The organism is Phyllobacterium calauticae, from assembly GCF_019991125.1.
Lineage (GTDB): Bacteria > Pseudomonadota > Alphaproteobacteria > Rhizobiales > Rhizobiaceae > Phyllobacterium > Phyllobacterium calauticae.
Genome location: NZ_JAGENB010000012.1, coordinates 1 through 57,671, shown reverse-complemented (window position 1 = coordinate 57,671; position 57,671 = coordinate 1). Strand labels below are relative to the sequence as shown.

General features: G+C 60.8%; 49 protein-coding genes. 38 read left to right on the top strand and 11 right to left on the bottom strand.

From position 1 onward, the window contains the following. The first annotated feature begins 141 nt into the window (after positions 1–141). The 9 genes from J1W56_RS24585 (at position 142) to galE (ending at position 12,057) form a co-directional block, all read left to right on the top strand. Positions 142–855, top strand: coding sequence for a calcium-binding protein (locus J1W56_RS24585; protein ID WP_223615915.1), 714 nt, complete (start codon positions 142–144; stop codon positions 853–855). Between the two features lie 76 nt (positions 856–931). Further along, complete coding sequence (locus tag J1W56_RS24580; RefSeq protein ID WP_226904809.1) at positions 932–3,193, top strand: glycosyltransferase family 2 protein; 2,262 nt, start codon at positions 932–934, stop codon at positions 3,191–3,193. Beyond that, positions 3,190–4,032: a class I SAM-dependent methyltransferase gene (locus J1W56_RS24575; protein ID WP_223615913.1), complete on the top strand. Its 843-nt coding sequence runs from the start codon at positions 3,190–3,192 to the stop codon at positions 4,030–4,032. The genes J1W56_RS24580 and J1W56_RS24575 overlap by 4 nt, the downstream gene beginning before the upstream one ends. Beyond that, positions 4,029–5,291 carry a glycosyltransferase family 4 protein gene (locus J1W56_RS24570; RefSeq protein WP_223615928.1) on the top strand — a complete coding sequence of 421 codons (1,263 nt, stop codon included), beginning with the start codon at positions 4,029–4,031 and terminating at the stop codon, positions 5,289–5,291. The genes J1W56_RS24575 and J1W56_RS24570 overlap by 4 nt, the downstream gene beginning before the upstream one ends. A gap of 21 nt (positions 5,292–5,312) precedes the next feature. Further along, a complete protein-coding gene (locus J1W56_RS24565; protein ID WP_223615912.1) occupies positions 5,313–6,101 on the top strand; it encodes a hypothetical protein in 789 nt (262 codons plus the stop codon). 11 nt (positions 6,102–6,112) lie between these two features. Then, complete coding sequence (locus J1W56_RS24560; protein WP_223615911.1) at positions 6,113–8,356, top strand: hypothetical protein; 2,244 nt, start codon at positions 6,113–6,115, stop codon at positions 8,354–8,356. Then, the gene (locus J1W56_RS24555) at positions 8,353–9,681 is read left to right on the top strand and encodes a glycosyltransferase family 4 protein (RefSeq protein WP_223615910.1); all 1,329 of its coding nucleotides are present in this window, start codon (positions 8,353–8,355) and stop codon (positions 9,679–9,681) included. The genes J1W56_RS24560 and J1W56_RS24555 overlap by 4 nt, the downstream gene beginning before the upstream one ends. A 38-nt stretch (positions 9,682–9,719) precedes the next feature. Continuing rightward, a complete protein-coding gene (locus J1W56_RS24550; RefSeq protein ID WP_223615909.1) occupies positions 9,720–10,907 on the top strand; it encodes a polysaccharide pyruvyl transferase family protein in 1,188 nt (395 codons plus the stop codon). Between the two features lie 130 nt (positions 10,908–11,037). After that, positions 11,038–12,057 carry a UDP-glucose 4-epimerase GalE gene (gene galE / locus J1W56_RS24545; RefSeq protein ID WP_223615908.1) on the top strand — a complete coding sequence of 340 codons (1,020 nt, stop codon included), beginning with the start codon at positions 11,038–11,040 and terminating at the stop codon, positions 12,055–12,057. Positions 12,058–12,109: 52 nt separating this feature from the next. On the opposite strand, the gene pcaF is transcribed toward galE, so the two are convergent. From pcaF to J1W56_RS24530, 3 genes are read right to left on the bottom strand one after another with little or no spacing between them, the layout of a single operon-like run. Beyond that, entirely contained in the window at positions 12,110–13,315 is a 1,206-nt protein-coding gene (gene pcaF / locus J1W56_RS24540) for a 3-oxoadipyl-CoA thiolase (RefSeq protein ID WP_223615907.1), read from the bottom strand. Beyond that, on the bottom strand, positions 13,315–14,088 hold the full coding sequence (locus J1W56_RS24535) for a CoA-transferase subunit beta (protein ID WP_223615906.1): 774 nt from the start codon (positions 14,086–14,088) through the stop codon (positions 13,315–13,317). Before J1W56_RS24535 ends, pcaF begins: the two co-directional genes overlap by 1 nt. Positions 14,089–14,099: 11 nt before the next feature. Then, complete coding sequence (locus J1W56_RS24530; RefSeq protein ID WP_223615905.1) at positions 14,100–14,960, bottom strand: CoA transferase subunit A; 861 nt, start codon at positions 14,958–14,960, stop codon at positions 14,100–14,102. A gap of 180 nt (positions 14,961–15,140) precedes the next feature. Between J1W56_RS24530 and J1W56_RS24525 the strand changes: the two genes are divergently transcribed. Beyond that, positions 15,141–15,896 (top strand): IclR family transcriptional regulator, encoded by a 756-nt coding sequence (locus J1W56_RS24525; protein WP_223615904.1) that lies wholly within the window; start codon positions 15,141–15,143, stop codon positions 15,894–15,896. Positions 15,897–15,908: 12 nt separating this feature from the next. Here the strand turns inward: J1W56_RS24525 and J1W56_RS24520 are convergent, their stop codons facing one another. Continuing rightward, the gene (locus J1W56_RS24520; RefSeq protein WP_223615903.1) at positions 15,909–16,787 is read right to left on the bottom strand and encodes a helix-turn-helix domain-containing protein; all 879 of its coding nucleotides are present in this window, start codon (positions 16,785–16,787) and stop codon (positions 15,909–15,911) included. A 112-nt stretch (positions 16,788–16,899) separates the two neighbouring features. Here J1W56_RS24520 and pobA point away from each other — a divergent pair, with 112 nt between their 5' ends. Both pobA and J1W56_RS24510 read left to right on the top strand, forming a co-directional pair. Beyond that, a complete protein-coding gene (gene pobA / locus J1W56_RS24515) occupies positions 16,900–18,072 on the top strand; it encodes a 4-hydroxybenzoate 3-monooxygenase (protein WP_223615902.1) in 1,173 nt (390 codons plus the stop codon). A gap of 97 nt (positions 18,073–18,169) precedes the next feature. Continuing rightward, positions 18,170–18,943: an APH(3')-II family aminoglycoside O-phosphotransferase gene (locus tag J1W56_RS24510; protein ID WP_404928850.1), complete on the top strand. Its 774-nt coding sequence runs from the start codon at positions 18,170–18,172 to the stop codon at positions 18,941–18,943. Here the strand turns inward: J1W56_RS24510 and pcaQ are convergent. Next, on the bottom strand, positions 18,916–19,863 hold the full coding sequence (pcaQ, locus tag J1W56_RS24505; protein ID WP_223615900.1) for a pca operon transcription factor PcaQ: 948 nt from the start codon (positions 19,861–19,863) through the stop codon (positions 18,916–18,918). The two genes, J1W56_RS24510 and pcaQ, sit on opposite strands and share 28 nt — an antisense overlap. Before the next feature lie 99 nt (positions 19,864–19,962). On the opposite strand from pcaQ, the gene pcaD reads away from it, so the two are divergent. The 11 genes from pcaD (at position 19,963) to J1W56_RS24450 (ending at position 29,310) form a co-directional block, all read left to right on the top strand. Beyond that, positions 19,963–20,769, top strand: coding sequence for a 3-oxoadipate enol-lactonase (pcaD, locus tag J1W56_RS24500; RefSeq protein ID WP_223615899.1), 807 nt, complete (start codon positions 19,963–19,965; stop codon positions 20,767–20,769). After that, positions 20,766–21,170: a 4-carboxymuconolactone decarboxylase gene (gene pcaC, locus J1W56_RS24495; RefSeq protein WP_223615898.1), complete on the top strand. Its 405-nt coding sequence runs from the start codon at positions 20,766–20,768 to the stop codon at positions 21,168–21,170. The genes pcaD and pcaC overlap by 4 nt, the downstream gene beginning before the upstream one ends. 12 nt (positions 21,171–21,182) lie before the next feature. Beyond that, positions 21,183–21,923 (top strand): protocatechuate 3,4-dioxygenase subunit beta, encoded by a 741-nt coding sequence (pcaH, locus tag J1W56_RS24490; protein ID WP_223615897.1) that lies wholly within the window; start codon positions 21,183–21,185, stop codon positions 21,921–21,923. After that, the gene (gene pcaG, locus J1W56_RS24485) at positions 21,923–22,537 is read left to right on the top strand and encodes a protocatechuate 3,4-dioxygenase subunit alpha (protein WP_223615896.1); all 615 of its coding nucleotides are present in this window, start codon (positions 21,923–21,925) and stop codon (positions 22,535–22,537) included. Before pcaH ends, pcaG begins: the two co-directional genes overlap by 1 nt. A gap of 3 nt (positions 22,538–22,540) precedes the next feature. Further along, positions 22,541–23,614 carry a 3-carboxy-cis,cis-muconate cycloisomerase gene (locus J1W56_RS24480; RefSeq protein WP_223615895.1) on the top strand — a complete coding sequence of 358 codons (1,074 nt, stop codon included), beginning with the start codon at positions 22,541–22,543 and terminating at the stop codon, positions 23,612–23,614. A gap of 130 nt (positions 23,615–23,744) precedes the next feature. Beyond that, positions 23,745–24,917, top strand: coding sequence for an ABC transporter substrate-binding protein (locus J1W56_RS24475; protein WP_223615894.1), 1,173 nt, complete (start codon positions 23,745–23,747; stop codon positions 24,915–24,917). Positions 24,918–25,142: 225 nt separating this feature from the next. After that, entirely contained in the window at positions 25,143–26,006 is an 864-nt protein-coding gene (locus J1W56_RS24470) for a branched-chain amino acid ABC transporter permease (protein WP_223615893.1), read from the top strand. Position 26,007: 1 nt separating this feature from the next. Then, the gene (locus J1W56_RS24465) at positions 26,008–27,015 is read left to right on the top strand and encodes a branched-chain amino acid ABC transporter permease (protein WP_223615892.1); all 1,008 of its coding nucleotides are present in this window, start codon (positions 26,008–26,010) and stop codon (positions 27,013–27,015) included. Beyond that, entirely contained in the window at positions 27,012–27,776 is a 765-nt protein-coding gene (locus J1W56_RS24460; RefSeq protein ID WP_223615891.1) for an ABC transporter ATP-binding protein, read from the top strand. The genes J1W56_RS24465 and J1W56_RS24460 overlap by 4 nt, the downstream gene beginning before the upstream one ends. Beyond that, a complete protein-coding gene (locus J1W56_RS24455) occupies positions 27,757–28,476 on the top strand; it encodes an ABC transporter ATP-binding protein (protein WP_223615890.1) in 720 nt (239 codons plus the stop codon). The genes J1W56_RS24460 and J1W56_RS24455 overlap by 20 nt, the downstream gene beginning before the upstream one ends. Before the next feature lie 24 nt (positions 28,477–28,500). Next, a complete protein-coding gene (locus J1W56_RS24450; protein WP_223615889.1) occupies positions 28,501–29,310 on the top strand; it encodes an alpha/beta fold hydrolase in 810 nt (269 codons plus the stop codon). Positions 29,311–29,320: 10 nt separating this feature from the next. Here J1W56_RS24450 and J1W56_RS24445 read toward each other — a convergent pair whose 3' ends face one another. Genes J1W56_RS24445 through J1W56_RS24420 form a run of 6 tightly spaced genes read right to left on the bottom strand, consistent with a single transcriptional unit; the run spans position 29,321 to position 36,910 of the window. Continuing rightward, positions 29,321–31,051: a M14 family metallopeptidase gene (locus tag J1W56_RS24445; protein ID WP_223615888.1), complete on the bottom strand. Its 1,731-nt coding sequence runs from the start codon at positions 31,049–31,051 to the stop codon at positions 29,321–29,323. Between the two features lie 16 nt (positions 31,052–31,067). Then, positions 31,068–31,922, bottom strand: a complete 855-nt coding sequence (locus J1W56_RS24440) for an ABC transporter permease (protein WP_223615887.1) — start codon at positions 31,920–31,922, stop codon at positions 31,068–31,070. A 4-nt stretch (positions 31,923–31,926) separates the two neighbouring features. Beyond that, positions 31,927–32,850, bottom strand: a complete 924-nt coding sequence (locus J1W56_RS24435; RefSeq protein ID WP_223615886.1) for an ABC transporter permease — start codon at positions 32,848–32,850, stop codon at positions 31,927–31,929. Between the two features lie 57 nt (positions 32,851–32,907). After that, positions 32,908–34,443, bottom strand: a complete 1,536-nt coding sequence (locus tag J1W56_RS24430; protein ID WP_223615885.1) for an ABC transporter substrate-binding protein — start codon at positions 34,441–34,443, stop codon at positions 32,908–32,910. A gap of 36 nt (positions 34,444–34,479) precedes the next feature. Then, positions 34,480–36,312 carry an ABC transporter ATP-binding protein gene (locus J1W56_RS24425; protein ID WP_223615884.1) on the bottom strand — a complete coding sequence of 611 codons (1,833 nt, stop codon included), beginning with the start codon at positions 36,310–36,312 and terminating at the stop codon, positions 34,480–34,482. Positions 36,313–36,322: 10 nt separating this feature from the next. Next, positions 36,323–36,910 carry a winged helix DNA-binding protein gene (locus tag J1W56_RS24420; RefSeq protein ID WP_105735062.1) on the bottom strand — a complete coding sequence of 196 codons (588 nt, stop codon included), beginning with the start codon at positions 36,908–36,910 and terminating at the stop codon, positions 36,323–36,325. 120 nt (positions 36,911–37,030) lie between these two features. On the opposite strand from J1W56_RS24420, the gene J1W56_RS24415 reads away from it, so the two are divergent. The 15 genes from J1W56_RS24415 to repC form a co-directional block, all read left to right on the top strand. Then, positions 37,031–40,648, top strand: coding sequence for a hydantoinase B/oxoprolinase family protein (locus tag J1W56_RS24415; protein WP_223615883.1), 3,618 nt, complete (start codon positions 37,031–37,033; stop codon positions 40,646–40,648). Between the two features lie 274 nt (positions 40,649–40,922). Continuing rightward, on the top strand, positions 40,923–41,762 hold the full coding sequence (efeU, locus tag J1W56_RS24410) for an iron uptake transporter permease EfeU (RefSeq protein WP_223615882.1): 840 nt from the start codon (positions 40,923–40,925) through the stop codon (positions 41,760–41,762). Between the two features lie 9 nt (positions 41,763–41,771). Next, positions 41,772–42,962: an iron uptake system protein EfeO gene (gene efeO / locus J1W56_RS24405; protein WP_223615881.1), complete on the top strand. Its 1,191-nt coding sequence runs from the start codon at positions 41,772–41,774 to the stop codon at positions 42,960–42,962. 15 nt (positions 42,963–42,977) lie between these two features. Further along, complete coding sequence (gene efeB, locus J1W56_RS24400; protein WP_223615880.1) at positions 42,978–44,291, top strand: iron uptake transporter deferrochelatase/peroxidase subunit; 1,314 nt, start codon at positions 42,978–42,980, stop codon at positions 44,289–44,291. 11 nt (positions 44,292–44,302) lie between these two features. Continuing rightward, positions 44,303–45,130, top strand: a complete 828-nt coding sequence (efeO, locus tag J1W56_RS24395) for an iron uptake system protein EfeO (RefSeq protein WP_223615879.1) — start codon at positions 44,303–44,305, stop codon at positions 45,128–45,130. Positions 45,131–45,336: 206 nt separating this feature from the next. Then, complete coding sequence (locus J1W56_RS24390) at positions 45,337–45,909, top strand: GbsR/MarR family transcriptional regulator (protein ID WP_223615878.1); 573 nt, start codon at positions 45,337–45,339, stop codon at positions 45,907–45,909. A gap of 5 nt (positions 45,910–45,914) precedes the next feature. After that, positions 45,915–47,687 (top strand): thiol reductant ABC exporter subunit CydD, encoded by a 1,773-nt coding sequence (gene cydD / locus J1W56_RS24385; protein WP_404928830.1) that lies wholly within the window; start codon positions 45,915–45,917, stop codon positions 47,685–47,687. After that, positions 47,684–49,375, top strand: a complete 1,692-nt coding sequence (cydC, locus tag J1W56_RS24380) for a thiol reductant ABC exporter subunit CydC (RefSeq protein ID WP_404928828.1) — start codon at positions 47,684–47,686, stop codon at positions 49,373–49,375. The genes cydD and cydC overlap by 4 nt, the downstream gene beginning before the upstream one ends. Before the next feature lie 80 nt (positions 49,376–49,455). Further along, positions 49,456–51,033, top strand: coding sequence for a cytochrome ubiquinol oxidase subunit I (locus J1W56_RS24375; RefSeq protein ID WP_223615876.1), 1,578 nt, complete (start codon positions 49,456–49,458; stop codon positions 51,031–51,033). A gap of 6 nt (positions 51,034–51,039) precedes the next feature. Continuing rightward, positions 51,040–52,194 (top strand): cytochrome d ubiquinol oxidase subunit II, encoded by a 1,155-nt coding sequence (cydB, locus tag J1W56_RS24370; RefSeq protein ID WP_223615875.1) that lies wholly within the window; start codon positions 51,040–51,042, stop codon positions 52,192–52,194. Between the two features lie 20 nt (positions 52,195–52,214). Next, on the top strand, positions 52,215–52,337 hold the full coding sequence (gene cydX / locus J1W56_RS24365) for a cytochrome bd-I oxidase subunit CydX (RefSeq protein ID WP_223615874.1): 123 nt from the start codon (positions 52,215–52,217) through the stop codon (positions 52,335–52,337). Positions 52,338–52,798: 461 nt separating this feature from the next. Next, positions 52,799–54,499, top strand: coding sequence for a GGDEF domain-containing protein (locus tag J1W56_RS24360; RefSeq protein WP_223615873.1), 1,701 nt, complete (start codon positions 52,799–52,801; stop codon positions 54,497–54,499). A gap of 360 nt (positions 54,500–54,859) precedes the next feature. Next, on the top strand, positions 54,860–56,059 hold the full coding sequence (gene repA / locus J1W56_RS24355; RefSeq protein ID WP_105735049.1) for a plasmid partitioning protein RepA: 1,200 nt from the start codon (positions 54,860–54,862) through the stop codon (positions 56,057–56,059). 82 nt (positions 56,060–56,141) lie between these two features. After that, positions 56,142–57,107, top strand: a complete 966-nt coding sequence (gene repB / locus J1W56_RS24350; RefSeq protein WP_223615872.1) for a plasmid partitioning protein RepB — start codon at positions 56,142–56,144, stop codon at positions 57,105–57,107. A 158-nt stretch (positions 57,108–57,265) separates the two neighbouring features. Further along, positions 57,266–57,671, top strand: a 406-nt coding sequence (repC, locus tag J1W56_RS24345) for a plasmid replication protein RepC (RefSeq protein ID WP_264319181.1), incomplete at its 3' end; no start/stop codon positions are given.

Genomic DNA, 57,671 nt, shown 5'->3' with positions numbered 1-57,671 from the left:
TAATTTGTTACTCGCGAATGCCGCATTTATACTCTTAGTCTAGGTTGCATTTCGATTTGGTGCAGCGCACAATCGTCAAAGCATCGATGGCTGGAACATTTCCAGCTGGTCGAAACTCAAAGCAGACAGAAGGAGAAGCAGATGGCCACTTTAGAAGGCGGCGCCTACGACGACGTTTTGTTTGGCTCGCGTTTTGACGATTTCATTCACGCCCATGGTGGTGATGATCTCGTCTTTGGCGGAAACGGAAACGATATAATCTTCGGCGATGAGGGCAATGACATCCTTTTCGGTGGACACGGTAACGACACCCTGTTCGGCGGCACGGGCAATGACATTCTTTTCGGCGATCAAGGCAATGACACCCTGTATGGCGGTGAAGGCGATGACATCCTTCACGGCGGCACAGGCAATGACATCCTGAGCGGCGGCGACGGCAACGATATTCTGTTCGGCGACGCTGGCAATGACATCCTGCAGGGCGGAAATGGCAATGACATTCTGTTCGGCGGCGCTGGCAACGACGTTCTTCAGGGCGGTGCCGGTAATGACTATCTCGACGGCGGTGCTGGCAACGACATCCTCTCAGGCGGTGCCGGCAACGATATCTTCCACTTCAGCGGCGGCGGCGGCAACGACGTCATCCTGGACTTTACCCCAGGTGAAGACATCCTTCAGATTTCCAAGGATATCAACGGTCTCCACATCCATTCTCCCGAGGATCTGGCCGATCGTGTTACGCAGGTTGGCAATAATGTCGTGGTCGATCTCGGCCATGGCGACAGCGTCACCCTCGTAAACACCAGCTATGACGATGTGCAGGCACATCCCGACCAGTATTTCGTCGTACATTGATTTTTGCAAAAATTGGCGTGCCCAGCTTTCCGGCCGGGCACGTTTTTCTTTCCGCTGTGGATGAAAGGGCAACGTGTTGAACCTCGACCATTCGACGGATATTGCAGGCGATACGGAGAATATTTCCATCTCGCGCCTGTGCGGCGATGTCGCTGTCGTGATCTGGGATATTCCCGGCGCGGTGCGGGCCTCGACAAAATGCACGCTTGAAGCACCCGAACAGCTGGTTCCCCTCGTCAGCCTCAACATTCCGCTCGAAACCGGCGGCCAGCGCATCCTTTGGGTCATGCGCACCAAGGACGAACCCGTCAGTCTGACCCTGTCTGCCGGATCGCTCGGGCCAACGGAACAGGCCATTCTGTATCCCGCCGATGAACTGGTATCCTTTGACGTCAACAGCGCTGTCGCCAATCTGTCCGCTGCCGGCCATATCAAGCTGCTCAACAATATTTTGAGCACATGGCGCAGCACGTTCCGGCTTTCGCAAAACCAGATCTTTGCCAGCGTGGCGCGTGAAATCATGTTGGCGCTGGCACCCGAGCCGCGCCCGGCGCGCCTGTGCGGCCAGCCCGTCGACGGTCAATATCTGCTGGAAACGGCGATTGATCCGGTCCTGGGCGAAATCACCACGATCTATGCAATCAGTCCAAGCGCGGTGACGATCCTGCCGACGCGGCTTGTCATGGGAACCCAGTCGAAACGCGGCGGGCAGCCGTGTCACCTCCTGGTTGAATCCGTCCGTCCGCTGCCGCAGTCCTTGCATCTGGTCTTTTCCGGCCGCAACGGCGTTGCCGTGCGCAAGCTCTCCGAGGGAGACGGCCAGCCCGCGGATTTTGAAAAGTGGTGGGCGAAGCGTCACGGGGACATGGACCTGCGCGAGTTTCTCATCCGGGAAATGGCGCAGGCGACCGGGCCCGGGCTTGCCACGGCCATCGACATGCAGACGCGCGCGCCTTTGACGGTGCGCCAGATCGCAAAGTCCGCAACGCATCCCGCCGCCGAAATCGATCTTGCCCTCGCGCTTCAGGGCGGGCTGCTGGTGGGCGGCTGGAGCCACGATCCCGCGGCCATGCTGGCGGGCATCGAGTATCTTTCCGGCAGCAACGGCGCCCTGCCGCTGCAGCCCAATTTCTACAAGTTTCCCGGCAAGACGGGGGAGCGGGAAGACGGGTTCGGCGCGGATGTGACGGGTTTTGTCGCCTGGCTTCCCCAGAGCAAGAACCTTGGGCCGCTGCTGCAGCCGCGTTTCCAGATGCGGCTGGCTTCCGGCGCGACGGCCGCGCTGGTGCCGCCGCTGCAGCCATTCGAAGCATCGGCCCAGCGTAACCGCATTCTGCGGGCAGTACCGCCGCAGCACGCGCGCGATCAGGTCTTCGAGAATATTCTCGCCCCTGCCCTGCAGGAGGTCGAACACAAGCTTGGCAAGACGGTGAAGGTGGCTGACACCAAGGAATACGGCGTCCTGCCGGATGCGCCTGCCGTGTCGATTGTCATTCCGCTCTATCGCAACCTGGATTTCCTGCGCTTCCAGTTTTCGGCAATGGCCACCGATCCGTGGCTCGTTGCCAATGCGGAGCTGATCTTCGTGCTCGACTCCCCCGAAATCCAGGACGATACGGAGCACATGCTGGGCGGGCTGCACATCCTGCACGGCCTGCCCTTCCGGCTGGTGACGATGAACCGCAACAGCGGCTATGCCCGTGCCTGCAACGCCGGAGCGGGTTTCGCCAACGGGACGATGCTGGTCATGCTGAATTCCGATGTGGTGCCCTGTGCCAATGGCTGGCTCCAGGCCCTGACGCAGCCGCTGCTCGACCAGAAGAAACTGGGCGCCATCGGACCGCGCCTGTTGTTCGAGGATGGTTCGCTGCAGCACGCCGGGCTTTACTTCGCCCGCGACCAGAAAGGCATCTGGCTCAACCATCATTTCTACAAGGGCATGCCGGGCGCCTATGCGCCGGCGCGGGTTTCCCGCACCGTGCCGGGCGTGACCGGGGCCTGCCTGGTGACACGCAAGGACATTTACGATCTCGTCGGCGGTTTCACCGAGGACTATATCATCGGGGACTACGAGGACAGCGATCTGTGCCTGAAAATTCGCCAGATCGGCTTCCACATCGCCTACGCGCCTGATGTGTCCCTCTATCATTTCGAGCGGCGGTCCATCCGCCGTAGTGCCGATTACATGCGGGGGTTGGCAAGCCAGTACAATTCATGGCTGCACACCCAGCGCTGGAACGATGACATTACAGAATTGATGACGACGTACCGGGACGAAGCGGTGGAAGACACGGTTGCACCCTTCATCGCGGCAAAGTCTGAAAGGAGCGCTGCTTGACCGACGTTGTTGCACTCAAGAAAACCCAGGCCGAGCAGATAAGCCCCGTGAACGATGAGTATGTCGACTGGCTGATGGAATCCGTCATGCGCAACCGGTTCCTGCCCTGCCCCGATCCGGACAGCGTGTTTGTCGGCGACGGCAATTTTCAGGCGGTTGGTTCGGAGTTTCTCGGCCATTTCATCCGCAAGGGCGGACTGCGGCCGGACAGCCGCGTGCTTGATATCGGCAGCGGCATCGGCCGCATGGCGGTGCCGCTCACGCAATATATCGATCCGGCCAAGGGCAGCTATTGCGGCATCGATCCGGTGTCCGGCGGCATCAACTGGTGCCAGCAGAAGATCACCCCGGTCTATCCGAATTTCGAATTCCGCTACATGGATATCGCCCACTCCCTGTACAATCCGAAGGGAGCGATCGACGGCCTCATGCTCCGTTTGCCCTTCGAGGACAAGCAGTTCGATTTCGTCATCATGACCTCGGTCGTCACCCATCTTCCCGATGAGGAAGTCAGCGTCTACCTGAGGGAAGTGGCGCGGGTGCTTGCGCCGGGCGGGCGTTTGTTCATGACGGCGTTCGTCATCGACAAGACGGCTGCCGACAATCCGCTGGGCAAGCGCGACAGGCGCCTGGGTTTCCAGCGTTATGACGAGGGGCCGTGCTGGTTCGTACCCGAACTGCCGCCCCTTGCCGCCGTCGGCTTCGACGACGGGTTTCTGGATCGCGCCCTGACGCGGGCCGGGCTGCAGGTTTTCAGCACGTCGCTCGGGCACTGGCGCGGTGTTCCCGCCGACCACTATCAGGATGTCTTCATTGCCGGTCCCGGAGGCGACAGATAATGGCCCGTGTTCTCGTTGCGGCCCACAATCATCCGTCCCTGCATCCCGGCGGCACGGAAATCTTCGCGCACGATCTTTTCCGTGCCTATCAGCGGGCGGGATGTGAAGCGCTGTTTCTCGGTGCGACCAATCACATTCACCGGGAAGCCAGACCCGGTACGAGCTTTCAGAGCATCGGCGACAAAGGCGATGAAATCCTGCTGTGGTCCGGCCATTTCGACCGGTTCTTCATGAGTCAGGTCGACCTCTACGGCATTGTCCCCGACATTGTCGAACTGCTGCGGGATTTCAGGCCGGATGTCGTCCACCTGCATCACCTGCTGCTGCTGGGCGCGGAATTCCCGCATATCGTGCGCCAGACATTGCCGGAATGCCGCATCGTCCTGACGCTGCACGATTATTACCCCATCTGCCATCACGATGGCCTGATGGTGCGTACAGGCGGCAAGGAACTCTGCTACGGCGCCAGCCCGGACCGCTGCCACAGCTGTTTCAAGGACATCGCACTCGACAAGTTCGTCCTGCGCGAGCGTCATCTCAAATCGCTTCTGAGCGTGGTCGATGCCTTCGTCTCCCCGAGTGAATTTCTCAAGCAGCGTTATGTGGACTGGGGAATTGCCGCAGAACTGATCCATGTGATCCCCAACGGGCAACCCGCGCGGGCGCTGGCGGCAAAGCCTGACATGCCGGCCCGCAGCAAGCCTGTCTTCGGCTATTTCGGCAATCTCAATCCATGGAAGGGCACGACTGTCCTTCTGGAGGCGGCCAAGCAGCTCATCGCGGAAGGCTTTGATTTCGAGCTGCGTGTCCACGGTGCGGCGCCATTCCAGAGTGAAACCTTTGTCGCCGATATCGACAGGCTCTTTGCCGAAACCGCGCCCTTCGTGCAGAGGCGCGGTGCCTATCGGCGTGAGGATATCGGCAATCTCATTGCGGCAGTCGATTGCGCGATCATGCCGTCAATCTGGTGGGAGAATGCGCCGCTGGTGATTCAGGAGGCGCAAGGCCAGGATTGCCCCGTCGTCACCAGCAATATTGGCGGTATGGCCGAAATGATCGAGAACGGCGTCAATGGCCTGACCGTCCCCCCGAACGATCCGCTGGCACTGGCAGCTGCCATGCGGCGTATCGCCGAAGATGCCGATCTGCGTGCGCATCTTTCCCTTGGGGCACGCCACCCCGATACCATCGACACGACAGCCGGACGGTATCTTGATCTGATCGAGACGCTGCGGCCCGAACGTGTCGAGGCTGCCTGATCAATCAGAAAGGACTCTCCCATGTCCATAGTGACCAAAGTACCGACGCAGGCCTCCGTGAAGCCGACCGCCATCCCCGAACAGGATAACGCAAGACCCGCTAAGACCGAGCCGGTGCGCGGCGAGCCCCTGAAGGGCCGCGTGGATGCCGTCGATGCTGGCCGGCTGTATGGCTGGGCTTTCGATCCGCAGGCGCCGGGCGCACGGTTGATCATTCGCGTCCTGCTGGATGGCAAGCCGATTGCCGAGGCGGTGGCCGACAAGGAACGTCCTGACCTGAAGCGCAACGGCGTCGGCGATGGTATTCATGCCTTTGACGTGATGCTGCCGCAGTTTGCATCGGCGCGCGCCGGTGAACTGGTCGTTATCGCCATCAGCGGCGCAGGCGTCGAGCAGCCCCTGCGCGTGCCGAAGCCGGATGAGCAGGCGGCCGAAGCGCTGATCGCCGCACCGATGACCCGCATTCTCGACAAGCTCGACATGCTGATGGCAGCCCAGCGGCAGCTGCAGGTCAGCCAGCGTTCGCTGCAGCGGCCCGCCGCTACCATCGACGGCACAGGCGGGGCAACGCCGGGCGATCTTGGCGAGGTCAGCAGCGCGATCGAAGGGCTGCGCGGTGACCTCAATCAGCGCATGACGGAACTCGACGTGCATCTGATGCGGATGGACGGTGTCGTGGCAGGGCTGGAGAAGCGCCTGGAGCTTTTGCACAAGCGCGCCGGCGGCGATGCCAGACCGCTGTTTCTGCTGTTGTTTGTTTTGGTGGGGTTTGCCGCGGGCGCGCTCATGACCGTCGGGGTTCTCCGTTGAGGGTGGCATAGATGACTCGCGACGACAAAAAACTTCTGCCTGTCCCGGCGGGCGGCAAAGCGCCGGAGCGCAATTCCATTGTCATGGAAGGCGAAATGGTCGTCGGTTGCCCGGTCGAGGATACGCTGGTGCTCATCATGGGCATCGGCGGCAATACGCCCGAACAGCTCACGGTCTTTCTCAACGGCGATCCCGCCATGAGTGTCAAAGCGACCTTCATCAACTGGCCGCTGAAAGCCCCGTCGCCGGCCGGCACGCACGGATTTGTCGCAATCGTGCCGACAAACGTGCTGCGCCGCGCGCAGCTGAAGACCATCATGTTCCAGCACAAGGCAAAGGTATCCCGCTATTCGTTTGCCGCCCGTGCCGCTGCCATCGGCGATCTTGCGGCCATGATCGCCGATCTTGCCGGACCGAATTTGCCCGGTGCGATCGACGGGCTTGTTGAAGCGCTGATTTCCGGCCCCATCAGCCGCAAGAAACTATCGGCCATCACCATTCTGCTGCAGGCCGGCGCCCGCTCCGATGGCGTTATCGAGCTGATCGGCGGCAGCGACGAGGGCGAGATTTTCGTGCAGGGCTGGGCACAGGACCTGACCCCCTCCGTCACGCGGCTGTTGATCAGCGGCCGTACGCCATCCCTCGCCGAATGCGCCATCGGCGTTTTCGCGCGCCCCGATGTGAGCGAGCAGGCATCCGGTTTTGCCGGGCTGCTGCTGGCGAGCGAACCCATCTCGCCCAATGATATCGAGCGCCTGTTGTTTCGCGGTCGGCGCGGCTGGCGGTTTATCGAGGTTTATGATCGCCGCCTGCTTGCCGGGTCGCGGGAAACCCCCAACCACGTCCGCGCCATTCTGCCGAACATGCGCAGTTCGACGGAGATTCTGCTCCGCCTGCGCTCGGCCGCCAACCGCTTCGACGGCACGGAAACGATATCCAGCCTGCCCTTTCCGGTGCGCATGGGCATCGACAATGTGTTTCGCGTCGAAGGCAGCGGCCTGCTTGTCTCCGGCTGGCTGCTCGACCCCGACAATCACGTCCAGGGCGTGAAGTTGCGCCGCCACCGCGGTGAAATCCAGCTGGATGGCAACTGGACCCGGGTGGACCGGGCGGATGTGACGCGGGAGTTCGACAACCAGCCGCCGTTCAATGCCGGACTGGACCCCAACCGCCATGCGCACGGTTTCGTCGCCTTTGCCCCGGAGCTTACGGGCGACAGCACGGCTCCCTTCTACATCGAGCTGGAACTCAGCGATTCCCGGCGAGCCTTCATGCCCTTGACGCCAACCCGGATCACATCGCGCGACGCGGTCGTTCGCCAGATTCGCGCCATCGATCCGAATGCCTGGGCGCTGCGCCACATCGTCGACCAGCAGCTTGTCCCGCTGCTGCGCGGCGTCAGCCGGCCTGCGCCCGAGGTTTTCGGCGTCGTCGATCTCGGCGCGTTTGAAAAAGCTGCCGGACCCGCACTGATCATCGGTGTCGATGAGCGCGTCGAGGAGATCGGTCCGCTTCTCGCCCTGCTGGCGCTTGATCCGGAGACGCGCGAGGCGCCGATAGTCGTTGCAGCTGCCACGGACATTATCGACCGCATCGGCGTGCAACTGCGCAGGCTGGCGGATTTCTACGGGCTGCGCGTCCGCCTTGTCTCCGCCAGCGGATCCGAGGATCTGTATGATGCGCTGGAAGTCGGCGCGCGGGCGGTTTCCACCGAAAGCGTGGTCTTTCTTGCCGCCTCACTCCTGCCGCGCAGCACCGGATGGTTCCGGAAACTGCTTGCGGCCTATGATGCCCGCAAGGAATGCGTGCTGTCGCCGACCCTCGCCTATGAGGATGATTCCATTCGCTGGGCCGGAACATGGGTGGCGGGTGCGCAATCCGACCGCGCCCTGATCAGCCGTTATGCCGGCTATCCCATCGATGCCGTGGCGGGGATGGGAACAACGGAAGTGGCAACGGCGACATTCGAGTGCTGTGTCCTGCCGCGAAACGCCTTGTTCTCCGTCAATGGTTTTACCCGCGGATATCTTGGCACGCATGAAAAGGGTCTCGACCTTGGCCTCAAGCTCAAGCAGGCCGGTCTGAAATCCTATTGGCTGCCATCGGCGCAGATGCTCGGGTCCGACGACATATCCGTGTCCGACAAGGCCTCGACCATTGCCCTGATCGAACGCATCGACCGGCAGGTTTTCGACGCGCGCTGGGCCAACAATCTTTCCAACAAGCGCAGTGTGTCTGCGGAGGAAACAGCATGACCGAACGGCTTCGGGTTCTGGTGATTTCCCATGCCCATCCCAGCATTTCCCTGGGAGGCGGCGAAATTGCCTCCTACAATCTGCACAAGGGGCTCAACAGCCTGCCCGGTGTCCAGTCCGTCTATCTGGCGCGGGCCGGACATCCCATTCCGCGGCATGGCACCACCGCGCTGATGAGCATGCGGCGCAGCAGCGATGAAATCCTGTTCCATGCCGATGAATACGACCACTTCTATCTGTCAAACAAGAACACCGATGAAATCCGCCGCGATCTCCTGCGCTTTGTCCGCGATCTCAATCCGCAGGTCGTGCATTTCCACCATGTGCTCGGCCTCGGGCTGGAAACGCTCTATGCCATCCGCGAGGCGCTGCCCGATGCGGTCATTCTGCTGACCTTTCACGAATATCTGTCGATCTGCAACAATGACGGGCAGATGGTGAAGGCAAGCTCGGCAAAGCTGTGCAACGAGGCTTCGCCCATCGATTGCCACGCCTGCTTTCCCGATGTTCCTCCTGCCCGCTTTCTCAAGCGGGAACGCTTCATCCGCGGCATGCTCGAGCTTGCCGATGCCTTTGTTTCACCCAGCGAATTCCTGGCTGGAAGATACAAGGAGTGGGGACTTGATCCCGCCAAGCTGAGGGTGATCGAGAATGGTATCGCCATCGACAGCGTGACACCGCCGCGCGAGCTGGCGGGCCCAAGGCCGCGGCGCAACCGCTTCGCCTATTTCGGGCAGATAACGCCGTTCAAGGGCATCGACGTCCTGATCGATGCGGTGTCGCGTGTGCCCGAGGAAACCTGGGGCGAGGATTCGCGCCTGATGATCTTTGGCGGCAATCTGGAGAAGCAGCCGCGCGACTTTCAGGATCGCATGCGAAAACTGATCGAGGAAGCCGGGTCGCGCGTGCGCTTTTACGGCGCCTACCAGAATGCGGAAATGCCGCGTCTCATGCAGCCCGTCGATTGGGTGGTGATGCCGTCGATCTGGTGGGAGAACTCGCCGATTGTGATCCAGGAGGCCCTGCACCATCGCCGCCCGGTGATCTGCTCCAATATTGGCGGTATGGCCGAAAAAGTCCGGGACGGGCTGGATGGTCTGCACTTCCGTGTGCGCAGTGCCGAAGACCTGGCTGACCGTTTCACCGAAGTACTCAGCGACGCCTCGATCTGGGACCGTTTGCATCAGACCATCCGGAAACCCGTGAACTATATCGACTGTGCTCAGGAACACCTTGCTCTCTATGGTGAATTGCTTAAATCTAGCCGGCAGCAGCCACTCACGATCGCTGCAAGAACTGACGTTGTTCTTTCCCAAGCAAGCTGAGGCTATCCAGCTTTCATCGCCAAAAGAAGGAATACCTCATGGCACGCGTCCTCGTAATGATCCCCGCCGGAGAAGTTTACGATCACGACAATGTCCGCTGGTACCAGCACAGCGACATTCAGCGCAGCATCGACCACTACCACAATATCGGTGATGCCTTCGTCTTTGAATCATCCCTGAAGCTCATGAACTACGAGAAGGTCGCGGAACTTCCCATTGCCGGGCCGCCGATGGAGAAGATCGACCAGCTGCGCGAGGAGTATGACTATGTCATCCTGCGCGGGTCCAACTACATCAACAGGGAGATGAACTGGCGCGACACCATCCCGGTTCTCAAGCGCCTGGGGCTGCCCGTCATTGCCTTCGGCGTCGGCGCGCAGGCGCCGGTCAAGGGGCAGCTGGAACTGTCGGAGGAGTCCAAGGCGGTTTGGCGCCTCATTGCCGATTCGACCACTTCCGTCGGTGTGCGCGGCGCCTATTCCGCCCAGGTTCTCAACGACATCGGCATCAAGAATGTCCGCGTCATCGGCTGCCCCACGGCGTTCCGGCGCAACAACCAGCATCTGCGCATCAAATTGCCTGAGCTCGACACGGTGGAAAAGGTGGGTGTGACGGTCCGGCGCGAAGTCTCGCCAACCTATGCGCAGGATATTCAGCGCTATCTGACCCTGCACCGCGACCTTATCAAGGCGATGGCGAACCGCTTCGACATCACCCTGATGGCGCAGGGCGAAGTGGAAGAAAAGAAGATGGTCTTCGGTACCGACGAGCAGAAGGAAGACGCCATCGCCGCGCTGAAGGCGAACCGCTGGGTTGCGGACTGGTATTTCGACGATGCGATGGAAAAGCTCTACCGCGAGCGCATGTATTATTCCGATGTGGTTGCGGACTATGAAACGCTTGTTCGCGCGCATCAGCTGGTTCTCGGCTACCGCCTGCACGGCAATCTCATGGCGCTGGCCAACGGCGTGCCGTCGATCTATTTCACCTATGACAGCCGCACGGCCGAATTCGCCGAAACCTACAAGATCCCGAGTTATGATGTCTTTGGCGGCAAGCCTTTCAGGCTGGAGGATTATTGGGATCAATCGCTCTTCGACAAGTACAATCGCGCCTGGTTCGAGACCTATGGCGAGATGAATGTCTTCCTGACCGAAAACGGCGTGGATCACAAGATGACCGAGACGGGCAGGCGCGCATCGGACTCCGCCCGACGAGTCGCTTAGACAGCAAACAATCAGAATTTCCCGGGAGGAAAGCAAACCGTAGGAAAGGAAGTGTAAGACAGACGATCGACATGGTACACGCCGCTCCACCCTATCAATCTCTCAAACAAAGTTGCAGGAGTTCCTCCCCATGACTGTTCTTGTTACTGGTGGCGCCGGCTATATCGGCAGCCACATGGTGCTTGCCCTCAAGGATGCCGGCCGGCCGGTCGTGGTCCTTGACGATCTGAGTTGCGGTTTCGCCTGGCTGGTGCCGGATGATGTGCCGTTCGTGCAGGGTGATATCGGCGATCAGGCGCTGGTGCGCGATCTGATCCGCCGGCACAATGTGACGGCGATCCTGCACTTCGCCGGTTCGATCGTCGTTCCCGATTCCGTGCGCGATCCGCTTTCTTATTACCGCAACAATACCGTGCAATCGCGTTCCCTGATGGAAGCGGCCATTGCCGAAGGCATCAGGCATTTCATTTTCTCGTCGACCGCCGCAATTTATGGGGAACCGGAGCGAACGCCGATCAGCGAAGATTTGCCGCATCAGCCGATCTCGCCCTACGGCACGTCAAAGCTGATGACCGAGTGGATGCTGCGCGATGCGGCCGTGGCCCATCCGGAATTCAACTATGTGGCGCTGCGCTATTTCAACGTGGCGGGTGCCGACCCGCAATTGCGCTCGGGGCAGTCATTCCCGCGCGCCACGCACCTCATCAAGATCGCCAGCCAGGCGGCGACAGGCGAGCGCTCGCATATCGAGGTGTATGGCACGGACTATCCGACTGCCGACGGCACCTGCATCCGCGACTATATTCATGTCAGCGATCTGGCGCAGGCACATCTGTGCGCCCTGAACTATCTGGAGGCTGGAGGAGCCAGCACCGCCGCCAATTGCGGCTACGGCTACGGCTATTCCGTTCTTGACATTATCGACGCGGTCAAGCGCGTGTCGGGCGTCAATTTCGAGGTCCGGACCGCGCCGAGGCGTGCGGGCGATCCGGCAGTGCTGGTGGCAGGGAACGAACGTGTCCGCACCGTATTCGGTTTTGAGCCGAAACGCGCCGACCTCGACCTGATCGTCGGCGACGCCCTGGCCTGGGAGCGGCAGCTCGCCATCAGGAAGGCGCTTGAACAGTCGGAGGCACGCATCGCCGTGTGATCCAGGGCCGGCGGTGCCGATCCCCGATCCGCGGGCCCGGCACTTCGCCTGATCAGACCCGTTCCAGGGCAACCGCGATGCCCTGGCCGACACCGATGCACATGGTGGCCAGCGCATAGCGGGCGTGCCTGACGCTGAGTTCCAGTGCCGCGGTTCCGGTGATGCGTGCGCCGGACATGCCCAGGGGATGGCCGAGGGCAATCGCCCCGCCATTGGCATTGACGTCGTCGGCATCGTCCGCAAGCCCGAGTGCGCGCAGGGTGGCAAGGCCCTGCGAGGCGAAGGCTTCGTTGAGCTCGATCACGCCGAAATCCTGCGGCGCCAGGCCAATCCGCGCGCAGAGTTTCTCAGTGGCGGCGACAGGGCCGATGCCCATGATGCGCGGTGGAACACCGGCGGTCGCACCGCCGATGATGCGGGCGATGGGTGTCAGGCCGTATTTCCGTGCTGCCGCTTCCGATGCGATGATCAGCGCCGCTGCACCGTCATTGACACCCGAAGCATTGCCCGCTGTCACCGATCCGCCCTTCCTGAACGGCGTCGGCAGTTTGGCCAGCTGCTCGAGCGTTGTCTGCGGGCGCGGATGCTCGTCGCGGTCGACGATCACCGGGTCGCCCTTGCGCTGGGGAATGATGACGGGCGTGATTTCCCTGGCGAGCCGGCCATTGTCCATGGCCGCCCCTGCCCTTTGCTGGGAGCGCACGGCGAAAGCATCCTGATCGGCGCGCGAGACATGAAACTCCTCGGCGACATTCTCGCCGGTCTCCGGCATGGAATCGATGCCGTATTGCTGCTGCATCAGCGGGTTGACGAAGCGCCAGCCGATGGTGGTGTCGTGAATTTCCGCGTGGCGCGAAAACGCCCCTTCGGCTTTCGGCAGAACGAAGGGCGCGCGCGACATGGATTCGACGCCGCCGGCAATGGCAATCTCGATTTCCCCGGCCTTGATGGCGCGGGCCGCCGCAATCACCGCATCCATCCCCGAACCGCACAGGCGGTTCATCGTCGTGCCCGGCACCGTCACCGGCAGGCCTGCCAGAAGCAGGGACATGCGTGCCACATTGCGGTTGTCCTCGCCCGCCTGATTGGCGCAACCATAGATGACTTCACCGATGGCTTCCCAGTCGACGGAGGGATTGCGCTGCATCAGGGCTTTCAGCGGAATGGCGCCCAGATCGTCGGTGCGGACGGAGGCTAACGCGCCGCCGAAGCGGCCGATGGGTGTGCGGATATAGTCGCAGATATAGGCTTCAGACATCAGGCGGCCTCGTGAGCGCGTTTCGTACGCGCATTGATATCGCGCAGCACGGAAAGTTCGGTTGCAGTGGGGACTGGCGTTTCCACGATCTCCTTAGCAAACCGGACGGGCCAGCCGCAATTCTCTTCGATCTGTCCGCGTGTCACACCCCTGTGGATCGACACCACGGTCAGCTCTTTGGTGACCGGATCAGGCTCGAAAATGCACAGGTCCGTGATGACGCGGGTCGGCCCTTTGGTTTTCATGCCGAGGCGTGCGCGATGATCGCCGCCCTCGCCATGCCCCATCGAGGTGATGAAATCGAGACGGTCGACAAAGCCGCGATTGGTCAGCGCCATGGTGATGAAAATCTGGCCGCAATTGCTTGATATCTCGGGTGCGCCGCCGCCGCCGGGCAGCCGCACTTTCGGTGCATCATAGGGGCCGACCACCGTCGTGTTGAGATTGGCAAAGCGGTCGATCTGCGCGCCGCCGAGAAATCCGGTGGTGATGCGCCCGCCCTGCAGCCAGTAGCGGAACATTTCCGGCACCGACACGGTGAACAGGGCGGTGTCGCAGAGTTCGCCGTCGCCGATGGAAAGCGGGAGCACATCCGGCCTGGTGCCGATGGTGCCGCTTTCGTAGATCAGCGTGATGTCAGGCGCATGGGTCAGCCGCGCCACGTTGCAGGCGGCGGAGGGTGCGCCGATCCCGACAAAGCAGACATCGTCATTGCTCAGCGCGCGGGCCGCCGCGATGGTCATCATTTCCGTGGGGGTGAAATCCTGGGTCATGGTCTTGCTCCTCACGCTGCATTCGCCGCACGCCGGACGGCGTGGCGGGCAAAATCTTCCGGCTTGCCGGCAAGGACGTTCTCGCTGATCCACGCGGTAAAGCTGTCGCGGTCGCGGGCGATCTTGTCCCAGGCGATGTAGAAGGCATTGGAGCGCGGATAGTAACCATGCGCATAGGAGGGGAAAGCGCCGCCCGGCACATGCACGACGGCATTGATGGCCCATCGGGGCAGGACCACAGCATTGGGCGATGGCGGGTTCAACTCGTCGACGATTTCCTCCACCGTCACGATGGAACGGCTGGCGGCCAGCACCGCCTCCTTCTGCACGCCGGAAATGCCCTCGATCAGCACATTGCCCTGCCGGTCGGCGCGCTGGGCATGGATGATCGACACGTCAGGACGGATGGAGGGAACGGCGGCGAGCACCTCACCGGTGAAGGGGCAGGTGACCGACCGGATGTTCGGATTGACCTTGGCAAGGTCCGCGCCGATATAGCCGCGCAGCACGGCGAACGGCAGATTGGCCGCACCCGCCTCATAGGCATTGGCCATGGCCGCGTGCGAATGCTCCTCGATCTCAAGCGGTCGCGGCCACTGGTTTTCCACCGCGTCGCGGAAGCGATGCAGCGAGCCCACGCCGGGATTGCCGCCCCAGGAGAACTTCATGCCGCGCGCTGCGCCGACGCCGATCAGCTGGTCGTAGATGAGGTCGGGCGTCATGCGCACAAGGAAGAGTTCCTTGCGGCCCTGCCGGATGATCTCATGCCCAGCGGCATAGGGAATGAGGTGGGTGAACCCTTCCATGGCGAGCGTATCGCCATCCCTGACATTGTCCCCGATGGCTTCGGCAAGCGTGCAGATTTTTGCCACGTCTCTCTCCCTGTCGCTGTTCCCGAGGCACGGCGATCGCCGGCATCCGGTGCAAACCTCCATTTGTCCCCATGGCGTAGTCCCGTCGCGTTCCGCCCGTCAATGATTTTGTGCGTTATTTGACATTTGTTCGTATATCGCACAAATTGTGCGGAAATGCAGCGGATAAGGCAGGTGTGGATGCGTGAAACGGATTTCATCAGCGGTTTTGCCAAGGGGCTTGCCGTCATCGAGGCCTTCGACGCGGTCAATACGCGCCTGTCGATCACGGATATTGCGCGGATGACCGGGCTGGAGCGCGCCACGGCCCGCCGCTGCCTGCTGACGCTCACACAGCTTGGCTATGCGGATTATGACGGAAAATTCTTCACGCTGACGCCGCGCATCCTGCGTCTTGGCCATTCCTACCTGTCATCGACACCCCTGCCCCGGCTGATGCAGCCCTTTCTCGACCAGCTGTCGGAAAAAACCGGCGAAAGCGCCTCGGCTTCGGTGCTCGACGGCAATGAGATCGTCTACATCGCGCGTGCCTCGCACAAGCGTGTCATGTCGATCAATCTCAATCCCGGCAGCCGCCTTCCCGCCTATTGTTCCTCCATGGGCCGGGTCCTGCTCGCGGCGATGAGCGATGACGACGCGCTGCGCATCCTTGCAGGCAGCAACCGCCCGGCGAACACGCCGCGCACGAAGACCGCGCTGCCGGACCTGATGGATGAAGTGCGCACCGTCAGGGCGCAGGGCTACGCGGTGATCGACCAGGAACTGGAGATCGGGCTGTGCTCCATCGCGGTTCCCGTGCGCAACACGCGCGGCATGACCATTGCCGCCATCAATGTCGGGGCGCAGGCTCCGCGCGTGACGATCGCGGAAATGATCGAGCGCTATCTGCCCGCCATGCAATCGACCCGCGATACCATAGCCGCGGTGCTGGTATGACCGGCCATCGGTTCAGACAGCCATTCTGGCGCTTTGCTCGGTGCGGTACTGCCGGGGTGTCGTGCCGGTCTCCCTGGTGAAAAACCGGGTGAAATAAGCCGGATCAGCAAAGCCGAGATCATAGGCGATCTGCTTGATACTGGCAGAGGTGAACACCAGATCGCGCTTCGCCTGATCGGCAAGGCGGCGTGCCAGCAAGCCATTGGTGCTCTGCCCCGTCGCCGCCTTGACGATGCGGTTGAGATGGGTTGCCGACAAGCCGAGGTGTCCGGCATAGAATTCCGCCGGGCGATGTTCGCGGAAATGCCGGTTGACCATGATGTTCAGCAGTTTCAGGCGCTCCTCCGTACTGGAGCTTTCACCGCCGGGCGGCAGTTCCGGGGCGGTCATGCGCGCTGCCAGAAGAACGATGGATTTGAGATAGGATTCCACCAGGTCGTCGTGAAAGGCGCCGCCCGATACCAGTTCGGCGCACAGGCGCTCGAGACTGTGCGTCAGAAACGCTGCATCGGCGTGATCGGGTACGAGCGAAATCAATCGCGGCGGCATGCCGGCGTCGCAGATGGTGCGGCCGGAAGACCCGAAGCGCGCGGCCAGCATGGTGATGACCATGCCATCCATATCCCGGGAAAACCGGAAGCCATGCTCGCATTGCGGCGGCACGGTGATCATGACCGGTGGCTGTATGGGATGGCTGTGCGCGCCGAAAACCGCATCGCCGGTTCCGCCGCGAAAGTACAAAATCTGAAAGAATGCCGCGTGGCGATGGGTTTTGATCTCCCAATTGTGCAATTGGCTTCTGGAGGCGATTGTCTCCCAATGCAGCCAGAAATCCGGCCGTTTCGGATGGTTTTCGCCATAGAGATCATAGGTTGGTACTGCGCCGCTCATCGGTTCCTCCCGTCCCCAATGTTCAGATTGTCCTGTTTTTTGCCTGAGAAGTCCATTGTTCAGATGCGTCCTGCCGCTAGCCTTGCGCAATTATTTCATGCTGGGAGGCATCATGCGCACGCACGTGGCTATCATCGGGTCTGGACCTGCCGGGCTTCTGCTCGGCCAGCTTCTGACCCGGGCCGGTATCGACAACATCATCCTCGACCGGTCGGGCAAGGACCATATTCTGGGGCGCGTGCGCGCCGGAGTGCTGGAAGAAGGCACGGTGCGGCTGCTCGACGAGGCGGGCGCCAGCGCCCGTCTGCATGCGGAAGGCCTGCCGCATGACGGCTTTTCGCTGGCGTTCGACGGGCGCAATCATCGCATCGATCTGTTCGATCTGACGGGCGGCAAGCGGGTGACGGTGTACGGCCAGACCGAGATGACGCGGGATCTGATGCAGCAGCGTCAGGCGGGCGGTGCATCGGCATTTTACGGGGTGCAGAACGTTGCCATCCATGATTTCGACGGGGAAAAGCCGTTCGTCACCTTCGAAAGGGACGGTAGACCCAACCGCATCGATTGCGACTTCATTGCCGGGTGCGACGGATTCCATGGGGTCAGCCGCCGGTCCGTGCCGGCGGAGGCGATCCGGACATTCGAACGCACCTACCCCTTCGGCTGGCTCGGTGTTCTGGCAGAGGTGCCCCCGGCGGCACATGAGCTGATCTATGCCAACCATCCACGCGGCTTTGCGCTGTGCTCGATGCGCTCCCTGACGCGCAGCCGCTATTACGTGCAGTGCCCGCTGGACGACAGGGTGGAGGACTGGTCCGACGACCGGTTCTGGGACGAGTTGCGGCGCCGGCTGCCGGAAGAGGATGCGGCTGCTGTCACAACAGGCCCGTCATTTGAAAAGTCCATCGCGCCGCTTCGCTCGTTCGTGGCCGAACCCATGCGCTTCGGCCGTTTGTTCCTGGCTGGCGATGCCGCCCATATCGTGCCGCCGACGGGGGCAAAGGGTCTCAATCTGGCAGCCAGTGACGTGCATTATCTCTTCGAAGGCCTGCGCGACTATTATGCCGATAAGAGCACGGCGGCCCTCGACGACTATTCGCGCCGTGCACTTTTGCGCGTGTGGAAGGCGGTGCGGTTTTCCTGGTCGATGACGATGCTGATGCATCGCTTTCCCGATACCGGCGCATTCGGCCAGAAAATACAGGAGGCAGAACTCGATTATCTCACCCACTCCCGGGCGGCATCGACCGCGCTTGCCGAGAACTATGTGGGACTGCCGTTTTAGGTTATTGCTTCTGTTCCACCGCCCGCATATGCGTGCCTGAAGAACATGCCTGAAACCGGAAATTCCCATGACCGCGACAACAAATCCGCCGGACGCTATGCTTGTGCCGCCACAACTGCAGGCTCTTGTCGCGGGCTACAGCTGGAGCCGCGATGCGCTCGGCTGTTCCGATGCGCAGGTTTTCATGCTGCAAGGCGAAGGCTTGCCCCGGCTCTTCATCAAGGTCGAAGCCGTTAGCCCTTACGGTGAGCTGCCCGATGAGGCGGCGCGGCTTTGCTGGCTGTCCTCCCGCGATATGCCCTGCCCCAATGTTCTCTTCGAGGGCGCCCATGCCGGCCGCTTCTGGCTGTTGCTGAGCGGGGTTCCCGGTGAAGATCTTGCCTCGGCCGATTCATTGTCCATCGCAACGCGTATCCGGATTTTTGCCGGGGCGCTGCGCCAGTTGCATGCGCTTGATCCCGCGACCTGTCCATTCGATCACCGGCTTGACGGGCACATTGAAGCGGCGCGGGCCCGCATGCAGGCCGGGCTGGTGGACGAGACGGATTTCGACGACGATATGCTGGGAAAGACGGCATCCGAACTTTTCGGCCGGCTTGTGGCGGAAAGGCCCGAGACAGCGGATGTCGTCGTGACCCACGGCGATGCCTGCCTGCCGAATTTCATGGCTGGGAATGGCATCTTCACCGGCTATATCGACTGCGGTCGGCTTGGTCTTGCCGATCGCTACCAGGATATTGCGCTGGCGTGCCGCAGCATTGCGGATAATTTCGGCGACGAAAGGGTGGAGCTTTTTCTGGATTGCTACGGCCTGACGCAGGCCGATCCGGCAAAGCTGGCTTATTACCGGCTGCTCGACGAGTTTTTCTGATCCGGTTTCATCTCTCCTGCCGCCTCGCGGATGGTCTGCATCAGGATCATCAGCGGCAATGACGGGGTAACGTCCGCGCGGGTTGTCAAGCCAACCGGTCCCTTGGTCTCGGTCGTGTCGATGGGCAGCAGCGCCAGCGCCCCGTCGGCGACGTCCCCGGCAACCACCCCTGCCGAAATGATCCACACCGCCTGATGGGAGCGGACGAAAGCCCGGCCAAAAGCATCGGAAACCGTCTCGATCTGATGCGGCAGCTTGGCCACGCCATTAGCGATGAGAAACCGGTCGACGAAGGGCCGGATGATGGATGCCCGCGTCGGCATCAGCACGGGGAATTCGGCAAGGCGATTGAAAATGTCCTCGCTGGCATTGAGCAGCGGATGCCGGGCACTGACGGCAAACACCACCTGTTCGGAATAGAGATGTTCGAAGGAAAAGCCGGTCATTTTTTCCGGCGCCGCCAGCCGTCCGACCACGAGGTCAAGATCGCCGAGCCGCAATTGTTCGAGCAGCACGGCATTTTCGCCGGTGACGATTTTCAGCCGGCTCTGTGTCTTCTCCTGCAGGAACAGGCTGATGGCCTGCGGCATGATGCGGGTGGAAACCGTCGGCAAGGCGCCCACCCGGACGGGAATCCCCTCGCCCGACTGCTCGTTGCTGACGGAATCGATGCCCTGCCGCAGTGCGGTGATCGCCGCTCCGGCATAGCGCAGGAAAACCTCGCCGAACCGGGTGATGCGGATGCCGCGCCCGTCGCGCTCGAACATGGCAACCCCGAGCACCTCTTCCATTTCTCGAATGGTTTTGGTTACAGCCGGTTGGCTGATATGAAGGATCGCCGCCGCCTTCATCACGCTTTTCTGGCGGGCAACTTCGAGAAAAGTCTGCAGGTGGCGGAACTTGATACGGCCGTCGATCATATATTTCATAACCCCGGGGTTAAGCGAATGCGGCAAGATATCATTTTACTGAACCAAATGCATAATCCATTATCGACATAACTGACCGGGAGGACTTCGGTGCAATTTGCTCACATCAATGGCGTCACGCTGCATTACCAGTTGATCAGCGCGCCCGCAGGCAAGCCCGTGCTGGTTTTCGCCAACTCCCTCGGTACGGATTTTCGCATCTGGCGTGACGTGATCGTGCGTCTGGTCGGAGAGTTTGCGATCGTTACCTATGACATGCGCGGACATGGCCTTTCCGATCTGGGCACGCCTCCTTACAGCATCGATGACCATGTCGGTGATCTCGCGGGTTTGCTCGACTACCTCTCGGTCAAGGATGCCGTCATTTGCGGTCTGTCCGTCGGCGGGCTCGTGGCGCAGGGCCTTTATGCCACGCGGCCGGAACTCGTGCAGGCTCTGGTCCTGTGCGATACCGCGCACAGGATCGGCACAGCCGAATTCTGGAATGCGCGCATCGACGCGGTGAACCGGAATGGCATCGCATCCATTGCCGACACGATCCTGCAGCGCTGGTTCACCCCTGCCTTCCACCGGGAGCGGGCCAATGATCTGACCGGCTACCGCAACATGCTCATCCGCCAGCCTGCCGATGGCTATGGCGGTACCTGCGCGGCGCTGCGCGATGCGGATTTCACCGAAGCGGCAAAGCGCATCGCGGTGCCTGCCATCTGCGTCGTCGGCGATCAGGACGGCTCGACGCCGCCGGATCTGGTGCTCGAACTGGCAAAGCTCATCCCGCGTGCGCGCTATGAAGTGATCCGGGATGCCGGCCATATTCCCTGTGTCGAACAGCCGGAAACGCTGGTCGCCGTGATCAGGGCCTTTGTCGATGAATTCAAGCTTGGAGGGAAATCATGACGGATACGGCTGCCCCATCGCGTCGTTATCTGCAGGGCATGGCCACGCGCCGCGTCGTGCTGGGCGAAGAGCATGTCAACCGGGTGGAAACCACCAAGACCGATTTCGATCAGCCCTTCCAGGAACTGATCACCGAGGCGGCCTGGGGGCATGTCTGGTCGCGGCCCGGCTGGAGCAAGCGCGAACGCTCGATTGTCACCATCGCGCTTTTGGCTGCGCTCGGCCAGGATGACGAATTGACCATGCATATCCGCGCGACGGCCAATACGGGTGCGACACAGGACGATATCTGCGAAGCCCTGCTGCATGTTGCAATTTATGCGGGTGTTCCGGCGGCAAACCATGCCATCAAGCTGGCAAAGCAGGTCTATAAGGAACTCGAGGCCGGACAGGCCGCGTGACGGGAGGCAACTGTGTCCAATAGAAAACCGGAAACCGGAGCATTCTTCCAGCGCGACAGGCAATGGCATCCGCCTGCCTATACGCCGGATTACAAGACAAGCGTCGTCCGCTCGCCGCAACGGGCGCTGTTGTCGCTCGACAATACACTGTCGGAAATCACCGGGCCGGTGTTCGGTCATGCGCTGCTCGGCGAACTGGATGCGGACCTGATCCACAATTTTGCCCGGCCGGGTGAAAGCGCCATCGGCCAGCGCATCATCGTGCATGGCCGCGTGGTGGACGAGCGCGGTGTCGGTGTGGCGGGTGCGCTGCTCGAATTCTGGCAGGCCAATGCCGGTGGACGCTACCGCCACAAGCGCGAGGGTTATCTCGCGGCGCTCGATCCGAACTTTGGCGGCTGCGGCCGCACCATCACGGACGAGGATGGCTATTACCGGTTCCGCACGGTCAAGCCCGGCGCCTATCCCTGGCCGAACGGCGTCAATGACTGGCGTCCGGCCCATATCCATTTTTCCGTTTTCGGGCACGGATTTGCCCAGCGGCTGATCACGCAGATGTATTTCGAGGGCGATCCGATGATCTGGCAATGCCCCATCGTCAAATCGATCCCCGACAAGGCGGCCATCGAGCAATTGATCGCCGCGCTCGACCGCCAGAACACCATCCCCATGGATGCGCGCGCCTACAAGTTTGATATCGTGCTGCGCGGGCGCCGTTCCACGCTGTTCGAGAACCGCCTGGAGGGCAATTGATGGTTCAGTCCTTGGGCTTTCTGAAGGAAACACCGTCCCAGACGGCGGGACCCTATGTGCATATCGGCTGCACGCCGAATTTCTCCGGCATAACGGGTGTCTATGCAACCGATCTCGGCATTGCCATGGTCAATGACAAGACGCTGGGTGAACGCATCACGTTGCGCGGCCGGATTTTTGATGGCACCGGCACGCCGCTGCGCGATGCGCTGGTGGAAATCTGGCAGGCGGATGCTGCGGGACTGTACAACAGCCCCTCGGAAATGCGCGGTACAGCCGATGTGAATTTCACCGGATGGGGCCGCTGCCCGACGGATATGGAAACCGGCGACTATGTGTTCGAGACGATCAGGCCCGGCCGTGTGCCCTATAAGGACGGCAGGCTGATGGCACCGCATGTGACGCTGTGGATCGTGGCGCGCGGCATCAATATCGGTCTGCAGACCCGCCTGTATTTCGCTGATGAAGAGGCCGCGAACGCCGAAGACCCGGTGCTGCAGCGCATCGAGCACCGCAACCGCGTGCCGACGCTTCTCGCCCGTAAGGATGGTTCGACCTTCCATTTCGATATCCATCTGCAGGGGGAGAAGGAAACTGTCTTCTTCGATATCTGACCGATGAGTATCTCGCCCTTCGATCATCCGTTTCTTTCCGGCCTTCTCGGCGCGCAAGCGGCGGCGGACTGGTTTTCCGCCAGCGCCGATATTGCCGCCATGCTCGATTTCGAGGCGGCACTGGCGCAGGCACAGGCGGATGAAGCGGTCATCTCCGCCGATGCCGCGCGGGCAATTGCAACAGCCTGCCGGTCTTTCGTGCCTGATATGATGGCCTTGAAGGCCGCTACCGCCCGCGACGGTGTCGTTGTGCCGGAACTGATGCGGCAGCTGCGTGCTGTCATTCCTGAGGAACATCGGAACGCCCTGCATTTCGGCGCAACCAGTCAGGATGTCATCGATACGAGCCTGATGATCCGGCTGAAGCCTGCCATTGCCTGTCTTGCCGAGGGGCTGGACGATGTGATTGCGGGGTTGGATGGGCTCGAGGCTGCCTTTGGCGCAAACAGCCTGATGGGGCATACGCGCATGCAGGCGGCTATCCCCATCACCGTGCATGACCGCATCGACGCGTGGCGGGCACCCTTGTTTCGCGACAGGCAAAGGCTCACCTTTCTCACCCGGGCTTTTCCGGTCATTCAACTGGGCGGCGCAGCGGGCACGCTGGAAAAGCTTGGCGATAAGGCGAATGCCGTTCGACAGCGCCTTGCCGCGGCGCTTGGCCTGCATGACGCGCCGCAGTGGCACAGCCAGCGCGACCGTATCGCAGATTTCGCCGGTTTCCTTTCGCTCGTGACGGGCAGTCTGGGAAAAATCGGGCAGGATATTGCCTTGCTTGCACAATCCGGCGGCGAGATCAGCCTTCGTGGCGGGGGAAGTTCATCGGCGATGCCGCACAAGCAGAATCCGGTTCAGGCTGAACTGCTTGTCACACTCGCCCGCTACAACGCCACGCAGCTTTCCGGCATGCACCAGGCGCTGGTGCACGAGCAGGAGCGGTCCGGCGCGGCGTGGACCCTGGAGTGGATGATCCTGCCGTCCATGGTCATGGCATCAGCGACATCGCTGCAGGCGACGGGCAGCCTGTTGTCTTCCATAACGGGGCTCGGAAACGGCAAGTCGCCGGAACAATCATAACTCAGGGATTATGCAATAGCGCATAGTTTTCATTTTACATTACCAACCGGTATGAGACATTGAACGAAACATTCCAAACGGTCCAGATGAGGAGAATGATCTGGCCGGCAGGGGATCAAAGGGAGGAATGATGAAAAAGCTTATTCTGGCTGCAGCGGCAGCCGTCCTGCTTGGCGGCGTGGCCTATGCGGATGTGATCAAGATTGGCGTGGTCGGCCCGTTCTCGGGCCCGTTCGCCATTCAGGGCAAGAACTTCAAGGCCGGCATTGACGCCTATATCGCCACCCATGGCAACAAGATCGGCAATGATACCATCGAAGTGCTGTACCGCGACGTGCCGCAGGCTGACCCCGCGCAATCAAAGGCGCTGGCACAGGAACTGGTGGTGAAGGAAGGCGTGCAGTATCTCGCGGGCTTCTATTTCACCCCCGATGCCATGGCTGTCACGCCGCTGCTGCAGCAGGCCAATGTGCCGCTGGTGGTCATGAATGCGGCGACCTCGGCCATTGTCACCAAGAGCCCCTATGTGGTGCGCACATCGTTCACCACCTGGCAGACGTCCGCGCCGATGGCCAAAATTGCCCGCGAGCGCGGTATCGAGAAAGCCATCACCGTGGTCAGCGATTACGGGCCGGGCGTGGATGCGGAAAACGCGTTCAAGACCACCTTCGAGAAGGAAGGCGGCAAGGTCGTCGAATCCATCCGCATGCCGCTGTCGACCAATGATTTCAGCCCGGTCATGCAGCGCGTGCGCAATTCCGGGGCGCAGGCGGTCTTTGCGTTTCTGCCGTCGGGCCCGACGACGCTGGGTTTTGTCAAAGCCTATAATGAAAATGGCCTGAAGGAAGCGGGTGTGCAGTTTCTTGCGCCCGGCGATCTGACGCAGGAATCCGATCTGCCGGCGCTTGGCGATGCGGCGCTCGGTATCCTCACCACGTTCCATTATGCCATTGCGCATGACTCGCCCGAGAACAGGGCCTTTGTCGAGGCGGCGCGCAAGGCCATCGGCAATCCGGCAGAACTTTCATTCCCTTCAGTCGGCGCCTATGACGGCATGCATGTGATCTACAAGATGATCGAAGCCACCGGCGGCAAGCAGGATGCCAAGAAGGCAGTCGATGCGGTGAAGGGCCTTGCCTGGGAAAGCCCGCGCGGTCCGGTGTCCATCGATCCGGAAACCCGGCACATCACGCAGAACATCTATCTGCGCGAAGTCGCCAAGGGCAGCGACGGCGCCTATTACAACAAGGAAATCAAGACGTTCGAGAAACAGCCCGACCCCGGTCTGGCTGCGGCCAAGTAGGCGATAGCCGATGCGAAATTTATCTGATTCAGGTACCCCCCTTTGTCCTGCCGGACAGCTCCCCCACAAGGGGGGAGATCAGCCTGCATCACTGTTTCAGTCAGTTCTGAGACATCGCAAAGTCAGTACACGTGCAGATGTCGATGTGATCTCCCCCCTTGTGGGGGAGATGGGCGGAAGCCCAGAGGGGGGTGATAGCCTTCTTTCCGTGACCGGGATGATCTGATGCAGGTTTTCTTCAGCATAGGCGTCGATGCGCTCGCCTACGGGATGGTGCTTTTCATCATCTCCATCGGCCTGTCCGTGACCATGGGGCTGATGCGCGTCGTCAACCTTGCCCATGGCGCCTTCGCCATGATCGGCGGCTATATCGCGTCCTATGCGGCGCGCGATCTGGGCCTTGGCTACGGTTTTGCCATCATTCTCGCCGTCATCGGCACGATCGTCATCGCTATTCCGCTGGAGCGCTTCCTCTATCGCCGCATCTATGGCGCGCCGGAACTGACGCAGGTGCTGATGACCATCGGCATCACCTTCTGCGTCATCGGCCTCGCCAATTATGTCTTTGGCCCGACATTGAAAACCATTCCCCTTCCCGCCGACCTGCAGGGTCCGGTCAATCTCGGTTTCCGCACCATCGCCGCCCACAAGCTGTTTGCCATTGCTTGCGGCGTCGCCGTGGCGCTCGGCCTGTGGTTCCTCATCGAGCGCACCTCGTTCGGGGTCAAGCTGCGCGCCTCCGTCGACAACACCGCCATGGCCGCTTCGCTCGGCGTGCGCACGCGGATCGTTTATGCCGCAAGCTTTGCGCTCGCTGTGGGGCTTGCTGCCTTCGGCGGCGTGATCGGTGCGGAACTTTTGCCCGTCGAGCCCTATTATGCGCTGCGCTATATGGTGACCTTCCTCGTCGTCGTTTCGGTCGGCGGTGCCGGTTCCATTCCGGGCGCCCTCATTGCCTGCCTTCTGCTTGGCGCCATCGACACGACAGGACGCTATCTCGTGCCCGAATATGGCGAATTCTTCTTCTATCTCGCGGTGATTGCGATCGTCTGGGTGTTCCCGCGCGGCCTTCTCGGAAGGGCGAAATGACATGAGTGCCACCGACATCTCCCCGTCCGCCGCTCCGGCTGTCCGCACGGGCAGGCCGTGGCAGCGTGATCTTATCGGCGTTGCCGTCATCCTCCTGGCTGCTATCGGCGGCTACGTCCTGTTTCCGGACAATCTGGCACTTTTGACCCGCATCATCGCCATCATGCTGCTGGTGCTGTCGCTTGACCTCGTCACCGGCTATTGCGGTGTTGCAACCCTCGGCCATGCTGCGCTGTTCGGTGCGGGGGCCTATGCGGCAGGCATTGCGGCCGTCACCTTTGGCATCACCGAACCGTTGAGCATGATCGGTATTGGCGCGATCGCCGGAGCCGTTGCCGGTCTTGTCTCCGGTGTCGTCATCCTGCGCGGCCATGGCCTTGCGCAACTGGTCCTGTCCATTGCGGTCATTCACCTCTTCCATGAAGCGGCCAACAAGGCGTCCACCTATACCGGCGGCAGCGACGGCCTTTCCGGCATCGCACCCGATCCGCTGCTTGGGCTCTTTGCCTTCGATCTCTGGGGGCGGACGGCCTACGTCTTCGGTATCGTCCTGCTCATCGCTGTCTTTGTTCTCCTGCGTATCCTCGTGCGCTCGCCCTTCGGCATGCTGTGCCGCGGTATCCGCCAGGACCCTGTCCGCGTCAGCGCCATGGGCGCTTCGGTCAAGGCGAGCCTGATCAGGATGTATGTGATATCGGGCGCCGTTGCCGGCATTGGCGGTGCGCTCAATGCGGTGTCAACGCAGGTCGTCGGGCTTGACAGCCTGAGCTTCACCAACTCAGCCGAGGCGCTGGTCATGCTGGTGCTGGGCGGTGCGGGCTCGCTCTTTGGCGCGCTTGCCGGCACGGTCGTGTTCATGTGGTTCGAACATGTGGTCTCCGCCGCCAATCCGTTTCACTGGCTGACCATTGTCGGCGCCTTGCTGATTGCAGTGGTGCTCTTCGCGCCGAAGGGGCTCTATGGCACGGCGGCAGATCTCGCCAGACGTTTTGCAAGGAGCAAGCCATGAGTACGGTCTTTGCAGTCGAACGGCTGAAAAAATCCTTTGGCGGGCTGGATGTCACCCGGGATGTTTCGCTGTCCATGGCACGGGGAGACCGGCTGGCGCTGATCGGCCCGAATGGCGCGGGGAAAACCACCTTCGTCAATCTGGTGACCGGGCACCTGCAGGCGAGTTCCGGACGGGTGCTGATGGATGGCGAGGATATCTCCCGCTTCAGTCCGATGCGGCGCGTGCGTGCCGGGCTCGTGCGTTCCTTTCAGGTCACCCGGTTGTTCTCGGAAATGACGCCCGAGGAGCATGTGGCGCTGGCCATCCTGCAACGCGAGGGCAAATCCGGGCGCATGGCCGGGAATTTTCATGCCATGCCGCAGGTGATGCGCGAAATGCGCGGCATCCTTGAAACGCTCAATCTTGGTGCGCTTGCATCCGTGCCGGTGGGCGCGATCGCCTATGGCCAGCAGCGCCTCCTGGAAATTGCCCTGGCGATGGCGCTGCGCCCGAAGGTGCTGCTGCTGGATGAACCGGCGGCGGGCGTGCCGCACAGCGATACGTTCCTGATCGAAAATGCGCTTGCGCAATTGCCGGGTGATCTCGCGGTGCTGATGATCGAGCATGACATGGATCTTGTTTTCCGCTTTGCCAAGCGCGTCGTGGTGCTGGCTGCCGGGGCGGTCATCTTCGATGGTTCGCCACGCGACGTGACCGAAGATGCGCGGGTGCGCGAAGCCTATCTGGGGAGCTATGCCCATGCCAGCAGCGCAGCTTGAAGTGGAAAACCTGTGCGCGGGCTATGGCCCGACGCGGGTGATCGAGAATATTTCTTTCACCGCGGCAGCCGGGTCACGCGTGGCCGTGCTCGGCCGCAACGGCGTCGGCAAGACGACACTATTCGCAACACTTGCCGGACAGACGAAGCGCTATGACGGGACCATCAAACTCGGCAACAGCGACCTGACCGCGATGGACAGCGCCGCGCGCGCCTGGAGCGGGCTCGGTTTCGTTCCGCAGTCGCGGGCGATTTTTCCATCGCTGACGGTGGAGGAGAATCTTTTCGTCGGCCTGAAAGGCAGGCCGCGCAGCGCATTGCAGGAAGCCTATGACATGTTTCCGCGCCTGTACGAACGGCGCACCAATTCCGGTTCAAAACTGTCAGGCGGCGAACAACAGATGCTGTCCACGGCCCGCACCATCCTTGGCCGCCCTTCCCTGTTGCTTCTGGACGAACCGCTGGAGGGACTGGCGCCGGTTATCTGCGAGGAACTGATGGCGGCGTTTTCACGCCTCGCTTCCAGCGGTGAAATGACGATCCTCCTGGTGGAGCAGCGCATCCAGAGCGCCTTGGAATTTGCCGAGCGTGTCATTATTCTCGAACGCGGTCGCATCGTCTGGGACGGCTCGTCGGAGCAGTTGTCCAGGGACGATGAAACGGTTCATCAGCTGCTTGGCGTGTCGAGCCTTGCCCATTGAAGCCTTGTTCCGACTGGGGGCGCCATGACATTCAAGGACGACGATCTGACGATGTTCGAGGCGGATGGCGCGGCGCCTTTGCCCGCGGCAAGCGGTGAAGGCTATGTCGAGCATGATGGCGCGCGGATCTGGTATGCGTCCTACGGCTCCGGCGCTCCGGTGATCCTCCTGCATGGCGGCCTCGGTCACAGCGGCAACTGGGGGTATCAGGTTCCTGCCCTGGTCCATTCCGGCCACCGGGTCATTCTCATCGACAGCCGCGGCCATGGTCGCAGCACGCGGGACGAGCGACCCTATACCTATCACCTGATGGCGTCGGATGTTCTCGCTGTGATGGATAGATTGCAGCTTGCAAAAGCGGCACTTGTCGGCTGGAGCGACGGTGCCTGCATTGCGCTGGTGCTTGCCAGCCAAAAGCCGGATCGCGTCACGGGTGTTTTCTTCTTCGGCTGCAACATGGATCCGAGCGGCACCCGGGAATTCGTTCCGACGCCAGTGATCGACCGGTGTTTTGCCCGCCATAAGAAGGATTACGCCGCGCTTTCGGCAACGCCGGATGACTTCGACGCTTTTGTCGGCGCGGTCAGCCTGATGATGCAGACCGAACCCAATTATAACACCGCCGATCTCGGCAGAATCCGCGTGCCTGTTGCCATCGTGCAGAGCGAGCATGACGAGTTCATCAAACCCGAACACGCTGCCTATCTCGCCCGCAGCATTCCCGGTGCCGAACTGATCAGCCTGCCCGGCGTCAGCCATTTTGCCCCGCTACAGAGGCCGGAGCTGTTCAATGGGGCGGTGCTGAGTTTCCTGAAGCGCGTCGACAGGCGCTGATGATCCTTGTTCAGGCCACGGATTCGATCATCTGAAACGCATCATATGCGGCAAGAACCGTTTCCATCTGCGCGGTATGTCCGGCGATGAACGCGTCGCCATATATCGTTTCATCGGGGTATTCCGTGATCAGCGTCAACGGCACGTCATGCCTGTCATCGACCGAGATCAGGCAGGGAAAGCCGTTGATGATGCGGAAACCGGTTTCACCCGCATGGGTTTCGTAGAGGCTGATCTGCCTGTCGTTGAAGGCGACGAGCCCCGGCACGGCGGCCAGGCGCCGGGTCACCGCATCGATGAAGTGCTCGGCCCGCTCTTCCCATCCGTGCTGGTAACGCATGATGAGGAAGAAACCTTTCGGCAAGGTCCACATGGCAAAGCCGCGCGGCACATAACCGGAAAGCGGCCGTGTCCATTCATGGGCGGGGTAGCCATGTAGGTTGATGTGCAGGCGTGCGCCACTCAGGCGCAGTGCCTCAAAGCGGATCGCTTTCTCGTAAGGCTGAGCGGCGGTGCGGTATTCCAGGTCGTCGCCCAGCGCCGTGTAGCGCGCCGCATGGTGCATATGCCGCGGATTGTCGGTGCGCAGACGATGGTGCACGGCGTAACCATCCGGATTTTCCAGCGGCGAAATGGTGAAGTGCGCGCCGGGACGATCTGCCAGTGCCTGCGCTCCGCGCAACGCACCGATGATACCGGTTGTTTCATTCGGGTGCTGGCCGCCGCTGATCATGACGGCGGCATCGGTGCCCCTGTGGTAGCGGGCTTGAACCACCCTCCCGGCACGGGAGCGTGCCTCGAAAGTTTCGCCCTCGATGCCGGAAAGTTCCGTGCGGACCTGTGCAACGAAGATGGGCGCATGCGCCGTCGCAAGAGACTGTGCCTCGCCGGATACTTCGGATGTATCGAGCGTGCGGGTTTCGATCCGGACCGCTGGGGCGCCCTCGCCCCGGACAATCTCCGGGATGATCTGGCCGGGCTGCAGCCCGCGGTCGCCGAGCGGACGGCCGGATTTTTTCTGGAATACTTCCAGCAGAGAAAAATAGAAGTCTTCGTGCAGCGCCTCGCGCAGGCTGATGACTTCATCGCCGAATGGCAGCGGCTGGTCGGCCATGGGCAGAGTTGCGCGGATGTTGAGCTCGCCGAAATAGGGCTCGGTATTGCCCCAGTCGTGATCGATCACGGCGCGCATGGCATTGGCGAACAGGGCCTCATAGTCGGTCTCGAGGCGTGTGCCCTCGAAGGCGCCGTTCAGCCTGATCCAGCCGGTGGGCGAGACAAGGGTTTCGCCGATGAAATCCATATTGATCCGATTGGGGGCGAAAACCTTGTGCTCAGCCCTGCGGCCGTCCTTGTAGACCAGCGTCACGTCATAGGTGAAGGGTGCACTGCTGCCGGTTTCAAAGCGCAGCTCGGCGGTGCCGGTCAGCGCTGCCAGCGGATAGGTCTCGAGGAGAAAGCGGTTCTGCGGGCAGTTTTCGTGCACGGGATAGGCGATGGTAATGCTCTTGAGCGCATCCGTATTTACGTCCTCAAGAAAGAAATGCAGGAGCGGCTTGTAGGCGCTGTGCAGGCGTGCCTCGACACCGAAAGCCGCAAGCCTTGCCTCGGCGGCGCGGCGGCTCGGCGCATCCTCGAACAGCCAGGCTTCGAAGCGCGTGCCACGGGCGGCCGCCTCGCCATAGGTTGCAAGGAGCTGGTCGAGGGTGCGGTTGAAACCGCTTTCATAAATAAGTGTCATTTCAATTCACTGTTGATTAGCGCGATGTTCGTCCGGTGGGATCAAGGCTGTCGCGCAGCCAATCGCCCAGAAGGTTCAAGCCCAGTACGGTCAGGAGAATGGCAAGGCCGGGAAAGACGCTGACCCACCACGCATTCTGCAGGTAGGTGCGCCCGTCCGCGAGCATGCCGCCCCAGCTCGGGATCAGCGGATCGACACCAAGGCCGAGAAAGGTCAGGCTGCTCTCCAGCAGGATGTTGGTGGCGACGTTGAGGGTCATCAGCACGATGACCGGGCCGATCAGGTTGGGCAGCAGATGCTGGAACAGAATGCGGTGGTCTTTCACACCGATGGCACGCGCCGAGAGGATGAATTCCCGGTCCCGCAACGACAGCACCGAGCCGCGCACCAGCCGGGCATATTGCACCCATTGCGAGACGATCAGCAGGATGATCATGTTGGTCAGGCCGCCGCCGGCAATGGCAATGAAGGTGATGGCAAGAAGGATGAACGGCATGGCGAGCTGCACATCGGCAAACCGCATCACCACCATGTCCCAGAAGCCGCGGTAATAACCGGAGATCAGGCCCATTACCACGCCGATGACGACAGCGCCGGCAACGGAGATGAACCCGACCTGCAGCGAAATCTTGCCGCCAGTGATCACCCGCGCCAGCACGTCACGGCCAAGCGGATCGGTGCCGAAAGGATGCGCCCATTTCACGAAAGGCGGCAGCAGGCGTGCCATCAGGTCGATCTTTTCAGCGCCGCCCGGAAAGATGACGCTGGAGAAGATGACGGCGAGGCACATGCCGCCGGCGAGCAGCGCGCCGAGGATGAATTCCAGATTGCGGAACCGCGCAAATCGAGGGGTGGAGGCTACGGCAGACATGGGCTTACTCCGTCCGGATGCGCGGGTCGACAAGGCCATAGGCGATGTCGACGAGAAGATTGACGCCGATGATCATCAGGGAAAGGACTGTGATGACCGCCTGCAGCACGGGATAGTCGCGCGCGCCGACCGCATCGAATGCGAGTGTGCCGAGACCCGGCCAGTTGAACACGCGCTCGACCACCACGATACCGCCGAGCAGGCCGCCGAACTGCAGGCCGAAATAGGTGATCAGCGGAATGGCGCAATTGCGCAGCGCGTGCTTGTACAGCACGACATTCTCGCTGAGGCCCTTGGCGCGGGCCACCATGATGTATTGCGAATTGAGGGTTTCCAGCATGGCGGTGCGCACCAGGCGCACATTGGTGGCGGTGAGGATGATACCCATGGTTACAGCGGGCATGATGAAACTCTCGAAACCGTTCATGCCGCTTGGCGGTAGCCATTTCAACGTGATGGCGAACAAAAGCACCAGCATGAGCGCCAGCCAGAAATTCGGGAAGGACAGGCCGACCAGCGACAGGATGCGGATCGCCTGATCCGCCCACTTGCCCCGCGACGTTGCTGCCTTGATGCCGAGCGGGATCGAGATGGCGATGGAAACGATCAGGGAGGAGAAGGCAAGGAGCAGCGTCGCGGGCAAGGCGGCGGCGAGCAGGGTGGAGACCTTCGTGCCGCCAAGGAAGCTGCGGCCGAAATCCAGCGTGAACAACCCCTTGATGAAGCCGAAATACTGGACAAGAAACGGTTGGTTGAGACCGAGCGCCTCGCGGATGCGGACAAGGTCCGCTTCGGTGACGCTGCCTGCGCCTTGTGTCAGCATCAGCGCCGGGTCGCCGGTGAGGCGAATGGCGAACGCCACGATGAGCGTCACGACAATGACGACGAAGATCGCCTGCAGAAAGCGTTTGATGAGAAAACCAGCCACGTCTCTATCCTTCAATCCTTGGCCCGCCGCCCCTTGAAAGGCGACGGGCCTGTTTTGCTACTCGACCGTGACATCCGTCAGCCGCAGGCGGCTGTCGGGGACAGGCGTAAAATTCTTCACGCGCTTGCTCACGCCGAAAATGGCATTGTAATTGTAGAGCGGAATTTCCAGCGCCCGATCCGCCGTGTAGTGGGCGATGGACTTGAGGATTTCCTCGCGCTTTGCCCGGTCGGTAATGGAGCGCTGCGATTCCAGCAGCGCATCCAGCTTGGGATCGCTGTCATAGGGGTTCCACTTTTCACCCGAGTGATACATGGAATAGGCGGTGTTATCGTAGTCGAGCGTCCAGCCGCCCCATGCCTGTTCGAACATCGCACCGGTCTTGCCCGCCGGAATGATGTCGTTGAGCAGGACGTTGGTTTCGTAGGGCTTGATCGTGGCGTTGAGCCCGATGACCTGGAGATAGCTGGCGATGGCCTGCGACACCTCGTTGAAGGTGGAGTCGTTGCCGCGCACGTCGATCTGCAGCGTGGTGCCCGCTGCAATGCCCGCTTCCTTCAGCAGGGCTTTGGCTTTCTCCGGATCGTAGGGCAGCGGCTTCATGTCGGGATCATTGCCGAAGGACAGGGCGCCCTGGAAGCTGGCAATCGGTGCTGCCTGGCCGCCAAGGATGGTCTGGATAATCGCATCGCGATCAACGCCAAGGATCAAAGCCTTGCGCACCCGTTCATCCGCCGTCGGTCCGCTCTTGGTGTTGAAGCGCAGGGCATAGACGGTCGGTCCGGCGGTGCTGACCACTTCCAGCTTCGGATCGGCCTGAATGGTCGGGATCATGCCGACGGGAATTGTGGGAGGAATGACCAGATCGACACGGCCTGCCTGCAATTCGGCAACGGCCGTCGCAGGTTCCGCGATGAAGCGATATTCGAGGTTGGAGAGTTTTGGTGCACCGCCCCAATGGTCGGCAAAGGCTTCGAGCTTGATGCCGATCTTCGGCTCGTAGGCGACGACCTTGAACGGGCCGGTGCCGACGGGATGGGCGTTGAAATAATCGTCACCCTTTTCCTGGATGTATTTCGGCGGCACGATCATCGCGCCATAACCGGCAAGCTTGGTCAGAAGCACCGGATCCGGCGCCTTCAGATGGAAATCGACGGTCTTGGCGTCGATAATTTCCACCTTGTCGATGGCGGCATAGTTGGAACGCTGCGGACCCTTCTTGCCTTCTTCGCCGAGAAGACGGTCGAAGGTGAATTTGACGGCTTCCGCATTGAAGGGTTCGCCGTCATGGAATTTCACGCCTTCGCGCAGGGTGAAGCGGATGCGCTTGCCCTCGTCCAGCTCTTCCCAGGCGGTGGCAAGGCCGGGCACCAGTTTCAGATCGGCGCCGCGATAGGTCAGGCCATCATAGATATTGGTGGCAACCGAGGCCCAGTTGACGAGAAATGTATCGATCGGATCCCAGCTGCCCGGGTCCTGCGGCGACGAAATGGTCAGCGTACCCGCCGCCCATGCGGGTGCTGCGAGCAAGGCTGTCCCTGCAAGACCCAGCGCCAGAAACGCTGCATGTATTCCCCGTCGTGTTCTTATCATTGTTGTGTTCTCCTCATTATATGTAGACGTTGTGGTTCAGGCGGCACTCGCCACAAAGTGGCCGGGTGCAATTTCGGTTCGCTTGAAAATGGCAGGTTCGTCGCCGACGCGGCGAATGGGGCTTGGTATTTCGCCTTCCAGCATGGTCCGGTTGCGCGCGCGCGCGGGATCAGCCACGGGGACTGCCGACAAAAGGCGCTGGGTATAGGGATGCGCCGGGGTTTCGAAGATCTGCTGGCGGGTGCCGATTTCCACGACCTGGCCCAGATAAAGCACGGCGACGCGATGGCTCATCTTTTCAACGACAGCCATGTCATGGCTGATGAAGAGATAGGAGAGGCCCTGCTGCTCCTGCAATTCCATGAACAGGTTGAGGATTTGCGCCTGAATGGACACGTCGAGCGCCGACAGCGCCTCGTCGGCAATGATCAGTTTGGGATTGGAAGCAAGCGCGCGGGCAATGCAGACGCGCTGGCGCTGGCCGCCGGAAAACTCGTGCGGATAGCGGCTGGCATGGGCGCTGGTCAGGCCGACCCGTTCCAGCAATTCATCGACCCGTTTCTGGATCGGCTTGCTGCCGTTGATCAATGCGTGGGTGCGGATGGGTTCGGCGATGGAGAAGCCGACGGTCTTGCGAGGATCGAGCGAGGCAAACGGGTCCTGGAAAATATACTGGATTTCCTGCCGCAGCTTTTGCCGTTCCGTACCATTCATCGATGAGACGGGACGCCCGTCGAACAGAATGGTGCCCGAGGTTTCTTTCTGCAGTTGCTGGATCGTGCGGCCGATCGTGGATTTCCCCGAACCGGACTCGCCGACAAGCGCAAGAGTTTCGCCGGGATGGATGTCGAACGAAACCTTCTCAACCGCATGGACCCGGTGGGTAACGCCGCCGAAAATGCCCTTCTTGATATTGAAACGGGTGACGAGATCACGCACTGAAAGGACGGGCGGCAGGCCGTAGCGGGCCGTGTCCTGAACATGCTCGCCGCCGACAAGGCGGGGTGTGTCACCGTCCATGACCGTCAGCGGCAGGCGCTTGGGATAGGCCTCTCCGGTCATGCTGCCGAGCTTTGGTACGGCGGCGAGCAGGGTCTGGGTATAGGGATGCTGCGGGCGGGCGAAAATATCGGCAACCGGGCCTTCCTCGACCTTCCGGCCTTTCCACATCACCACCACGTCGTCGGCCATTTCGGCGACAACGCCCATGTCGTGGGTGATGAAGATCACCGCCATGCCAAGTTCGGTCTGCAGCTCGCGGATGATGGTCAGAATCTGCGCCTGTATGGTGACATCGAGCGCGGTTGTCGGCTCATCGGCGATCAGCAGTTTCGGACGGCAGGCAAGCGCCATGGCGATCATGACGCGCTGGCGCATGCCGCCGGACAGCTGGTGCGGGTAGCGGCCAAGCAGATCGGCAGCGTCGGGCAGGCGCACCATGTCCAGAAGCCTCCTGGCCTCGGCCAGCGCCGCCTGTTTGGACATGCCCTCATGCAGGATCAGAACTTCGGCGATCTGGTCGCCGATGGTGAACACCGGGTTGAGCGAGGTCATCGGCTCCTGGAAGATCATGGCGATCTCCTTGCCGCGAATGCCGCGCATGGTTTTCTGCGTGGCGGTGGTCAGGTCGATCCGCCCCTGGCGGCTTTCGAACAGCACCTGGCCGGTGGGGAACTGGCCGCCCATCATATCGGCAAGCCGCATGACGGAAAGCGAGGTCACGGACTTGCCCGACCCGGATTCGCCGACAATGGCAAGCGTGCGCCCTGCCCGCACCGAAAAGCTCAGATTCTCCACGACACGCGACGGACCGAACGCGACGGAAAGATTGTCCACGGCCAAGAGCGGGGCTGAAGCAGTATCGGTCACGCAGCTATCCTTAAAGTGTGGTGGCGGCGCGGGCCGCCTGATCGTAGGCGCCGGAGAGAAAGCGCAGAACGGCGGCGATTTCCGACAGCGTATCCTCGGCCGGCCGGGCATTGGTCGTCGATGCCACGAACAGCCGCTCGCGAATCTGGGCGTAGCGCGTGCAGGCATCGGCGCCCTTGTTGGTAATCTTGATCGTCTTTTCCTTGGCGGCCTTGCCGGTGGTGACGAGCCCGGCCGCTTCCAGCTTGCGGATGGCATAGGTGGCGACATGCGTGTCTTCGATATCGAGAACCAGACAGATGTCGGCGAGCTTCTTTTCGCGGCCGCGATGCCGCACGGAGTGGAGAATGAGAATTTCCGTGGCGGAAAGCCCCGGCAGTCCGGCGGCCGCCATGCAGCGCACCATCCAGCGGGAAAAGGCGTGGGAGGCGAGGATCATGCCGTATTCGACTTCGGAAAGGCCGGGCGAACCGCCCTCGGCAAGATGGGCTGACGAGACAATGGGACCAATGGAGGAGACGGGTTTGAGATGCTTCGGCAGTGCCGTTGCAAATTGTTCGAGATCCGCCGTGGTGTGGTCTTTCGGACCAGTCGTCATTCTGCTTGCCTCCGCCTTGACGAATTTATATCATCATTTTATCGACATATTGTCAATGACGCTATAGTCTATTAATTGGGCATGCTTACAAATGTGGCAGTCGATCAAGAGGAGTGCGGGATGAGCATCGGAAGCTGGGATTTCTGGGTCGACCGGGGCGGCACGTTTACCGATGTCATCGGGCGCGATCCGCACGGCGTGCTGCATGCCCGCAAGGTGCTGTCCGAAAATCCCGAGGCCTACAAGGATGCCGCCGTGCAGGGCATCCGCCTGCACCTTGGGCTGAAACCGGGCGAAGCCATTCCGGCGGGGCGCATCGGCGAAGTGCGCATGGGCACGACCGTTGCCACCAATGCCCTGTTGGAGCGCAAGGGCGAACGGCTTGCCCTTGTGACGACCAGGGGATTTCGCGATGCGCTGCGCATTGGCTATCAGGAACGCAAGAACATCTTTGCCACCGAGATCATCAAGGCCGAGGCGCTTTACGACCGGGTTGTCGAAATCAATGAGCGCGTGCTCGCCGATGGCACGGTTGAAATCGCCTTTGACGAAGTGCAGGCGCGCGCAGCCCTGAAAGCGTTGAAGGATGAAGGCTATGACGCGATCGCCATCGTGTTCATGCATGCCTACAAATTTCCGGCGCACGAGGCTGCCATGGCCGCAATCGCCCGGGAGATTGGTTTTGCCCAGGTATCCGTCAGCCACGAGGTTTCGCCGCTGATCAAGCTGGTCGGGCGCGGCGATACCACTGTCATCGACGCCTATCTCTCGCCGGTCCTGCGCCGCTACGTGGCGCAGGTGTCGGCAGAGCTGGACATTGCCCGCACCGGCGCGCGCGTCATGTTCATGATGTCCTCGGGCGGTCTGACCGCCGCCGATATGTTCCAGGGCAAGGATGCCATCCTGTCGGGCCCGGCCGGCGGCGTTGTCGGCCTGGCCCGTACTGGCGAAGAAGCAGGTTTTCCCAATGTCATCGGCTTCGACATGGGTGGCACATCAACGGATGTCGCGCATTTCGACGGCGAGTATGAGCGTGCTTTCGAGACGGAGGTTGCTGGTGTGCGTGTGCGCGCGCCGATGATGCTCATCCACACGGTTGCCGCCGGTGGCGGGTCCATCCTGCATTTCGATGCCGGGCGTTTCCGTGTCGGTCCCGATTCAGCCGGTGCCAATCCCGGTCCCGCCTGCTATCGCAATGGCGGCCCGCTGGCCGTGACCGATGCCAATGTCATGGTCGGCAAGCTCCTGCCCGAATTTTTCCCGCCGATCTTCGGACCGGACCAGAACCAGCCGCTGGATGTCGATGCCGTGCGCTCGCGCTTTGCCGAACTGGCAGGTCGGATCGGCGATGGCCGCAGCCCGGAAGATGTGGCTGACGGTTTTATCCGCATCGCCGTTGCCAATATGGTCGAGGCGATCAAGAAGATTTCCGTGCAGCGCGGTTATGACGTGACGCGCTATGCGCTGAGCTGCTTCGGCGGCGCCGGCGGCCAGCACGCATGCCTGGTTGCCGATGCACTGGGCATGAAGAGCATTCTCGTTCATCCGATGTCGGGTCTGCTGTCGGCCTATGGCATGGGCCTTGCCGATATCCGGGCGACCCGGCAGAAGGCGCTGGGTGTGCCGCTCGATCCGGCCGCCCCTGCCCCGCTTGCCGGTCTGGCCGCGGAGCTCCAGCAAGAATGCCTGTCCGAGCTCAATGCGCAGGGTATCGCCGAAAGTGAGATCACCACCATCGTGCGTGCCCATATCCGCTATGCCGGTACGGATACCGTGCTGGCCGTCGAGGCGACCTTTCCGGCGCATGACGATATCGGCCGTTTGCGGCGCGAGTTCGAAATCCTGCACAAGCGCCGCTTTGGGTTTGTCGCCGAAAACAAGGCGCTCGTTATCGACGCGGCGGAAGTGGAGACCGTCGGCGGCGGTGCCGGTCAAGCCGAGACGGCTGTCGATGCGACAGCCACCGGTGAGCCGGATGCGGTGCGGCACAACCGCTTCTATTCGCAAGGGTCCGCGCATGACGCGGCCGTGGTGCTGCGCGATGCGATGCAGCCCGGCCAGCGCCTCACCGGTCCGGCCATCATCATCGAGCCCAACCAGACCATCGTTATCGAGGACGGCTGGCAGGCGGAACTGACGGCCAAGAACCATATCGTTCTCAAGCGCATCAGGGCGCTGCCGGACCGTTCGGCCATCGGCACGAAAGCCGACCCGGTCATGCTGGAGATTTTCAATAATCTCTTCATGTCGATCGCCGAGCAGATGGGCGTGACGCTGCAGAACACCGCCTATTCCGTCAATATCAAGGAACGGCTGGATTTCTCCTGCGCCGTTTTCGATGCGGAAGGCAATCTTGTCGCCAATGCACCGCATATGCCGGTGCATCTCGGTTCGATGGATGCTTCCGTCGCTGCCGCCATTCGTGAGAATCCGGTCATTCACCCCGGCGATGTCTTCCTCATCAATGCCCCCTATAATGGCGGCACCCACCTGCCCGACCTGACGGTCTGCACGCCGGTGTTTGACGATGCCGGTACGACGATCCGTTTCTGGGTGGCGAGCCGTGGCCACCATGCGGATATCGGCGGCATCGCGCCGGGCTCCATGTCGCCGCTGGCAACGACCATCGAAGAAGAAGGCGTCTACATCGACAATTTCAAGCTGCTGGATCGCGGCCGTTTCTGCGAGGACGAACTGGCGGCATTGCTAACCGGTGCCCGCTACCCCGTGCGCACGCTGCTGCAGAACGTCAATGACCTGAAGGCGCAGGTTGCCGCCAATGAAAAGGGCGTGGCGGAGCTGCGCAAGATGATCAGCCATTTCGGCGAGGATGTCGTCGAAGCCTATATGGGCCATGTGCAGGACAATGCCGCCGAGAGCGTGCGCCGCGTCCTCGACCAGCTGCAGGACGGCAGCTTCACCTATGAGATGGATCAGGGGTGCAGCATCGTCGTCAAAATCTCGGTCGACAAAGTTGCGCGCGAGGTGACCGTCGATTTCACCGGCACGTCGGAACAGCGTTCCGACAATTTCAACGCACCGCGCCCGGTGACGCGCGCTGCCGTGCTCTATGTCTTCCGGACACTGGTGCAGAGCGACATTCCGATGAATGCCGGATGTCTGCGCCCGATCCATATCATTGTTCCCGATGGCACCATGCTCTCGCCGGAATATCCCGCTGCGGTTGTCGCGGGGAATGTCGAGGTCAGCCAGGCCGTCACGAACTGCCTGTTCGGTGCGGTGGGTGCGCAGGCTGCCGCGCAAGGGACGATGAACAATCTCACCTTCGGCAATGACCAGTACCAGTATTACGAGACGATCTGCTCCGGCGCCCCGGCTGGCCCCGGCTATAACGGCGCCGATGCCATTCACACCCACATGACCAACTCCCGGCTGACCGATCCGGAGATTCTCGAAACGCGCTTCCCGGTGGTGCTGGAAGACTTCCACATCCGCGCCGGTTCCGGCGGCAAGGGAAAGTGGTCCGCCGGGAACGGCACGCAGCGGACGATCCGTGCACAGGAAAAGCTCGACTTCGCCATTCTTTCCGGTCATCGCCGTGTGGCACCGTTCGGCCTGCAGGGCGGAGAGCCGGGGCAGACCGGCTCCAATGCGGTGCGCCGCAGAAATGGGGCCGTCGAAGCGCTGCAGGGCTGTGCGCACACCGTGCTGGAAGCGGGTGAAGCCTTCATCATCGTCACGCCGACGGGCGGCGGCTACGGCAAGCCCGAGGCATGAATTTTCCGGCAGGTTTGCCTTTCCTCCCGGTAAAACCTGCCTGAAGACCTCATGTTCTGCAACCAGTGGTATTTGCAAGCGCTGCAAAGGGCGCATTTTCGTGTCGCAAAATAGTGGACAAAACCACTCAACATACGGAAAAGATTACAGAAATTCGCCGTCGCATCTTCTTAGAATTCTTCTAATATATTGTTATTGCTTCGTTTTTCGTCCCGGTTTATGACTTGCCCAGCGCTGCGCAACATCGGGCTGGCCGCGCCGAGGATTGGTTTTAATGCTTGTTCCATTTTTGATTATGCTGCGCGAGGGCATTGAGGCCGCGCTGATTGTCGGCATTGTTGCGAGTTATTTGAAGCAGACCGGTCGCGGTGCCTGGATGCCTGCCGTGTGGGTGGGCATTCTGCTTGCCGTTGCCCTGTCCCTGTTCGTGGGCGCGGGCCTGCAGATGGTCAGTGCGCAGTTTCCCCAGAAAGCCCAGGAATTTTTCGAAGCCCTTGTCGGCTTCATCGCGGTGATCGTGCTGTCATCCATGGTCTTCTGGATGCGCAAGGCTGCCCGCTCCATCAAATCGGAACTGCACACATCCATCGACGATGCGCTCGCCCATTCCTCCGGGCAGGGAGCGGCGCTGGTTGCCATGGTCTTCTTTGCGGTGGCCCGCGAGGGACTTGAATCCGTCTTCTTCCTCCTGGCCATTTTTCAGCAGAGCGCGAACTCCGATGCGCCGCTCGGTGCGCTTCTGGGCATCCTGGTTTCCATCGGTCTCGGCTACGGCATCTATGCCGGCGGTGTCCGTCTCAACCTGAAGCGGTTCTTTTACTGGACAGGCCTGTTCATCCTCGTGGTGGCCGCAGGCATCCTTGCCGGTTCGCTGCGGCACCTGCATGAAGCGGGCGTCTGGAACAGCCTGCAGACGGTGGTGTTCGATTTGAGCAACGTGCTGCCGGTCAGCAGCGCCTTCGGTACGCTGCTTTCAGGCATGTTCGGCTATCAGGATATGCCGACGCTGGGAGAGATCATCGCCTATGTCGTGTTTCTCGCCGTCAGCCTGTTCTTCTTTCTGCGGCCTGCGCAGCGTCAAACCGCTGCCGCAGCGTCCCGGCCAACCCACTGAAAGCATCCCATGGTCCAGAATACGAACCCGTCTGCTCCCCGCCCACCCTCGCAAACACTGATGAAGCTTGCCGTCGTGGGTGCCGGCTTGCTTGTCGTTGCTGGCGGCGGCGCATTTTATTATGCCTCGACGATGGTCAAGACCGGCGCCTCGGCTGGCGCGATCACGGTGACGATCAGTGAGGGAAAATGTGATCCGAATGCCCTGACCGTTCCGGCCGGGCGTACCACGTTCAATATCGTCAACAAGTCGGACCGGGCCCTTGAATGGGAAATACTCGACGGCGTCATGGTGCTGGAAGAACGGGAGAATATTGTTCCGGGCTTTACCCAGACATTCACCGCCAAGCTCAATCCCGGCACGTATCAAATCACCTGCGGGCTGCTCAACAATCCGCGCGGGACCCTGACCGTAACGCCTTCGGCGGAGGCCGATGCGGCGGCAGCGCGCCCGGCGCTGGTGGCGTTCGTTGGTCCGCTGGCCGAATACCAGGTCTTTCTTGCCACGCAGACGAGTGCGCTTGTGAAGGGCGCGCAGGCGCTTGACGAGGCCATCAAGGCCGGTGATATCGACAAGGCGCGGGAGCTCTACCAGAAGGCCCGCCAGCCCTACATGCAGATCGAGCCCATGGCCGACCGCTTTGCCGATCTGCACAATGCGATCGATCCTGTCGCCGACTATCTGGAAAAGCGCGAGGCGGACACCGGCTTTACCGGTTTTCACCGCATCGAGTACGGGCTTTATTCGGTCAAGAGCCTCGACGGCCTTGCGCCCGTTTCGGCAAAACTGCTGGCTGACGTTTCGGTGCTCAAGGATCGGGTACGGTCACTGCGCATTCCGCCTGATCAGATTGCCGCCAGCGCTGGCCGCCTGATCGGTACCATTGCAGGCACGAGGATCGCCGCCGGCGAAAATCACTACGCGCGAACCGACCTTGCCGATTTTGAAGCCAATCTTGCCGGTGTATCGCGCATGATCGCGCTGATGAAGCCCGTGGTTGCACAGGGCTCTCCTGCGGTTGTCGCGGATATCGAAGCGCGCTTCGCTGCCGTGGACGGCACGCTGAAATCGCTGCGCGGCGCGGACGGTTTCCCGGCCTATGACAGCGTGAGCGCGGACAAAAGGACGGCACTGGCCGCACAGATGCAGGCACTTGCCGATTCCATCGGCAAACTGAATGCCGCTGTCGGGCTTGAATAGGCCGGGGAAACAATCATGACAAAGGACAGAGACAACAATCCCTTCATGACCAGCCGCCGCGGCCTCCTTCTTGGAGCAGGCGCAGCTGGCAGTGTGCTCGCGGCCGGCATCACGACGTCGCAGGCTGCTAACAGCCACGGCGAACAGGTGACCGACGCTCCCGTTAGCGACAAGATGCTGGAACAGCAGCCCTTCCACGGGCAATATCAGTCCGGCATCGTGACACCGCGTCCGGCCGCCGGCATGGTGGCCTCGTTCCGGGTGCTGGCGAGCAAGCCGGAAGAGGTGGAGCGGCTGTTCAGAAGCCTCACCGAGCGGATTGCGTTCCTGATGAAGGGTGGCACGCCCCCTGCCCTCGATGACAAGCTGCCGCCTGCAGACAGCGGCATCCTTGGCCCGGTGGTCCTGCCCGACAATCTGACAATCACCGTTTCGCTTGGCGCATCGTTCTTTGAGCAGCGGGAGTGGCTTTCACCCCACAAGCCTGCCCGCCTGTCACGCATGAAGGCGTTCAAGAATGACGCGCTGGACCAATCGCTGTGTCATGGCGACCTGTCGTTGCAGATATCGTCGAACACACCCGATACCAATATTCACGCCCTGCGCGATATCCTGAAAAATCTGCCGGATCTGATGGTCCTGCGCTGGAAGCAGGAGGGGTCGGTTCCCGTCCTGCCGCGCAGCCCCGACGGGACGCACCAGAGTGCGCGCAACTTTCTCGGCTTTCGTGACGGATCGGCCAATCCCGATGCCGGCGATGCCGGCCTGATGCAGCGGATTGTCTGGGTTCAGGACAGTGGCGACGAACCGGCCTGGGCGCGCAATGGCTGCTATCAGGCGGTCCGGATCATCCGTAATTTCGTCGAGCGGTGGGATCGCACGCCGCTTGGCGAGCAGGAGCGCATTATCGGGCGACTCAAGCCCAGCGGCGCTCCTTTTGGCGGCCGCACCGAAACGGAAGTGCCCGATTATGCGAAAGACCCGGACGGTGCTGTCACGCCGCTCGATGCGCATATCCGGCTGGCGAATGACCGCAGCAAGGCCGCCGACGCGCATCTCATCCTGCGCCGCCCGTTCAATTATTCCAACGGCGTGAGCAAATCCGGTCAGCTCGAACAGGGGCTGCTATTCATTTGCTACCAGGCGGATCTGGAGAAGGGATTCATTGCCGTTCAGAACAAGCTGAATGGCGAGCCGCTGGAAGAATACATCAAGCCCATTGGCGGCGGTTTCTTCTTTACCCTGCCGGGCGTTGCCGGCGCCGACGATTTTCTTGGCCGAACCCTCTTGGAAGCAGCCGGCCATCCGCCAACAAACACCAAATCCTGAAGGAGCTACCCATGAAATTCAGAGCCTATCTTGCAGCAAGTATCGTCGCGATAGCCGCGGCTGCGGCCCCGCGCGTCGCCAATGCGGAGGTCTCGCCTCTCGATCTTGTCGGGCCCATTGCCGAGTACAAGATTTTCATCGGTGAAAACCTGGAAAAGCTGGTCAGCGAGACCAAGGCCTTTACCGATGCGATCAAGGCCGGCGATCTTGAAAAGGCCAAGAAGCTTTATGCGCCGACCCGCATGAACTACGAAATCGTGGAGCCGGTGGCCGAACTTTTCAGCGATCTTGATGGCTCCATCGATTCGCGCGCCGATAATCACGAACTGAAGGAAAAAGACCCCGCATTCACCGGTTTCCATCGTCTTGAATATGGCCTGTTCAGCCAGAACAGCACGGAAGGCCTGGCGGAATTTGCCGACAAGCTCCAGGCCGATGTGGTCGAACTGCACAAGCGCATCACCGATCTGACCTTCCCGCCCGAGAAAGTCTTCGGCGGCGCGGCTACCTTGATGGAAGAAGTGGCGGCGACCAAGATTTCCGGCGAAGAAGACCGTTACAGCCATACGGACCTGTGGGATTTCAAGGCAAACTTCGATGGTTCGCGCAAGATTTTCGAGCTGGCACGTCCGCTGATCGAGAGGGGTGACGGTGCGTTCGTCACCAAGGTTGCGGGTAATTTCGATACGGTCGGCAAAACCCTGTCGAAGTACAAGACGGCGGAAGGCTACGAACTCTATGACAAGCTGACCGACGACGATCGCGCGGTGCTTGCAGCCGCCGTTAACACGCTGGCTGAAGATCTTTCGACCCTGCGCGGCAAGCTCGGACTGAACTGACCGCGTCACGGCGTTCAGATAGAAATTAGAAAACCCGGCTGGCAACGGCCGGGTTTTTTGTTGGCGAAGTCCCTGAACAGACAGCGTATTCTTTCCGTCATCGTTGCAATGCTAGGTTGAGTTTCGAGGTCACTTGCATCTCATTGATTTATCGAATATCGTAATTTCAGTAATTACTGAAATAACTGTTGTGTCGGGAATCTCTGATGAACCTTCCTCCTCTCGTTCAGTCCTTCGTGCTGCATTTCGGCGAAATGGGCAGCCGGTGGGGCATCAATCGTACCGTGGGGCAGATCTATGCCCTGCTCTATGTCACGCCCGAGCCGTTGAATGCCGATCAGATTGTCGAATCGCTGGGCATTTCCAGATCCAATGTGTCGATGAGCCTGCGCGAGCTGCAGGCCTGGAATCTTGTCCTGCTGAAACACCTGCCGGATGACCGGCGGGACTTCTTCACAACCCCGGACGATGTCTGGCAGATTTTGCGCACGCTTGCGGAGGAACGAAAGAAGCGCGAGGTCGATCCGACACTCTCCGTCTTGCGCGAAATACTCATGCAGCAGCCGGCGAGCGATGCCGAGCGGCATGCACAGGAACGCATGGCGGAAATGCATGGGCTTATCGAGCGCCTCACAACTTGGTACGATGACGTGAAGAAGCTCGAAACTGACCGCCTTGCAACTCTGTTGACGCTTGGCGCCAAGGTAACGCGATTGCTCGAGGCGAAAGACAAGATCGTCTCGCTCGGCCGCACCAAACGCAGTCCGGACAAGGCATAAATGTCATGTCAGTCGATGCACTCAGTTCCCCGGTAGCTTTGCGGGCAGGAGATCCGGCCGCAAACGGCCAAACGCGCGCAAAAACCATTGAGCCGGATAATATAGGGACGGAAACATCAGGCCGTTTGCCCGGAGGACGGTCCGCAGCCCTTGTGCAGGCTGTTGCCGCGCTCCTGTGGCTGCCGCAGGCGGCCCTGCTCAGTATCGCTGTCGGCCGGATCGCTGCGGGCAACGGTTTGTCGGGTGTCGTCTGGCTTGCCGCCGGCGTTCTTGCAATCGGCGTCGTGCGTGCATTCATCGACGCCGCGGGTAACCGGCTCGCTTTCCATGGTGCGCGCTCCACGCTTGCCGGACTGCGCCGGGACGCCGTTCTCGCCCTTGCCCATCGCTCGCCGCTTGATCCTGGCCGGATTGCCTCCGGGGAGGCTGCAAGCATCCTGGCCGAGCAGGCCGAAGCTGTGGTGCCTTACCTCGCGCGGTTTCGTCCCGCCCGGTTCAAGGCAACGCTGGTCCCGCTTGCAATCCTTGTCTGCGTTCTTTCCCTGTCCTGGGCTGTTGCCATCGTTCTGCTCGTTGCCGCGCCGCTCATTCCCGTGTTCATGGCGCTGATCGGCTGGCGCGCCAAGGCGGCGAGCGAGGCGCAATTGGTCGAAGTTGGCGGAATGAACGCGTTTCTGCTCGACCGGCTGCGCGGACTGGCGACAATTCGCGCGCTCGATGCGGTGGATGTGACGGCAAAGCGCCTCAGGGCCGATGCGGAGTCGTTGCGGTCGCGCACGATGGCAGTCCTGCGCATCGCCTTTCTGTCCTCGGCTGTCCTCGAGCTCTTTGCCGCGCTTGGCGTTGCCATGGTGGCGGTCTATGTCGGGTTTCATCTCCTCGGGCAACTCGACTTCGGAACCTGGAGCGGCAGACTCTCATTAAGCGAAGGACTGTTCATCCTGCTGCTCGCTCCCGCTTTCTTTGAGCCGTTGCGCGAGCTTTCAGCAGTCTGGCATGACCGTGCTGCAGGGGAAGCTTCGCTGGAGGCGCTGCGGAAACTTGCCGTCAAGGGCGTGGACCTGCCGCGTGATGGCGACAAGCCCCATGATGACCGGACTGCTTTCTCCGCGCGGATCGGAACGCCCTCCGTTCATATGCGTGATGCCACGTTCCGTTATGCCGGAGACGGGCGGCCGGTTTTCGAACGGTTCAGCCTCGATATCGCTCCGGGTGAAAGCGTGGCCCTGCTTGGACCGAGCGGATCGGGAAAATCGACCTTGCTGGCCCTGATTGCAGGTCTGGCGCCGCTGGACGGCGGCGACATACTGGTTGCCGGCAAATCCATGGCAGAAAATGCTGCGACACAGCGGCGGTGCATCGCCTGGGTCGGCCAGAAACCGCATATCTTTGCCGGGACTGTCGGCGCGAATGTCTCGCTGGGCCGGCCGGAGGTCGATGCGGATGCGGTGGCAGTGGCGCTGCACAATGCCGCCCTGGACACGGTCGCCAATGCCCGTGGAAAATCGTCCATCGGCGAAGGCGGTTCGGGTCTTTCCGGCGGCGAAGCGCTGCGTCTCGCCCTGGCGCGCGCTGCCGCAAATTCGCATGCGCACCTGATTCTTGCGGATGAGCCAACCGCACACCTCGATGATGAGACGGCAAATGATATTGCCGACAGATTGTTTGCGCTGGCGCGAGGCAAGACATTGGTCATCGCAACGCATGATCCGGCTCTCGCCGCACGGGCAGATCGCATCATCGATCTTCGGATCGCTTTCACAAGGAGTGATGCGTGATGTCATTCCGGCGCGATTTCCGGCCTGTGCTGCGGCTTTTCCTGGCAGAACGGCGGTTCATGCTGCTGGCCGGTGCGCTTCTGGCGGCGGCGACGGTGCTGGCCGGTATTGCCCTGCTTGGCTTGTCGGGCTGGTTCATTACCGCCACGGCCATTGCCGGATTGTCGTCGGCAACGGCTTTCACGTTCGATGTCTTCGCCCCGTCGGCAGGTATCCGTTTTCTGGCCCTTGCCCGTACTGCCGCGCGCTACGGCGAGCGATTGACCACCCATGACGCCACGCTCGGTGTTCTCGCTGGTCTGCGCGAAACCTTGTTTCGCGGATGGGCGAGACCCGAGGCTGCCCATCTGCTGCTCCGCCGGCCGTCAAAGCTGCTGTTCCGGCTGACGGCCGACATCGACGCCCTGGATTCGCTCTATCTGCGGATCGTGGTGCCGGGCGCCGTCGCGCTGTGTTCCGCGGTGGCTGTGAGCGTGGTCTTCGGGCTGATGCATCCGCTGTTTGGCCTGGGTGTGGCCGCCTGGCTTTTGGCAACAGGGCTGGCGATACCCTTTCTGGCAGGGCGCTTTTCACTGGATGCGGCGCGCCGCCGGGCCCATGCGATGGAAGCGCTTCGCTCGCGTGTGATCGATCTTGTCGCGGGGCAGACGGATCTCATCATGGCCGGCCGGGTGGCGGCGCAATGTGCTGCGATCCAATCCGCCGATGATCGTCTGGTGAATGCGGATGACAGGCTCAACCGCGTTGAAATGGCCGTTACCGCAGGTTTCGGCATCGCCTCCGCCGTGCTTCTCACGGGTACATTGTTGGCCGTTGCCATTCTTGCACAGGCGGGCCTGATCGGGGCGCCGGTTGCGGCCCTGGCTGTTCTCATGGCTCTGGCAGCGCTCGAACCCTTTGCCGGGCTGCGGCGCGGTGCAGTTGAACTTGGCCGCACCATTCTTGCGGCGCGGCGCATCGGCGGCAATCTTGCCGCTGCACCCTCGCCTGCCCTCCCCTCCCCTCCTCCCGTAGGTCTGGCGGTAGCGCTTGAGAAAGTCACGGTCGCTCATCAGGGCGCAGCTCATCCCGCCCTCACGGACGTCTCACTGTCGTTGGCGAAGGGCGAGCGCGTTGCGCTGGTTGGCGCCAGCGGTGCGGGAAAATCGACATTGCTGGCCCTGATTGCCGGTGAATTGCAGCCTGTGACGGGCCGTGTCGCCTGTACCTCTTCGGCACGCCTGACGCAACGGACGGAACTCTTTCAGGATAGTCTGCGCGAGAATCTCAGGCTTGCGGACCCCGACGCCGGGGATGACCGCCTTTGGCAGGTGCTTGTGATAGCCGGGCTGGCAAGCCATGTGGAAAAATTACCGGCCGGGCTCGATACCCGGCTTGGTGAAGGCGGGTTGGGGCTTTCGGGCGGACAGTTGCGCCGTCTTGCATTGGCACGGCTGCTTCTGCGCAACGCGACGCTCTGGCTGCTGGACGAACCGACCGAAGGGCTGGACGGCGAGACAGCGCGGGATGTCCTGCAGCGGCTGAGGCATGAGATGACCGGTCACGCGGTCCTTGTCGCCACACATATACGGCGGGAGGCTGAAATGGCCGACCGACTCCTCATCATGAAACAGGGGCAGATCGTTGCCTCTTTACACCGCGGCGAACCAGAATTCGACGCCGCACTTGCAGCACTGCGGCCGGACTGAGGACGCAGTCTCAATCACTCGGCGTTCGCCCTTCGCGGCGCTGATCAACAGGGGGTCGGGCGTAAGCCCGGCATGAGCAGATGGAACTCGACATCGTAGCGCTTTCGCGCCTGCAATTTGCGATAACCGCGCTTTATCACTTTCTCTTCGTACCATTGACGCTTGGCCTCTCCGTATTGCTTGCAATCATGGAGACAGTCTACGTCATGACCGGCCGCGTCATATGGCGCCAGATGACTAAGTTCTGGGGCACATTGTTCGGTATCAACTTTGCGCTCGGTGTCGCCACCGGCATTGTCATGGAATTCCAGTTCGGCATGAACTGGAGTTATTACAGCCAGTATGTCGGCGATATCTTCGGGGCGCCGCTGGCCATTGAAGGCCTCATGGCATTCTTTCTGGAAGCGACCTTTGTCGGGTTGTTCTTCTTCGGCTGGGATAAGCTGTCCAAAGTGGGACACCTCACGGCAACCTGGCTGGTTGCAATCGGCTCGAACTTCTCCGCCTTGTGGATATTGATCGCCAATGGCTGGATGCAAAATCCGGTGGGGTCGGCGTTCAATCCCCAGACGATGCGCATGGAAGTCACTGATTTCTTTGCAGTTTTGTTCAACCCGGTCGCCCAGGCGAAATTCGTTCACACGGTTTCCGCCGGTTACGTAACGGCTTCCATCTTTGTTCTGGGTGTTTCCGCCTGGTATGTCCTGAAGGGGCGTCACACGGCGCTGGCCAAGCGGTCGATGACGGTGGCGGCATCCTTCGGACTGGCCGCGGCCCTCTCCGTCGTCGTGCTTGGCGATGAGAGCGGCTATCTCTCCACCGAACACCAGAAAATGAAACTCGCCTCGATTGAGGCGATGTGGGAGACCGAGCCTGCTCCGGCCGCCTTCACGGCATTCGGCTTTCCCGATCAGCAGAGCCGCGAAACCCATTATGCGGTTCGTATTCCCTGGGTGATGGGGCTCATCGGAACGCGGTCGCTGACCACGGAAATTCCCGGAATCGAGGATCTGGTCAAGCATGCGGAGGTGCGGATCAAACAGGGGCTCCTGGCTTATGACGCGCTGCAACAGATTCGCGCTGCCGGCAGCACCAATGCGATCGCACCGGACGTGCGGGCCAAGTTTGAAGACAACGGGGCCGATCTTGGTTACGCCCTGCTTCTCAAGCGTTATGTCGACGATCCGCGCCAGGCAACCGATGCCCAGATCGAAAAAGCGGCGCTGGATACGGTCCCGCACGTTCCAACACTCTTCTGGTCGTTCCGCATCATGGTCGGTCTCGGCATGTTCTTCATCCTGTTGACCGGGACGTTCTTCGTGCTGTCGGTCCGGCGGCAACTCGATACATATCCGTGGCTGTTGCGCATTGCAGTCCTGGCGATCCCCCTCCCCTGGGTTGCAGCGGAGATGGGATGGATCGTCGCGGAATTCGGCCGCCAGCCCTGGATCATCGAGGGCGTCCTGCCAACGGCGGCAGCCGTTTCCAATCTGGGCGCGACGTCCCTGCTGATCACGATTGCCGGTTTTGTGACGATCTACACAATCCTGTTCGTGATCGAGATGGGCCTGATGCTTCGTGCCATTCGCAAGGGGCCGGAACTGGACAATGAGCCAGAAGCCGTCCTGATTTCCCCCCATATCGTACCGGCGGAGTAAACAATCATGATCCTGCATCAATTTCTCGACTATGACACTTTAAGGTTGATCTGGTGGGTTCTGCTCGGCGTGTTGCTGATCGGATTTGCCGTCACCGACGGCTTTGATCTCGGCATCGGTACGTTGTTGCCCTTTGTGGCCCGCACCGACATGGAACGCCGTATCGCCATCAACACGATCGGTCCGATCTGGGAAGGCAATCAGGTCTGGCTCATTCTTGGCGGCGGCGCGATATTTGCCGCCTGGCCACCACTCTATGCGGTCTCCTTTTCCGGTTTTTATCTCGCCATGTTCGTTATCCTGGCGGCACTGATCATCCGGCCTGTCGCGTTCAAATATCGGTCGAAGCGCGAGAGCGCCACCTGGCGGGCTGCCTGGGACTGGGCCCTGTTCGTCGGCGGCTTCGTACCGTCACTCATTTTCGGTGTGGCCTTGGGCAACGTGCTGCAGGGTGTTCCCTTCCGTTTTGACAGCGATCTGCGCATTTTCTATGAAGGGTCGTTCTTTGGGCTGCTGAACCCGTTCGCGCTTCTCTGCGGGCTTCTTTCGGTCGCCATGCTGGTCATGCACGGCAGTGCGTGGTTGCAATTGAAGACGACGGGGATCATCGCCGCGCGCGCCCGCAGATTTGGCGGGATCGCAGCACCGCTCACCGTGCTTCTGTTTGCCGTCGCGGGACTTATCCTTTGGACCGGTTTGGACGGGTATCGCATTTCCAGCGTCGTCGATCCGACGGGGCCATCCAATCCGCTGCTGAAGACCGTCGTGTCGGACAAGAACGCCTGGTTTGCCAATTTCAACACACATGCTTGGATGCTGGTTGCCCCCCTCCTCGGCTTCCTGGGCGCCCTTGTCGCCATGCTGGGTTTCCGTCTCAAGCGGGAAATCACCACCATCCTGGCAAGCGCACTGTCGATTTTCGGCATTATCTCGACCGTGGGCCTGTCGATGTTTCCCTTCATCCTGCCATCGTCGCTTGATCCGCGGTCGAGCCTGACAGTCTGGGATGCGTCGTCAAGCCACCTGACCCTGTTCATCATGCTGGTGGTGACGGCCATTTTCGTGCCGCTGATCGTTCTCTACACAAGCTGGGTTTATCACGTGCTGTGGGGGAAAGTGGATGACAAGACAATCACCAACAAGAGCGGTCACGCTTACTAGGACGAAGAAGGAGTAGAAGAATGTGGTATTTTGCCTGGCTGCTCGGATTGCCGTTTGCTGCTGCTTTCGCCGTTCTCAATGCCATGTGGTATGAACTGGTCGAGGACGATGCCAGCCGCAAGGCGGCGGGCGGCAAGAAATAGCAACGGATATCCATTTTTTGGAATTGATTGCCGGATGGTTTTATCGCCGGCGTGCCGGGCGGCAAATGTGTCTCATTTGCCGCCCGGTATTGGACTGCAGACCAAGGCTTTCCCGGTGTCTCTTGAAGGATTGCAACTAAAAAGTGCGCATCAATATCAACCTATGCGTGTGCTTGCCTATTGATATCTTCCCTTAAACCAGCCATACGATTGAGCGACGAGACCAAGCGTTTGTGAGAAAACGCGGACTTCAGAGGGGACGAAGGACAGTCTTGCTGGTGGCGCCTCAGCTGCTGGAGGGAACTATTGCGATAGGATAATATTGATTGACTTCATTTCGTCCGGCCCGTTTTGGAAGACGTCCCTCCCTGCCAGAGTCCAGCTCCACCGAACTACCCCCAAATGCACCGCGAAACAATGCAGGCGCCAGCCTGTATCGGAAGCTGTGGATTGCCGTCAGCATGGCAGTGGCCTGTACTGCCATTCTCGCAACGAGCGTTATAGCGCCATCCTATGGGGATTACCGGCTCGCACGACTTAACCTTGATCGGGTTGAACGCTTTCGTCTGGTTCTGGACGCCGCCAATCGCCTGTCGGCGGAACGCGGCCCGTCGAACACGGTCATGGGGAGCGCCGATCCTCTGACACCTGACGTGACCCAGCGGCTTATCCAGTTTCGCGCGGCAAGTGATGCGGCTCTTGCCGCAGCGGCAGCCCCCCAAACACCTGATCCCGGAAGCCTAAACCACCCCACCCCTCTCCGGCTGCTTGAACAGACGGGCGTTGATCTCAAACGCGCCAGAATGGATGTCGATCGGGTCGCTGCGATGCCATTTGACCAGCGCACTACAAACGACGTCCAGCAGTCGATTGAAGGCATGTTTGCCGTGGTTGACGATTTCCAGTCGATCGTGGCCTGGAATGTCAATGAGCTTGTCGGGTCTGATGATGCCATCGCGGCATCCGTGATGACGGGCCACATGCTGAGCGATCTCCGGGAATATGGCGGACGCATCGCGTCCCAGATCATGGCGCCTATAGCGACGCGTCATCCCCTGGAACGCAAGCACCTGATTGACAGCAGCCGGACGCGTGGGCGGCTCAATGAGCTCTGGCGCCTGATTGGCGTGCAGGACGCCCTCTTCCGCAGCGATTCCCGTCTTGCCGGCAAGCGCGAGGAAATCGAGCGCGTGTTTTTCGGCGAGGGTCTGGGTATGGTCGACGCTCTTGTCGCGGAAGGCAGGGTCTCCGGGCAATATTCCATGACGGCGGAGCAGTTCACGGACCGCTTTGTCAAAACGCTTCAACCGCTGGAGAGCCTGCGCAGCGAGTTTCTGAACGTCAAGATCGACGAGTTCATGCACACGCGTGATCGTGCCTTAAGCACCTTGATCATGGTTGTCGCCATAACATCGGCGATACTGGCCATTCTTGCGAGCCTTATTCATATGGTGCACCGGTCCGTCCTGTCACCGCTCCTGCAGGCGCGCGAAGAGGTTATCGGCCTTGCCCACGACGTGCCGGTCAAACTTGGCGACAGGCAGCATTATGCCGGGGAAATGCGCCGGCTTTTCGATGCGCTGCAGGTTTTGCGCGGCAAGCTGCATGAGCGGGCTATCTTGACCGACAAATTGAAAGAGCAGGCGGAAACCGACGGCTTGACCGGTCTCTTCAACCGACGCACGCTCGACCTGATCGGTCAGAGCGCAGCAAACAAGGATGAGCAGCCGGAGACGACCTGTCTTATTCTTCTGGACATCGATTACTTCAAGCTCGTCAACGATACCTATGGCCATCAGGCCGGAGATCTTGTGCTCAAGGATGTATCGGCTCTGTTGCGGTCAATGGTCCGGTCGGCGGATGTCATCGCCCGGTTCGGCGGTGAGGAGTTTGCCATTCTCTCGACGGGTGACCAGCTTGCCGACGTCGTCATGCGCGCTCGCCGCATCCGGCTCGCCCTGCAGCGGCATGAGATTCGGCTGGCAGACGGTGTTTGTCTGAATATGACCGCAAGTTTCGGCGTTGCCAGCGGCGTCTTGGGCTCTGCCGGATGGCCGAAACTCATCAAGGCGGCGGACGTCGCGCTCTACCGCGCCAAATCGGAGGGCAGGAATCGCGTTCGATTCGCCGCCGATGACCAGACCGACGCTGAAAACGCATGATTCCGGGCGCGCTTGTTGATAAATCATTGGATAAGTCGGGCGGGTTCCAATGGTGAAAGGCGCCCCGCTGAAGGATGGATTGCCCCGATTGCGTCGGGTGTCCGGTTCAAAGGCGTATTTACTGCAGTAAATACTCAGTGTTTTTGTAGGTAAAACAGCGGGTTACTCACGTTTTGATGCTGGGTGCCCCAACGCCGCGGGATATGCATCGGGATTCAAAGCTCCGCATGTGTTGCATGACAAAACTGTTGTTAAGTTTCTGTTAACCTAAAATTTCTTGATGGTTTGTTCGAATCGGAGCTTAATGGCGCTTCTCAGAAGATTTGCTTTGAAAAAGCGCTATTAGAGGTTTTGTCTCCGATGAATTTCGCTCTACCTCTGCCCAAGTTTGAGTTTGATGACAAGATCCTCGACCAGGGTGCAGAGATTTCACGCCGCTTGAACCAGCTTCGGATGGAAAAGTTTCCGCCGAATGCCAAGAAGACATTGCGGCAGTTCTCCATGGCGGAAGTGGCGCACTATCTTGGTGTGACCCAGAATAATCTCAAGCGCCTGCATCTGGAAGGCAAGGGGCCCGTGCCGGCGCAGGCCGCGTCCGGGCGGCGTTCCTATACCGCGGAGCAGATGCTGGAGCTGCGCCATTATCTCGACCGCAACGGCCGGACCGAGGTTAAAAAATATGTGCCGCACCGCAAGCCCGGCGACAAGCTGCAGGTGATCGCTGTCGTCAATTTCAAGGGCGGCTCCGGCAAGACGACGACATCGGCGCATCTCGCGCAATATCTGGCGTTGACGGGCCACCGGGTTCTGGCGATCGATCTTGATCCGCAGGCGTCCCTTTCCGCCCTGCACGGTTTCCAGCCTGAACTGGACCGGAATCTGTCGCTATACGAATCCATCCGCTATGACGATCAGCGCAAGCCGATTGCCGATGTGATCCTGCCGACCAATTTCCCCGGGCTCGATATCATTCCGGCCAATCTCGAACTGCAGGAGTATGAGTACGATACCCCGCTGGCGATGCAAGACAAGGCATCGCGCGAAGGCCGGCAATTCTTTACCCGTATCGCCAGCGCGCTTGAGAGCGTCGATGACCGCTACGACGTGGTTGTGGTCGATTGCCCGCCGCAACTCGGCTATCTCACGCTGACGGCAATGTCGGCTGCCACGGCGGTTTTGATCACCGTGCACCCGCAGATGCTGGATCTGATGTCCATGTCGCAGTTCCTGCTCATGCTGGGCGGTATCCTGAAGACCGTGAAGCAGGCGGGAGCGAAAGTGGAACTCGATTGGTTCCGCTACCTGATTACCCGCTATGAACCGACGGATATTCCGCAGGCCCAGATGGTGGGCTTCATGCAATCCATGCTGGCTGAAGAGATATTGGCCAACGCCATGCTGAAATCCACGGCGGTATCGGATGCCGGCCTGACCAAACAGACGCTCTACGAAGTGGAGAAGAACAGTTTCACCCGCTCAACCTATGAGCGGGCGATCGAGTCACTTGACGCTGTTAATGCCGAGATCGCCTCGCTCGTGCATCGTGCGTGGGGCCGATGACATGAACCTACGATTTACTGCCGTAAAAACATTGATTTTCGCAAGAAAAATCAACCGCATGACTGGAAATGGACGCAATTAGATGGCCCGGAAGGATATTTTCAGCAGCGTGATGAACCCGGCGCCCGCGCAGACGGAACGCAACGACGCTTTGTCCTATGTGGTGACGGGTGCATCGCGCTCCATCAAGAGCTCGTTCGAGGAACTGGCCAAGGGCAGCGTCGTGGAACTTGATCCGGAACTGATCGACGGTTCGTTTGTCACCGATCGCATCGACGACGACGATCAGGCTTTTCAGGAGCTGCTGGCTGCCATTGCGGAGAGGGGGCAGGATTCGCCCATTCTCGTTCGCCCGCACCCCTCCGTATCGGGTCGCTACCAGATCGTTTTCGGTCATCGCCGGGTTAAGGTCGCACGGCATCTCGGCAAGCTCGTGCGTGCCGTGGTCAAGCCGATGGCGGATCAGGATCACGTCATTGCGCAGGGGCAGGAAAACGCGGCGCGGCAAAACCTCTCCTTTATCGAGCGGACGCTGTTTGCAAAGCGGCTGGGCGATCTTGGCTATGATCACGCCGTCGTCAAATCGGCGCTGGCACTTGATCCGACGACATTTTCCAAGATGCAGTCGGTTTCATCGCACATACCAGAGACTATCGTTCTTGCCATCGGCTCGGCCAAGGCAACGGGGCGGGATCGCTGGTGGCAGCTTTCCAAATTTCTGGAACAGCCGGGAAATCAGGCGAGGGCGGCCGAGTTCATTCACTCTCCGGATTTTGCTGTCGAGAACAGCGATGATCGGTTTGCGCGCCTGTTCGATTGCCTGAACAATGCGAAGCGGCCGGCGCCGAAAGCAAGCGCTTCCAGGACGAAGACCTGGGCGGCCAAGGATAAATCGCTTAACGCAGAGATCAAAGATACGGGAAAGAGCTTTACACTGGCGTTGAAGGCCAGAAATGCTTCTCGTTTCGGTGCATATATTGCCGATAACCTTGACGAACTCTATCGAGCCTTCAGGGAATCGGAAACAGTAGGAAAAACAGGAGATTAACCGCACAAGAAAAAAGCCCACCTAAACATCTCTGTCTTGGAAGGCTTCTCTCATATCTCTAGCAGGATCGAGAATCGCATTTCCGGGAATCAGTGTCAAGACTTTTTGGCGTCGTTTGGGCGGATGGATTTCTTTTGCCTATTGAAAGGTAGAAGACGATGCAGTCGGGGAATGCATTCACGACGCCCTTCGGGCGGCGATCGCTGTCGCTTGGCATGCTGGCAACGCAGGCGCAGGCGAGCGACGTCGATCCAGAGGCTTCGGTCGACAAATGGAAGCTGTTTCGCTCGTTGTGCGAGGCGCGGGCGCTGATCGGGATTTCCGACCGGGCGCTGGTGGTGCTCAACGCGCTGTTGACGTTCTATCCGCAGAACGAGCTCAGCGAGGCGGGCGGCCTGGTGGTGTTTCCGTCCAATGTGCAACTGTCGCTGCGCGCGCACGGCATGGCGCCGGCAACGCTGCGCCGGCATTTGAGCGCGCTGGTGGAAACCGGCCTGATTTTCCGCAAGGACAGCCCCAATGGCAAGCGCTATGCACGCAAAGCCAGAACAGCGGGGGCGGGGG

Excerpts from the sequence above, each read along its gene's own strand:
- J1W56_RS24585 (WP_223615915.1), top strand. The coding sequence starts at position 142 with ATGGCCACTTTAGAAGGCGGCGCCTACGACGACGTTTTGTTTGGCTCG.
- J1W56_RS24565 (WP_223615912.1), top strand. The coding sequence starts at position 5,313 with ATGTCCATAGTGACCAAAGTACCGACGCAGGCCTCCGTGAAGCCGACC.
- J1W56_RS24560 (WP_223615911.1), top strand. The coding sequence starts at position 6,113 with ATGACTCGCGACGACAAAAAACTTCTGCCTGTCCCGGCGGGCGGCAAA.
- J1W56_RS24555 (WP_223615910.1), top strand. The coding sequence starts at position 8,353 with ATGACCGAACGGCTTCGGGTTCTGGTGATTTCCCATGCCCATCCCAGC.
- J1W56_RS24550 (WP_223615909.1), top strand. The coding sequence starts at position 9,720 with ATGGCACGCGTCCTCGTAATGATCCCCGCCGGAGAAGTTTACGATCAC.
- galE (WP_223615908.1), top strand. The coding sequence starts at position 11,038 with ATGACTGTTCTTGTTACTGGTGGCGCCGGCTATATCGGCAGCCACATG.
- pcaF (WP_223615907.1), bottom strand. The coding sequence starts at position 13,315 with ATGTCTGAAGCCTATATCTGCGACTATATCCGCACACCCATCGGCCGC.
- J1W56_RS24535 (WP_223615906.1), bottom strand. The coding sequence starts at position 14,088 with ATGACCCAGGATTTCACCCCCACGGAAATGATGACCATCGCGGCGGCC.
- J1W56_RS24525 (WP_223615904.1), top strand. The coding sequence starts at position 15,141 with ATGCGTGAAACGGATTTCATCAGCGGTTTTGCCAAGGGGCTTGCCGTC.
- J1W56_RS24520 (WP_223615903.1), bottom strand. The coding sequence starts at position 16,787 with ATGAGCGGCGCAGTACCAACCTATGATCTCTATGGCGAAAACCATCCG.
- pobA (WP_223615902.1), top strand. The coding sequence starts at position 16,900 with ATGCGCACGCACGTGGCTATCATCGGGTCTGGACCTGCCGGGCTTCTG.
- J1W56_RS24510 (WP_404928850.1), top strand. The coding sequence starts at position 18,170 with ATGCTTGTGCCGCCACAACTGCAGGCTCTTGTCGCGGGCTACAGCTGG.
- pcaQ (WP_223615900.1), bottom strand. The coding sequence starts at position 19,863 with ATGATCGACGGCCGTATCAAGTTCCGCCACCTGCAGACTTTTCTCGAA.
- pcaC (WP_223615898.1), top strand. The coding sequence starts at position 20,766 with ATGACGGATACGGCTGCCCCATCGCGTCGTTATCTGCAGGGCATGGCC.
- pcaG (WP_223615896.1), top strand. The coding sequence starts at position 21,923 with ATGGTTCAGTCCTTGGGCTTTCTGAAGGAAACACCGTCCCAGACGGCG.
- J1W56_RS24480 (WP_223615895.1), top strand. The coding sequence starts at position 22,541 with ATGAGTATCTCGCCCTTCGATCATCCGTTTCTTTCCGGCCTTCTCGGC.
- J1W56_RS24475 (WP_223615894.1), top strand. The coding sequence starts at position 23,745 with ATGAAAAAGCTTATTCTGGCTGCAGCGGCAGCCGTCCTGCTTGGCGGC.
- J1W56_RS24470 (WP_223615893.1), top strand. The coding sequence starts at position 25,143 with ATGCAGGTTTTCTTCAGCATAGGCGTCGATGCGCTCGCCTACGGGATG.
- J1W56_RS24465 (WP_223615892.1), top strand. The coding sequence starts at position 26,008 with ATGAGTGCCACCGACATCTCCCCGTCCGCCGCTCCGGCTGTCCGCACG.
- J1W56_RS24460 (WP_223615891.1), top strand. The coding sequence starts at position 27,012 with ATGAGTACGGTCTTTGCAGTCGAACGGCTGAAAAAATCCTTTGGCGGG.
- J1W56_RS24455 (WP_223615890.1), top strand. The coding sequence starts at position 27,757 with ATGCCAGCAGCGCAGCTTGAAGTGGAAAACCTGTGCGCGGGCTATGGC.
- J1W56_RS24450 (WP_223615889.1), top strand. The coding sequence starts at position 28,501 with ATGACATTCAAGGACGACGATCTGACGATGTTCGAGGCGGATGGCGCG.
- J1W56_RS24445 (WP_223615888.1), bottom strand. The coding sequence starts at position 31,051 with ATGACACTTATTTATGAAAGCGGTTTCAACCGCACCCTCGACCAGCTC.
- J1W56_RS24440 (WP_223615887.1), bottom strand. The coding sequence starts at position 31,922 with ATGTCTGCCGTAGCCTCCACCCCTCGATTTGCGCGGTTCCGCAATCTG.
- J1W56_RS24430 (WP_223615885.1), bottom strand. The coding sequence starts at position 34,443 with ATGATAAGAACACGACGGGGAATACATGCAGCGTTTCTGGCGCTGGGT.
- J1W56_RS24420 (WP_105735062.1), bottom strand. The coding sequence starts at position 36,910 with ATGACGACTGGTCCGAAAGACCACACCACGGCGGATCTCGAACAATTT.
- J1W56_RS24415 (WP_223615883.1), top strand. The coding sequence starts at position 37,031 with ATGAGCATCGGAAGCTGGGATTTCTGGGTCGACCGGGGCGGCACGTTT.
- efeU (WP_223615882.1), top strand. The coding sequence starts at position 40,923 with ATGCTTGTTCCATTTTTGATTATGCTGCGCGAGGGCATTGAGGCCGCG.
- efeO (WP_223615881.1), top strand. The coding sequence starts at position 41,772 with ATGGTCCAGAATACGAACCCGTCTGCTCCCCGCCCACCCTCGCAAACA.
- efeB (WP_223615880.1), top strand. The coding sequence starts at position 42,978 with ATGACAAAGGACAGAGACAACAATCCCTTCATGACCAGCCGCCGCGGC.
- efeO (WP_223615879.1), top strand. The coding sequence starts at position 44,303 with ATGAAATTCAGAGCCTATCTTGCAGCAAGTATCGTCGCGATAGCCGCG.
- J1W56_RS24390 (WP_223615878.1), top strand. The coding sequence starts at position 45,337 with ATGAACCTTCCTCCTCTCGTTCAGTCCTTCGTGCTGCATTTCGGCGAA.
- cydD (WP_404928830.1), top strand. The coding sequence starts at position 45,915 with ATGTCAGTCGATGCACTCAGTTCCCCGGTAGCTTTGCGGGCAGGAGAT.
- J1W56_RS24375 (WP_223615876.1), top strand. The coding sequence starts at position 49,456 with ATGGAACTCGACATCGTAGCGCTTTCGCGCCTGCAATTTGCGATAACC.
- cydB (WP_223615875.1), top strand. The coding sequence starts at position 51,040 with ATGATCCTGCATCAATTTCTCGACTATGACACTTTAAGGTTGATCTGG.
- cydX (WP_223615874.1), top strand. The coding sequence starts at position 52,215 with ATGTGGTATTTTGCCTGGCTGCTCGGATTGCCGTTTGCTGCTGCTTTC.
- J1W56_RS24360 (WP_223615873.1), top strand. The coding sequence starts at position 52,799 with ATGGCAGTGGCCTGTACTGCCATTCTCGCAACGAGCGTTATAGCGCCA.
- repA (WP_105735049.1), top strand. The coding sequence starts at position 54,860 with ATGAATTTCGCTCTACCTCTGCCCAAGTTTGAGTTTGATGACAAGATC.
- repB (WP_223615872.1), top strand. The coding sequence starts at position 56,142 with ATGGCCCGGAAGGATATTTTCAGCAGCGTGATGAACCCGGCGCCCGCG.